This window comes from Actibacterium sp. 188UL27-1 (genome assembly GCF_016901225.1).
In the GTDB taxonomy this organism is placed as follows: Bacteria; Pseudomonadota; Alphaproteobacteria; order Rhodobacterales; family Rhodobacteraceae; genus 188UL27-1.
Window position 1 is genome coordinate 112,173 of sequence record NZ_JAFEUL010000006.1, and the last position, 57,671, is coordinate 169,843.

Consider the following 57,671-nt stretch of genomic DNA (forward strand, 5'->3'; position numbering starts at 1 on the left):
AACGATCTTAGACGCAGGTTACAGCGCCGAAACCGGGGATCACATGTATGGAATACATATCGATTGTGCATGGTTTCTGTATCGGTTTTTTCAGACCGTTTCAGCGCCTTAACCCGCTCTCTTCCCGAAACCCCGTTTTCCATGCATATGCAACCGCGCGCCGCATTAATGATTTCAGGTTGAAAGGCCGGTCGCAGGTCCCTCGTATCGCAAAGGTCCTGTGGCGGAGCGACAGGGATTCGAACCCTGGAGACGGTCTCCCGCCTACACACTTTCCAGGCGTGCGCCTTCGACCACTCGGCCACCGCTCCGTGACGGGCGGTGTAGCCCCAATCGGGCTGCGCTGGCAACCCTTTAAGCGCTTTGTTCGGGTCAGAAAACCCGGAACGACGCCACAAATGGCAAGTGGTCCGAGACCTCGTCGCGGAACCTCTCCCGCCCCATGTCCAGCGTCCAATGCATCGGGAACAACAGCAAGGAGCCGCGAACATAATCGGTTGAAAACGTTCGGGAAACTGCAAAGCCATCCAACAGGTTCGCACGCCCTTTTTCCAGGATATGAGAAAACCGGTCCTGCAGATCCCAGCTTGACACGAAATCCATCACGTCATCACCGCCCAGCAGGTGGAAATTTGATACATCCTGTCCCGGTATCATGTTGAAATCCCCCATCAAAACCAGAGAACGGCGGCCCAGGGGCGGCGTGTCCCGCACCTCCGTCAGCCAGCGCCCGATCACGTCGCACTGGCTGTCACGGATCCTCTGCTCGGGTCGGTCGCGGCCCGACTTCAGATGAACACCCACGACAATGGCGTTCAACCCCCGGGCCTTCACATCCACCGCGATGGCCCGGCGCCCGCTGCTATAGGTCCCCTCGGATCCTTCGATAAATCGCGGATTGCCGACCTCGACCCCCGACTTGTGGAGAAAACCGATATGGAGCCCGCTTTCGGGTTGTTCGAGGATGGTGTGGTTATACGTGACCCCGTAATCCTCCCGGATCTTGCTGGCCAGCAGCTCGATATGGTTCAGGGGAGAAACCTCGACCAGGCATATGAATTCGGCATCCAAAAGCGCCAGACCTTCGGCTTGCCGCGCGGCCTTTGTGCTGTCGGGCCGGATCCCCTGACCGTCCAGGGAAAATCCGGCAAGGTTCCAGACCGCAAACCGGATCGTGGCGTGATTGAAATCAGACATAGACGATCTCCTGCTTCAATTAATTCAATGATAGCAAGGGGATGTGACAGTTGTATATGCTGGAGTTACCCCACGAGGTGAAGGTTCACGCGGCGGTTTTCCCGCCCTTTTTTCTCCAACTTGCCTAGGCGGATCCGGCCAATCTCGGCCGTGCTGGCCACATGGGTGCCACCGCAGGGCTGCAGATCGACCTGGCTCTCCCCCGCCCCGATGCGTACCAGACGGACCCGGCCAGCCCCCATGGGCGGCTTCACAGACATCGTCTTGACCAGCCCCGGATTGGCCTCCAATTCGGCGTCAGAGATCCAGCTTTCGGTGACAGGCAGGTCCCGGTCGATCAACTCCTGCAAGGCGGCCTCCACCGCGCCCTTGTCCTCCAGCGGCTCGGGCATGTTGAAGTCCAACCGACCCTTTTCTGCCGTGATCGCCCCACCGGAAACCGGCAGCGGGATGACGACCGACAGCAGGTGCAACGCCGTGTGGATCTTCATATGCGCATAGCGGCGATCCCAGTCCAGCGCCTGGCGCAGGTTGGTGCCAACAGCGGGCAAGGGCGCAGGTTCCGCAGGCACCAGAACAATCGTGTCGCTGTCGCCTTTCACGGTGGTCGCAATCTCGATCTGGCCGCCCTCCCAATGGAGGATACCACTATCGCCCGGCTGACCGCCGCCTTGGGGATAAAAGATCGCCGCTTCCAGGATTAGGCCACCTTCGGCCGTTTGGCCAATCACCGTCCCCTCCCAGTCGCGCATATACGGATGTTCCAGAAACAGCTTTTGGGTCATGACGACCCCTCCGTCATTGGGGGAAGGGGCGGACCAATGGGCCCGGCCTCCGGTTGGCCGCGCAGGGTTTCGGGGTTACGCAACCAGACATCTCGCTGGGCAAACGGAATCTCGATCCCCTCTGCCGTGAACCGTTCGACGATGGCGTGGTTCAGGTCGGTCTGGGTCCCGAGTTTGAAATTCACGTTGCGCAGGATCACCCGCATCTCAAAATCCAGGCTATCTGCGCCGAACCCCGCAAAAACGATCAAGGGAGGGGGCTTGATGATCACCATCGGATGATCCTCGGCAATCTCCTGCAGGATCGCCTGCACCTTGCGCGTATCGGTGCCATAGGCAACGCCGACCGGGATGATCAGGCGCCCTGTCAGGTTGGTCTTGGTCCAGTTGGTCACGTGGCTGGCAATAAGATCGGCATTCGGCACGATCACGTCCGTGCGGTCGAAGGTTTCGATCCGGGTGGAGCGGACCGAGATGCTGCGCACCGTCCCCATCACGCCGCCAACCTCGATCCAGTCCCCTTCGCTGACCGGGCGTTCGATCAAAAGGATGATGCCTGAGACAAAGTTCGACACGATGGTTTGCAGGCCAAAGCCGATGCCCACTGACAAGGCCCCGGCCACGATGGCCAGACCGCTCAGGTCAATCCCAGCTGTCGTGATCGCCAGAAGCGCTGCCAGGAAAATGCCCACATAACCCACGCCAGAGATCGCCGCCGTCTGGCCACCGGGATCGATGCGCGTCTTGGGCAGGATCGTGTTGCGCAAGGTGCCCTGGATGATCCGCGTCAGCAGGAAACCAACGGCGAAAACCGCAACGAATGTCAGGAAATTGGCGGGACTGATCCGTGTTTCGCCAAATGAGAACCCTTCGAGGAAAGTCGCCCAAAGCTCTGTCAGGTCCGCGACCCGCGCGCCCCAGCTGAGCGCCAGAAATGGCAAGGCGATCAGGACCAGAAGCATCCCCGTGAGGACAGGGAACAGGCTTTCCGACAACCGCTCCCGATTACCGGTGAGGGCGGCATACAGTTCAGTCAGGACACGGTTGGCGACCAGCACGATGGAAAAGGCGCCAATCGTCTCCACCAGCGGTGGCAGCAGCGCATTGGCGGCAACAGAATACCCGATTGCTGCGGCCACGACACCCAGCACCGACAACACCATCATGATCTTGCCAAAGACACCGATCACCCGGTCGCGGTAGCCCAGTTCTGCAGGCCCCTCCTGATGTTCGGCGGGCTCCTCGCGGGAGACGGGCTCTGACAACAAGCGCCCCAACCGGAAGCTGAACCAACCGGCTAAAAAGAGCGCGGGGAAGAACAAGATAACCTCAATATCCTCGTCCGCCCCCACCGGTGGAACCAGGAATACCGCCAGGGACACGGCCATCGCCGCAATGCCCAACCCGTAAAACGCGCGGCGCGCCGCAGGCCGGCGATCCTCCGCGATGGGCAGAAAGGGCCTGTCGAGCGGCGTCCGCGGGAACAGGGTATTGGCCAGCCATGACGCCACGACCATCGAGACCAAGGCGTCAAACAGCGCCTCCAGCAGCCGGTCGGTCACGGGGGCTATGGCACCGGTCGCCGTTACGGCGGCGATCAACATGCCGCCGCCGATCATGGGCAGGAACAGCCCAAGGCTCGACGCCAGGGTCTCCGCCAGCCAATGCCAGGTATCAGCCGTCAGCTCCCGCGCCTTGCGCTGCGCCCGAAAGCTCCAGCGCCGCGCCCGCAGCAGGAACAGGATGCCAAGGGCCGTCAGCCCGATGATGACAGGCAGACGTGACAGGCCCACAGCGCGATTGGCCGGTGACGAAAAGAACCGCGTCCATTCCTGGCCGAGATCCCGAAAGGTGGTTTGCAGCGCCAGCAGCGCAGGTTCCCAATGGACCGGGTTCAGCGGCGACGGGCCAAGGTTGAATAGATCCTCCGCCTGGCGCGCGCGAATGATCCCGTCAATCTCCCGGATCAGGCCGCCCGCACGGCTAAAGGCCTCCTCGGCGCGAATGACCGGCGCGCGCAGGTCGGCAAGCTGTGTCTCCAACTGCTCCCGCCTGAGGGCAAGTTCATCCGCCTCAGTCTCGCCTTCCTCCGGCGCGGGGCCCAATGCCTCTATCTGTTCGTCGACGGTGCGGATCCGGGTCTGGTTGGTGTCCTGCGCCTCAAGGAACCGCGCCCGCCACTCCGCCAGGTTTTCCCGCAGCACCTCCAGCGCGGCGTTGGAGGCCCGGCCAGCCGCCACCACCCCTTCGGCGCGTTGGGCGACGTTGTTCCACTCCTCATAATCGATCTCGCCCGTGTTCTGCGCCCAGGCCGTGACACCGGCACAGACGATCAGCAAAATCAGGCAAAGACGGTAGAAAAACGCCCTCACGCTTCGAACACCGCCGGGATATCTGATCGCGTCTGCGTCATGAAATTGGGTAAGGGTAGGCCCTTTTCCTCAAGAAACGCGCGATTGAAGATGCGCGACTGATAGCGGGTGCCGTAGTCGCACAGGATGGTTACGATTGTGTGCCCCGGCCCCATCTCGCGCGCCATATGCATGGCACCTGCGATGTTGATCCCGGTCGAGCCGCCCATGCACAGCCCCTCATGCTCAAGCAAGTCGAAAACGATGGGCAGCGCCTCTGCATCCGATATCCGGGTGACGAAGTCCGGTGTGAGCCCATCAAGATTGGCGGTGATGCGCACCTGCCCGATCCCTTCGGAGATAGAGGAGCCTTCGGATTTCAATTCCCCATCGGTGTAATAGCTGAACAAAGCCGCGCCATGGGGGTCGACCAGTCCGATCTTGACCCCCTTGCTCTGCAGCGCCATGGCAACCCCGGTCAGCGTGCCGCCCGACCCGCAGGCACAGATGAAACCATCGACCTTGCCGCCGGTCTGTTCCCAGATCTCGGGGCCCGTCGTCTCGATATGCGCCTGACGGTTGGCGGTGTTGTCGAACTGATTGGCCCAGATCGCGCCATTGGGTTCCGTCTGGGCAAGTTCAGCCGCCAAACGGCCGGAATAGCGGACAAAGTTGTTGGGGTTGCGGTAGGGCGCAGCCGGAACTTCGACCAGATGCGCACCGGCCAGGCGCAGCATGTCCTTTTTCTCGTCGCTCTGGGTTTCGGGGATGACGATGACGGTCTTGAATCCCATCGATGCGCCCACCAGCGCCAGACCGATCCCGGTATTGCCTGCGGTTCCTTCCACAATGGTCCCGCCCGGTTTCAGATCCCCGCGGGCGACGGCATCGCGGATGATGAACAACGCCGCGCGATCCTTGACCGACTGGCCCGGATTCAAAAACTCGGCCTTGCCGAGGATCTCGCATCCCGTCGCCTCGCTCGCTGCGCGCAGACGGATGAGGGGCGTATTGCCCACGGCAGCGGCAAGATCGGTTCGGATTGTCATGGCGGGCCCTTCTCATCTGGTCGGACCTGACTATCGGCGCCGACTGTGATGTCAACTGTCCCGAAGGCTATCGCGCAGCCGCGCCAGATGCAAAGCGGACAGGTTCAGCGATGCGTTCCCGATCTCCCCGCTGTCGAGAAGATCCATCATCTGGCTGAAACTGACCAGATGACTGCGAATATCCTCACCCTCATCGGCCAACCCACCGATGCCCGCCGCCGTGTCGGGCAAATCCGCAATGCCGATGAAAGAATGCAGATATTCGGTGATCGCCCCGGGCGATGGGTAATAATTGCCAATCGGGATCAGGTCTTTCAGATCCAGCCCCGCCTCCTCCCGCGTTTCACGGCGAGCCGCCTCTTCGGGCGTCTCCCCGGGGTCGATGCGGCCCGCAATGGCCTCCAACAGCCAGGGCTGCGCATCGCCGCGGGCCATGGCACCGGCGCGAAACTGTTCGATCAACAGGACCCGGTCGCGCACCGGATCATAGGGCAACACCGTCGCCGCATCGGCAGACACAAAAATGGCCCGGTGGATCGGATCAACCTGACCACCGTCAAAGGCACGGTGGGTGAGCGTGTATTCTTCAATCGCAAAGAAACCGATATAGGGCGTGGTCTTGTTCTGGACTATCACATCATGGGGAGCCGCGCGGCAGCGGAGCATGGTTGGCGCGGTCTGATGTGCATTCAACCGGGCCTGGGCGCGCACGCGGATTGACGGAAAGCGAGCCACAATTTGCTGAGGATCCGCGTGGCCATAGGCGTTCATCACCTCCTCGGCGGCCAACAGTGTCAATTCCCCCCACCTCTTTGCCCAGACGTCCAGATCCCAAAGGTCAGCAGGCACCCAATTCGCAGTCTCGGGCCAGTAGATCCGGGCATTGACGTCCCGGGGGCCGACCCGGACCGTCACAGGCCGCAATATGTAATCAAATCCGGCTTCGTAGAAATCCAACCGGGCCACGTCTTCGGGGGTCAGACCCCGAACCAACACGCCTTCGACAATGTGGCCAGGACACAACCGTACCATCGGGAAAATCTGATTTTCAACGGCATGAACGGCGTGGTCCGGAAGGTCTGCTGCCACGACCTCACCTGCGAAATCCTTACCCAGAACCAACTTCAATAACGGGCCGTACCGCAATGTTCCATAAAGAAAAAGCGGAGCGATACCCGTGTCGTCAGGCAAACCGCTCCGCGCTCCATTCGGCTAGAAAGCCGCTCAGAATACCGCCCACCAACAGGATAATCGGACCTTGCATATCCGTGCCCATCAACAACCCGTATTCCACGATCATGGCCATCATGTCAGTCAGGGCCTGCATGGGCCCGTCATATCGCAACCGGGTGGAGAGTACGATCATTTCGTAACAAGACCACAAAAGCAGCGCAAAGAACAACAGCGTGCAGGATGTGCGCACACCTGTGCCCGCGGCAGAGTAATACCCCTTGCCGACCATACGCCCCAGCACCAGCCAGCCGCACAGAAACCCGATGAAGGAGTTCAGCGGGATAAGCATCCCCACCTGGGTCCCTTCGGGCAATAGCGGGATGAAGACGGATGACGCAAACATCGCAACCAACGCGAAGGCGATCCCAGAAACGAGTTTGGCAAATGTGGGCATGTCGAGGTCTAGCTTGGTTTTGTCACGGTAATTTGCGTTACATCACAATTTCCCGACGAAAATGTGGCAGCGCAGGAGGTGAGGTAAAAATTCCACATCCGACGAAATCGTTCATCAAATCCCATGGCAGATACCTCATCCCACCGCGCATTGAACGCTTCATGCCAGCGGCGCAGCGTCAGATCGTAGGATGGCCCGAACTCAACGGAATTGCGAATGGCCAGCCCGGCCGTCTCGATCTCCGCGCGCAGGGCGTTAGGGCTGGGCAGCATTCCTCCGGGAAAGATGTATTTCTGAATGAAATCAACGCCTTTTCGGTACATCTCCCACCGTCGTTCCGCAACTGTGATGATCTGTAGCGTGGCATTGCCCCCGGGCTTCAGGCGCTGGTGTAGGCTGTCGAAATAGGTCGGCCAGTATCGTTCCCCTACAGCCTCGAACATCTCGATACTGGCAACACCGTCATAGGTGCCGCGTTCGTCGCGGTAATCTTGCAGCTTGATCTCGACCAGGTCTTCGAGGCCCAGCCGCTTCATCCGGGCGACGGCGAAATCATATTGGGCCTGGCTGATTGTCAGACCGGTGACCCGCAAGCCGCGTTCGGCGGCAGCATATTCGGCAAACCCGCCCCAGCCACATCCGATCTCCAGTACATGATCCCCCTCACGGGCACCCATCTCATCAACCATGCTGGCATATTTCAGGGTCTGGGCGCGTTCCAGGCTCTCCTGCCCCGTCTCAAATTTGGCAGAGGAATAGGTCATGGTGTCATCCAGCCACAGACCGTAGAACTGGTTACCCAGATCATAGTGGTACGAGATGTTCTTGCGCGCCTGATTGCGGGAGTTTGAGTTCAACCAGTGCCGCATCCGTTCATAGGTCTGCACAAAGAACAGACCGGGGAAGCCATCATAGATCGCGTCATTGTCGTGATGGATGAAATCCATAAAGGCCTGAAGGTCGGGTGTCGACCACCAGTCATCCAGATACGCTTCGCTGAACCCCATATGGCCATCCCGGATCAGCCGCGCGAAAAGATCCTCATTGTGAACATCCATCTTGGCGATTGGGCCGGGCTTGCTGCCTTCATTACGAAAGATCCGCCCATCTGGCAGCACGATGTCCAGCCTGCCGAAATCTGCCTTGTCTGCCTGTTGAAATGCCGCCGCAAAGTACCGCGGGAGATTTGCCTCTCCCTTTACGGTCGTTTTGATCATCGTCGTTCCCCCTGTACGCACAAGGCGTTAGCGCACGCCCCTCACCTAAACTGATACTAACCGCATCGGTTATCGGATCAAATGGAACACGGAAATAATCGCGCAGCCGGCGTGTTTTCCAGCTTTGGGTAAGATCAACGGCTGACTGTGCCGCGTGATGGCCCGTGGATGGGCCATCACCGGTCCGTCAACCGGTGATCAGGCGGCCGGCATGCGGCTTTCGACCATCTGAGCGTACCAGGAGCATCCGGCCGGAATCGCATCATCATTGAAGTTGTATTCGGGGTGATGAACATTCGCCGTATCACCGTTGCCGACCAAGATGTAGGCGCCGGGCCGCTCTTCCAGCATAAACGCGAAATCCTCTCCGCCCATGACAAGCGGTGCCTCGTCGCATGCGCCCGCCACCTCGCGCGCGGCATCGGCGGCAAATTCGGTATATGTGTCGTGATTGACCATCACCGGGTAGCCGCGGTGATACGTCACTTCGGCGACGCCGCCAAAAACTGCCGCAGTCTGCTGTGAGATTTCGGTCAGGCGTTTTTGGGCCAGGCTCCGCATGTCGCGCGACAGGGTCCGCACGGTCCCTTTCAAATGAACTTTCTGGGGGATCACGTTGAACGCCTTTGACGATGTCTCCACCGATGTGACCGAGACCACGACCTGATCAATCGGGTCGGCATTGCGACTAACGATCGTTTGCAGGGCCAAAACCAGATGGCTGGCCATCACCGTGGTATCAATGGTCTCATGGGGTTTGGCCGCATGACCGCCCCGCCCCTCCAGATAAATGTCGAACTGATCCGTGGCGGCGAAAAACGCACCGGGCCGGATGGCAAAGGATCCCGCCGGGCGTCCGGGCCAATTATGCATGCCATAGACTTCCTGGATGCCAAATGTCTGCATCATGCCATCTTCGCACATCTCGCGACCGCCACCGCCGCCCTCTTCGGCGGGTTGGAAAATGACGACGGCCGTGCCATCGAAATTCCGGGTCTCAGCCAGATATTTGGCAGCCCCCAGCAGCATTGCCGTGTGGCCATCATGCCCGCAAGCATGCATCACCCCCGGTGTGGATGAGGCATACTCCACCCCCGTCTCCTCCTCGATTGGCAAGGCATCCATATCAGCCCGCAACCCGATCACCCGTTTTGCGGTGTCGGTCCGCCCTCGAATGACCCCGACGACGCCGGTCCGTCCAATGCCGGTCACAACATCATCGCAGCCGAATTCCTTTAGCTTATCGGCCACCAAGGCACTGGTGCGGTGGGTGTCGAACAGAAGTTCGGGATGGGTGTGAATGTCGCGGCGCCAGGCTGTGATATCGGGCAGAAGTTCGGCGAACCGGTTTTTGACGGGCATTGGAAATCTTTCATTGTGACTTGGTCGAAAAATGGGGTGATTGCGGGTCACAGGCAAGGGCGGGGCCCGGTATTTCGCTGACCACGCGACCACGCGGCGCACCATTATTGATGCGACCGCCGTTATGGGTTGGGCGATTTGTTACTGGCGCAACTCATTCACCAGTTTTTCCATAAACGCCTGGCCCGCATTGAATTGCGCAACCGTGATATATTCATCGGGCTGATGCGCCTGGGCGATATCGCCCGGCCCACAGACAGCCACCGAATACCCGCGCTCCTGAAACTGACCGGCCTCTGTCCCGTAGCTGACGGCGTGGGAGGCATTGTCACCGGTCAGTCGCCGGATCATCGTTTCGGCACGGCCGTCCTGCTCCGGCTTTAAAGCGGGCACCTGGAAATATTCGTCAACGACAAACCCGGCATCAGGGGCGATGGCTTTCATCTCGGCCTCCTGCCGGGCGATCTGGGCATACATCTCTGCCCGCCACTGATCGGCGTCTTCGTCAGGGATGATGCGGAAATCCAGACCAAATCGACATTCGGCCGCCGTAATGTTGTGGGCCGTGCCACCCGTGATCGTCCCAGAATGAACGGTGGTCCAAGACGGCTCAAACATCGCGGCGACATCACTCGGTGTGGCTGCGCGGTTGCGTGCGTTCTGGGCATTGGCCCAGTCGATCAGGCGCGCGCCCTCCATGATGGCGGACACGCCGGTATGCATGATCGATGAATGTACCTCAAAACCGCGGGCAGTAATATGGCAGCCGAAACCTCCCTTGTGACCTGTGACACACGTCAGCTCTGACGGCTCCCCCACGATCACCGTATCACCCCGCGGCATGTCCGATTGCAGCATGTGATCAATCATGGGAGGCGCGCCAAGGCAGCCGACTTCTTCATCGTAGCTCAGGGCGATCTGCAGGGGCCGGTTAACGTCTGAACGAGCGGCCTGCGCCATCGCCCAAAGCGCCAGTGCGTCAAACCCTTTCATATCGGTAGTGCCACGCCCGTAAAGGCGCCCATTCCGTTCGACCACGGTAAAGGGATCACTGGTCCAGTCCTGCCCATCGACCGGGACCACATCGGTATGGCCCGACAATACAACCGCGCCCGGCTCCATGGGGCCCACATGGGCATAAAGCGCCGCCTTGTCGCCGGCCCGGTTGTACACCCGATTGGCGGCAATCCCGTGGCCGTCCAGCCACCCTTCGACCCAGTCGATCAGGTCAAGATTGCTGTCGCGCGACACGGTAGGAAATGACACCAACTTGTCGAGCAATGTCCGCGGCGTATCGATCTGCCCCATGGGATTCCTTTTCATTGTCGATCGCATACCTGTGGCGCAGACTGCGTTGGGTCAAGGACAGTTTGGCGTAAGAATGCCGCATGATTAAGCACATGCCCCCTCCAAGGCACTGACGTAGAGGAAATTATTGCCCCCGATTTATTCTATGATAACCTCTTGAGCATCCACGGGATCGCTTTGGGCGACCTTGCACCCGTGAGCTGCGATCCACGAGGGGGACAAGGCTTGGTGCCGCAAAACTGCGTCGAACAGATCGACGGTCCGGGCAACCGGCCCCCGCAAGATGGATCAACCGTCTCAACGGACCAACCGATGGTGCATCAGCGCCAAGACGGACGAACACCAACAACGGAGAAATCAATGACCCTTAAAACCGCCCTTTTGGGGGCTGTAGCAGCCATTGCCATCGCGCCGGCTGCGTTTGCCGATGGGCATTCGGGCGAGCGCGGCCGCGACGGAAATGTCAGCATCATCTATTGGCAGGCACCGTCGATCCTGAACCCCTACCTTTCGGGGGGCACGAAGGATCAGGAAAGCGCATCGCTGATCATCGAACCGCTCGCCCGCTACGACGAAACCGGCATTCTGACACCCTGGTTGGTGACCGAGGTACCGACCCTGGAAAATGGCGGCATCTCCGAGGATCTGACCAGCGTCACCTGGAAAATCGCACCGGGTATTACCTGGTCTGACGGTACGCCCTTCACATCGGCTGACGTCAAGTTCACCGCGGATTACTGCATGGATCCGGAAGGCGGCTGTGCGCAGTTGACGAAATTCGAAGGGGTGTCTTCCGTCGAAACGCCGGACGAGATGACCGTGGTGATCAATTTCGACAAGCCCACACCCAACCCCTACGGTCCCTTCACGGGCGCAGAGGTGCCGGTCCTGCAGGCCGCGCAGTTCGCCGATTGCATGGGCGCCAAGGCACCCGAATGCACCCAGCAGAACTTCAACCCCCTGGGCACCGGTCCGTTCAAGGTGACAGAGTTCAAGCCCAATGACGTAATCACCTTGGCAGCCAACGAAAACTACCGCGAAGAGGGCAAACCGGCCTTCGCCAGTGTCACCTTCAAAGGTGGCGGCGATGCGACAGCGGCAGGCCGCGCCGTGATGGAAACAGGTGAGTTCGACTATGCCTGGAACCTGCAACTCGCCCCCGATGTCATCGCCGAGATGGAAGCAGGCGGCAAGGGCGTCCCGGTTGCAGCCTTCGGCCCGCTGGTCGAACGGATCATGGTGAACAACACCAACCCCGATCCGGCACTTGGCCCCGATGAACGCGCCGTCGTGCGCCCGCATCCATCCCTGGGCGACCCGGCTGTGCGCAAGGCGCTGAGCCTCGCCATCGACCGGCCGCTGCTGGTCGAAATTGGCTATGGACAGGCCGGTAAGGTCACCTGCAATCTGGTGCCTGCGCCCGAGATCTACAATTCCACGACCTTCGACTGCTCGACCCAGGATCTGGACGCGGCCAACAAGCTGCTGGATGATGCCGGTTGGGTCATGGGCGGCGACGGTGTGCGTGCCAAGGATGGCGTGCGCCTCAGCTACCTCTACCAGACCTCAACCAATGCCGTGCGTCAGGATTTCCAGGCGCTGATCAAGGATTGGTGGAGCCAGATCGGCGTTGAGGCCGAACTCCGCAATGTCGATGCGTCTGTCTTCTTCGGCGGCGATCCGGGTTCGCCCGATACATTCCAGAAATTCTATGCGGATCTGGAAATGTACGCCAACACCTTCAACGGCACCGATCCCCAAAGCTACCTGGGCAACTATCTTTGCGACAAGGCGCCCTCTCCCGCCAGCCAATGGCAGGGTGAGAATATCAGCCGGTATTGTGACGAGGCCTATGATGCCCTGCATAAGACCCTGACCGAGACCGCCGATCCCGATGAGCGAGCCAAGATCGCGATTCAACTCAACGACATGCTGATCGAAGCGAATACCCTGATCCCGCTTGTTCACCGTGGTCGTCTGTCGGCCCATGCCAACTCGCTGGGGGGCGTCAAGCTAAACGTCTGGGACAGTGAGTTGTGGAACGCATCTGACTGGTACCGCATCAAAACCAACTGATGCAGCGTGGCGGGGCCCAGATCGCCCCGCCAAAAACTCGGGGCCCGGGGTGAGATTTCGCCTCGGGCTCACCCGATCAGGGGTATTTCCACTATATGCTCACCTACACGATCCGCAGGCTTGTTCTGTCCGTGCCGACCTTGCTGTTCATCAGCCTGGTGATCTTTGCCTTGCTGGAATTCGCCCCCGGCGATCCCATGGCGCAAGTGCCCCTGACCGTGCCGCCAGAGGTCAAGCAAAAGATGCGTGAGGCCTTGGGCCTTGGCCAGCCCTGGCCCATCCGGTTCGGCAAATGGCTTTACCAGTTTTTCGTTATCGAGCCGATGCACCTGTTCGACATCATGTTCAACACCACCTGGGCGGAGGGCAAACAGCGCGTGATCTCGTGGCAGACCCGCGGCCCGGTCATGGATCTGGTTGCCCAGCGGATGCCACAGACCCTGTGGGTTGTCGGCACTGCGTATATCGTGGCGATCCTGGTCGCTTTGCCCATTGGGATCTATTCGGCTTACAAACAATATTCAGTCTTTGACCAAGCCGGTACGCTGATCTCGATGATCGGCTTCTCGGTGCCGCCCTTCTTCTCTGGCGTGCTGGTTATCGTGATCTTTTCGGTGAACCTTGGCTGGCTCCCGTCCATCTATGACACCACACACCGCGTCACGGACTGGGACAGTTTCGTGGTGCAGTTCCAGCAGATGATCATGCCGGTCATGGTACTGGCCTTGCAAATCACCGGGCAGATCAGCCGCTTCATGCGCGCCTCCATGCTGGACAACCTTAATCAGGATTACGTCCGCACCGCCCGGGCCAAGGGCCTGCGGGAACGCGCAGTGGTCATGGTCCATGTGGTGCGCAACTCGATGATCCCTGTGGTCACGGTGATCGCACTCGGCATCCCCGCCATCTTTGGGGGGGCCATCATCACCGAACAGGTCTTCAAGGTAAACGGTCTGGGCCAACTTCTGATCACCGCAATCCAGGCCAATGACCTGCCCATGGTCCAGACCCTGACCTTTATCTTCGCGGTCTTGATCGTACTCTTTAATCTGATTGCCGATGTCCTTTACGGCATTCTCGACCCGAGGATCCGGTATGAGTGACGCCATCCTGACCGAGACCACACCGGAGGCTCCGACCCATAGCCAATTGGCTGATATCTGGCGGCAGTTCAAATCCCACCGCGGCGCACTCTGGGGTGGCGGCTTTCTGGTATTCATCACCCTGTTCGTCGTGCTGGGCCCCTACATCTGGCCGTTCGACCCGCAAAAGCTGGATATCCGGGCCAAGGATATGCGGCCGGTTTATATCGGCCTCTTTTCCGGCGCAGAAAGCACTGTGAAATGGAGTTGGTGGCACCCGTTGGGGACGGATAATCTGGGCCGCGACCTTCTTGCTAAGCTGATATCTGGCGGCCGCATCACCCTGTCCGTCGGATGGGTGGCCATGCTTCTGGCGCTGATCATTGGCGCCACGGTTGGTGTGCTGGCAGGCTATTTCAAACGCTTGGATGGCATCCTGATGCGGCTGACCGATCTGTTCCTGGCCTTGCCGCTATTGCCACTGCTTCTGGTCATGATGCTGCTTTTTCGAGAACCTTTGCGGGCAACATTCGGAACGGAATCAGGGACATTCCTGCTGATCGTCTTTGTGATCGGCGTGACCAGCTGGATGCAAACCGCGCGTGTCGTCCGCGGCGATATCCTTGCCCTGAAAGAACGGGAATTCGTCTTGGCCGCGCGGTCGATCGGGACGACCCCGTTCCGCATGATCCTGCGCCATCTGCTGCCCAATGTCATGTCGGCCATCATGGTCTCCGCCACCCTGGGCCTCGCCACGGCGATCATCACCGAATCCGCCATCAGCTTCCTCGGTCTGGGTTTTCCGCCAGATTTCCCAACCTGGGGAAAGCTTTTGTCAGACGCCACAGACCGCCTGCAACGCTTTCCCGAACGCGTGATATGGCCCGGCCTGGCCATCAGCCTCACCGTCTTGAGTGTGAACTATATCGGCGACGGCCTCCGAGATGCCCTCGACCCGCGTATACGAGGTCGTTGATCCCATCATGTGTCTAAAAATATCCCCGCCGGAGGCACAGAATACAAATGTCCCGACAGACTGATTTTGTGCCTCCGGCGGGGATATTTTTAGACACATGATGAGGCTATTCCATCTTTCGGCGGATCCGGCGGACCATTCCCCAAACGGCCAAGATTACCAGCGGGGTTGTGATCGATGTCATGACCAGCTTTGACAGACCGGCCGCCTGTCCCACCGGTCCTGTCATGTAGACCACCAGATTTACGGCATAATAGCTGATAGCGACGACAGACAGACCTTCGACCGTCTTTTGCAGGCGCAATTGCAGATCGGCTCGGCGATCCATGCTTTCCAGAAGTTTTTGATTTTGGGCCTGCCGTTCAACATCCACGCGGGTCCGCAGCAGATCGCCTGCGCGGATTGCGCGTTGCGCCATGGCTTGCAGGCGGGCTTCTGTAGATTTGATGGTGCGCATTGCTGGATCGAACCGGCGCGTCATGAATTCCTTGAACGTCTGGCGTCCGCCCATACGAACTTCGCGCAGCGCCTCGATCCGTTCCAGGATGATGGCCTCATAGGCGCCGGTAGCCCCGAAGCGGAAGGTCGACCTGGCCAGCAGGTTTTCCAGCTCTGCCGCGATCGACAGCAGCGCCGTTAGACTTTCTTCTGGCCGGGCCAGCGTGCCCGTCATGTCCCCCATAAGCTGAGTCAACTGCCGGTCCAGATCTGCCATGTGGCGTGACAGGTCCCGCGCCATGGGCAGGCCCAGCATCGACATGCTCTTGTAGGTCTCGATCTCGGCCAGTCGTTGCACGATCCGGCCCACCCTGCGGCTGCCCGTGCCCGGCTTGACGAAAAGGGCAAACCGCATATGGCCCGCCGTATCGATGCGAAAATCACCCGAGATGATCGCCGAGCCGTCCAATACATGGCTGACGGCGACGCTTTCGGGCACGAACCAGTCGGTCGCCCGCTGAATAACCTCCGTCTCGTCACCCTCGAGCATCTCCACACGGATCAGGGCCGAGGTAAGGCGATGACCCGGCAGATCCGCCAACCAATCGGGGGGAAACACGTCGAATGTGGCCGGATCAAAGGGGCGCTCGGCAACCCCATTGGTAAAGATCGTGTAGGTCGAGAATTCCGTATGGGATTCCCACTTGATCTTGTGTTTGCCCAGGTCGCCAAAATAATGCGTGGCCCCCGGCTTTGGATGGGTCGCCCCGAACCGGTCCAGCAAGGCCAGCAGATGCGTCCGATCCTCGTCCCGGTCCCTCTGGGCCGCATCCTTCGCTGGCTTGATCGCCAAATACACTGCATGGCACGGTGCCTGCAACGTCGGGAATGGCCGTGCATGCAGTTCATTGGCCAGCTCATAGCGCTGGGGCAAGTCGGTGATCACAGGGCGCGTCGTATCTTTCATGGGGCTCAGATAGAGCGGCAGATGCGGCGTGTAAACGACTAACATGTTGAAATAACAGAACCTTCGGAACACCATTGTCCACAGTTTCAGTTTTGCCTTTCCTTCCATGGGGTTGGTGCCACCCAACGACCAGCACGGTTTTTGCTTTCCTTCCCCGGGGACGCTTCCCAAGATATGTGCAGTAGGTGCGATGGGGTAATGTATGAAAATAGGGTGTATTGGTTTGGAAGAGTTCAGTGGACAGAGCATTGACTGTGACATCTGCGGCCATGACCTGACCATGCGCGATCTGAACCGGTCAGCAACCGCGCCGTTTCGGGATCAAGGTTTCATTAGGGCCGACAGCCACATCCCGGCCTTGACAGAAACCCAGCGCACCGTTGGACTTGATCCTGCAACTTCCGGCTTTCCGGCAAAGAGCGCGGGTCGCCAGATCCACATGCACCAAGCCTGACCCATGGCATGCATCATCCTGTTCAACAAACCTTTCGGCGTGCTTTCACAGTTCACCGATGGCGGCGGGCGCGCGACCCTGGCCGACCATATCGACATGCCAGGCATCTATGCGGCAGGCCGGTTGGATCGCGACAGTGAGGGGCTGCTTGTCCTGACCGATGATGGCAAGCTGCAGGCCCAGATTGCCAATCCCAATGCCAAGCGGCCCAAAACATACTGGGCCCAAGTCGAAGGCAGGCCCGATGACGCCGCCCTGCATGCGCTCCGCAGTGGCATGACCCTGAAAGACGGACCGACACGCCCAGCCAAGGCCCGCCGGATCTCCGCACCCGCCAGGCTGTGGCCCCGCGATCCGCCGATCCGCGTGCGCAAATCCATCCCCGACACCTGGATCGAACTCACCTTGACCGAAGGTCGTAACCGCCAGGTCCGCCGCATGACCGCGCATGTAGGCCATCCGACCCTCCGCCTGATCCGCTGGTCGGTGGGGGAATGGACACTCGACGGCCTTTCCCCCGGCGCATGGCGCGACGCCGCCGCATCCTCCTGAAGCAAGGCTCTCCCATGCATATCACCTTAAACGGCGCACGACTTTATGTAGATATCGACGGGGCCGGACTGGTACCCGATGGTCAAGCGATGCGGGAAAAACCAACACTGATCCTGCTTTATGGCGGTCCGGGCGCGGATCACAGCCTGTATAAGCCGGGTTTCTCGGCATTGGCCGACGCGGCTCAGATCGTCTATTACGATCATCGCGGGAATGGGTGCAGCACCGGTGACGATCCGGCGGATTGGACGCTCGCCCAATGGGCTGACGACCTGAAAACGCTATGCGACACCCTGAGCATCGTGAAACCCGTGGTGCTGGGCGTGTCTTTTGGCGGGTTCGTCGCACAAGCCTATGCCACCCGCTACCCAGATCATCCCGGCAAGCTGATCCTGGCCAGCACCGCTGCGCATATGGATTTTGCGAAGGTCTATGCCGCCTTCGCCACCCTTGGCGGGCCCGAAGCCGAAGCCGCCGCCCGCGCCTATTGGGGCACGCCCACCGTGGAAAGTCGCGCGCGCTCTCGGGAAATTTGCGTGCCGCTTTACACCGTTGCGGGTCGGGGTGCCGCGCCTGACTGGCTGCACCGCATTCAGCGCCGCGACGATGTGGCGATCCATTTCAACGGCCCGGCAAATGAACAGGGCCGGATGGATTTCCGCGGCTCCCTCGCCAACGTCCGCTGCCCCGTCCTTCTGATGGCGGGCGCCCAAGACCCGATCACGCCGATGCCCTTCGCCGAAGAGATTGCACACCATGTCAGGCCCGACCTGCTTCAATTCGAACGGTTCGACGCCTGCGGCCGTGGCATCTTTCCCGACCAACCCGCCCGGGCCTACGCCACAGTCCGCGAGGTTCTGCAAAATTCCTGACGCAACCGTCCCCACCCTGAGTGGTGAGGCAGACGCATCCTCCATCCAAGCGATGCACCGAGGCCAATCAAGTCGAAGGGCATGTCAGCGGATCGCCGTGTCAGTAGGTCGAATAACCGAAACCTACGGATTTGATTTTCCATCGTAGCAAGCGAAGGCCAGCTTGTTGCCGTCAGGGTCACGAACATAGGCAACATAGAATTTGTCGCCATATCTTTCGGGGCGAAATCCCGGCTTGCCCTCATCGTGCCCACCGCACTGCATCGCCATGTCATACAACTCATCGACTGCGGATGCACTTGCCAGTCGAAACGTCGTCATGGCGCCGTTGCCAGCGCTGGCAGATTTTCCATCATACGGATAACAGGAAAAAAACCGAGGTACGGTGTCGTCTTTCTTATCACCCCAAGATGCGACCTGTTCATCCTCGTAGCAGGACGACAGCCCCATCATATGGAACAGCGGATTGTAGAAAAGCTTGGATCGCGCCAGGTCTTTTGTGCCCAACATTGTGTAGCCAATCACTTTGCACACTCCTCAAGCCAGTTCTCTTCCGTCCGATTTCAGGATCTTAGATCATCATCTGTCAGTACTGTATCAAAACCTGAGTTCAGGAAGGGCGTCGGCAACGAAAAAGGCCCGCCATTGCGGGCGGGCCTTTGGTTTTTGTGATGTCAGTTTAGCTGATCCGGGTGAGCAACTCGTCCAGGCTCTTCTTGGCATCGCCGTAGAACATCCGCGTGTTGTCCTTAAAGAACAGCGGGTTCTCGATCCCGGAATAGCCGGTTCCCTGGCCGCGTTTGCTGACAAAGACCTGTTTGGCCTTCCAGCATTCCAGCACCGGCATCCCCGCGATGGGGCTATTCGGATCGTCCTGCGCCGCCGGATTGACGATATCGTTGGAGCCGATGACGATGGCGACGTCTGTGTCCGGGAAATCATCGTTGATCTCGTCCATCTCCAGCACGATGTCATAGGGCACCTTGGCCTCGGCCAGCAGCACGTTCATATGGCCCGGCAACCGCCCTGCCACGGGGTGGATCGCAAACCGGACGGACTTGCCCTTGGCGCGCAGACGGCTGGTGAGCTCCGCCACATTCTGCTGGGCCTGGGCCACAGCCATCCCATAGCCAGGTATGATGACCACGCTATCAGCCTCGTCCAGGGCCGTGGCCACGCCATCGGCATCGATGGCGATCTGCTCGCCCTCAACCGCCATCTGCTCGCCCGCCGGGCCACCAAAGCCGCCCAAGATGACCGAGACAAAGGACCGGTTCATCGCCTTGCACATGATGTAGCTGAGGATCGCACCGGAGGAGCCGACCAAGGCACCGACCACGATCAACAGGTCATTGCCCAGGCTGAAACCAATCGCCGCCGCCGCCCAGCCGGAATAGCTGTTGAGCATTGATACGACGACCGGCATGTCTGCACCGCCAATCCCCATGATCAGGTGGTAACCGATGAACAGCGCCAAGAGCGTCATCAGGATCAGCGTCCAGCTGCCCGCACCGGACAGATACATGATCAGCAACAACAGAGATCCGGCAGCGGCGGCCGCGTTCAGCACATGCCCACCGGGCAGCTTGATCGCCGCCGTGTTCACCTTGCCCGCGAGCTTGCCATAGGCAATGACCGATCCGGTAAAGGTCACCGCCCCAATCCAGATGCCAAGCGCCAGTTCGACCCGCAAGATCGTGATCTCGACCGCGTCCTTCTTGGCCACCAACTCCGAGAAACTGCCCGTCACGGCCTCCCCCGCAACCTTGGCAGCCTCGACCAGGTTGATGGTCATATCGGCGTTAAAGCCCACAAAAACCGCCGCCAGACCGACCAGCGAATGCATCGCCGCGACCAGTTCAGGCATCTGCGTCATCTGCACCTTGTTGGCCAATTGCATGCCGATGAACCCGCCAATGGCGATCAGCACAATCGACAGCCACCAAAGGCCTGCACCAGGGCCGAACAGGGTCGCGGCCACGGCGATGGCCATGCCGACAATGCCGTACCAGACGGCGCGTTTCGCGCTTTCCTGGCCCGACAATCCCCCAAGCGAGAGGATGAACAAAACAGCGGCGACCACATAGGCCGCTATCGTGAATGCGTTTTCCATTGTCCCTGCCCTCGCCTACGATTTCTGGAACATGGCAAGCATGCGCCGGGTGACCATGAAGCCCCCAAAGATGTTGATACCCGCCATGAACACCGACAAGGCCGCGAGGATGGTCACGAGAACCGAGCTGGACCCGATCTGGATCAGCGCACCCAGGATGATGATCGACGAGATCGCATTGGTCACCGCCATCAGCGGCGTATGCAGGCTGTGGGCCACGTTCCAGATCACCTGGAACCCGATAAAGACCGACAGAACGAAAACAATGAAATGCTGCATGAAACTGGGCGGCGTATAAAGCCCGGCCAGCAGGATCAGGCCACCACCAATGGCCATCAAGATCACCTGGCTTTTGGTCTGGGCCTTGAACTCGGCAACTTCCTTGGCGCGCTTTTCCTCCGCCGTCAGTTCCTTGATGGGCTCTTTCTTGGCCTGTACCGCGATGGCGTTGGTCTTGGGCGGTGGCGGCGGGAACGTAACCGCACCCTCATGGGTGATCGTGGCCCCGCGGATCACGTCATCTTCCATGTTATGGTTGACCTGACCGTCCTTTTCGGGCGTCAGATCCGCCATCATATGCCGGATGTTGTTGGCATAAAGGGTTGAGGATTGTGTCGCCATGCGGCTGGGGAAATCGGTATAGCCGATGATCGTGACACCATTATCGGTCACGATTTTCTCGTCCATCACCGTCATCTTGCAGTTGCCGCCCTTTTCGGCGGCCAGGTCCACAATGACGGACCCGGGTTTCATGGCGGCAACCATATCCGGCGTCCACAGCTCTGGTGCCTCGCGGTTGGGGATCAGCGCGGTGGTGATGACGATGTCAATGTCGGGTGCCAATTCCCGGAACTTTGCCAACTGGGCTGCCGCAAATTCCGGTGAGGAGACAGAGGCGTAGCCGCCTGCCTTCGCCCCGTCCTGCTGCTCTTCCTCGAAGTCGAGGAATACGAACTCGGCCCCCATGGATTCGACCTGCTCCGCCACTTCGGGCCGCACGTCAAAGGCATAGGTGATCGCACCCAGGGAGGTAGACGTTCCGATGGCCGCCAACCCTGCAACACCAGCACCCACGACCAAAACCTTGGCCGGCGGCACCTTGCCCGCAGCGGTGACCTGCCCAGTGAAGAACCGGCCAAAGTTGTTGCCCGCTTCTATCACGGCCCGGTAGCCCGCGATATTCGCCATCGATGACAGCGCATCCATCTTTTGCGCCCGGCTGATCCGCGGCACCATATCCATGGCGATGACATTGGCGCCATGTTCCGCCGCGTTCTTCATCAGCGGCTCATTCGCCGCCGGATAGAAGAAAGAGATCAGCGTCTGTCCCTTGGTCAGATATCCAACCTCGGTCTCAGAGGGCGGGCGCACCTTGGCCACGATGTCGGCGGCGGCATAAAGCGCGCTAGCATCTGCCACCACCTCAACCCCGGCATCGGTATAGGTGGCGTCGTTAAAGCCTGCCTTCTGCCCGGCGCCGCTTTGGACCACGCACTCATATCCCAGTTTTTGCAGCAGACGGGCGCTGTCGGGGGTCATCGCAACGCGCGCCTCCCCTTCAAACACCTCGGTGGGCGCTCCTATCTTCACGGCGATCTCCCTCGTTCCAGTCTTTTCCGAGCAAGATGGCTCGCCTCGGCAGGATGTCTAATATCATCCGAAGAAAAGAAACCTCAAGCAACTGACCGTCGCTAACATGCCCTCACAACAGCCAACGGGGCGTCTTTTCCGACCAAAGGATGAAGGACGGCCCAAAGCGGCGCTTCAACCGGGTCTCTTCCGGGACAATGAACCGTCGCGTGATGATCAAGACAAAGAGCGGCACAAAGATAAGCGATGGCCAAGCGCCCCAATAAAGGCTCAGCCCCGTCAAAACCATCGCATCGCCCAGGTAGATCGGATTGCGCGTGCGGCTGAAAATACCTGCCGTAATCAGCGCGTTGGCCTCTTCATGGGGAATGGGTGTGGTTTTATGCTTGCGGAATTCGATCAGGGCCAGGGCCATCAATAGAACACCACCGCCCACGAGTAGTCCGCAGATCAAGCTAAGGACCGGAAACCGGAATGGCAGTACCGGTAGATAGGTTGCCTGCAACCAGGCAAGCACCAGAAAACCCACCAACCAGACCGGGGGAATGTCGATCCACTTCATTGCCCAACTCCACCAATCATGCTTTCACATCCTATGCAGAAACCATGCACATGCCATGCATACGATCTGTGCGGCCCGGAAAGGGTTTCGTCACACCTGTGTGACACCGCCTGTTCGTTGCACCCATTCAGATCTCCTCAGTGCAACGCAGGCCTTGGAGAGAGCAGGCCGTGGATACGCCGCGACTATCAACAGTCGGGCAAATAAGAAACGTGCTGGTCTAGAAATTCACGAAGGTCTTTTGCAATTGGCATCCACTTGGCCGGGTTCGGCTCGCGCATGAAAGTTGTTACTCCGAGCTGAACGGGATCGATACGGTGATCGAGCATCATAGAACTACAGATGCCCGTTGCTTCGGGGCGGCACCGCACGATGACGTTCTCGTTCGATCCAGGAGCCGAGTGAAAGGCTTCCTCATTGTGCCCGACAATAGTGCAGCTTCCATTTCCGTCGACCTGCCGAACAAATCCCGCCACGCCATCGGTGAAGCTACACTGGCCAAAGTATGAGCCTGAGTATGAGCGAAGTGTTCTGATCATGCTTGCTGAGGAAATAGACATCGAGATGCTCTCGCTCGCAGATGGCAGGTCAAGATCAAAACTTGTCGCTTCTAGAAAGAAACCGCGAGGTGCCTGCATGCTGAACCGCCGCGCTGTGCGAACATCGGTCACTTCGGGAGCGGAGGTGTCGACGCTCAAGCAAATGTCGTTCTCGAAGTATAAGATCTTGGCACTGCGTTCCTCCGAGGACGTGACCAAAGTCGACGCCAGCAAGAACGCAACCGCGAGAGACACCATGGCGTAAGCCATTGACCGCTTGGGGTCACGGTGACCGAGAGCCGACCGCTTAGCCAACACGCGCACCCGAAACCCAGACGCCGCGCAGGGTGGCGATACCGGCGATGCGGCGCAGTCGGATCAGGTCCGCGCGCAGGCCAGGGGCAATCACACCCCGGTCGGTCAGCCCGGTGGCCCGGGCGGGCGCTGCGGTGACAGTGGCAAGGCCGCGGGCCGTGTCGTCCCACAGGTCGGCCAGTTGCATGGCCGCTGTCAGCAAGGCGGCGGGCACGTAATCGGAGGAAAGCACATCCAGCAGGTCCGCCTGGGCCAGATCCGCCGCCGCCACATTCCCGGAATGGGATCCGCCCCGGATCAGGTTGGGTGCGCCCATCATCACCTGAATATCGGCGCCATGGCAGGCGGCGGCTGCCTCTTGGGTTGTGGGAAACTCTGCCAGCTTCACCCCATAGCCCGCTGATATACCTACCTGCTCCGTGGTGGTGTCGTCATGACTTGCCAGGAGGGCACCCAATTTCTGTGCCGTGGCCACCGTTGCAGCCTCGTGGGCCTGACCCAGCTCGGCATGCAACTCCTCCAAGTAGCGGCAATACTCATCGAACGCATCCTGCGCCATCCCACTTTTGCCGCGCACATAGGCCTCGAACTTTGAGATATCACGGAACTGCCGCTGGCCCGGTGTGTGATCCATCAGGCTGATGATGCCAATGCGATCTTCGCAGCCAAACTCTGCCAACTCATCGATCAGGGTTTCCGAGCAGGTCTCCGCCCGCAGGTGCAGGTGGTGGCTGATCTTCAAGGCACCGGCGGCCCGCATCTCAAGGATTTCGGTTGCCATGGAACGGGCGTATTTTGCGTAACCGCCCTTGGTATGGGTCAGGATGGAGCCGACGCGGATTGCATCGAACACGGTCGTCACCCCACAACCCGCCAGTTCGGCATCATGGGCGACGATGGCGGGGCCATGGGGCCATTCGACCTTGGGGCGGGGCTGGATGTGACGCTCCAGATTGTCGGTGTGCAGCTCGATCAGGCCCGGTGCCAGCAGATCACCGTCACAATCCAGCGCACCTAGCGGCACCGCAGCCCCCTGCGCGATCTCGGCAATCATCCCGTCGCGCACCACCAGGCTTCCGGTGATCACCTCATCCGCCAGCACGATTTGGGCATTGGCAAAGACGGTTTCTTTTGTCATCGCGGCGTTACGGTTGACCTGCATCTGGGGCACCTTGAACATGGGGAACGATATGGACGGGTTCACGCGGTACGCGATCTATTTCACGCCGACGGGCGGCTTGGCCAGCTTTGGCGCGGCCTGGTTGGGATGGGACAATGCCACCGGCACGGAGGTGGCCCATCCGCAGATTGACGGTCTGCCCCGCCCGGTCGCCCAGATCACCGACAGACCCCGCAAATACGGCTTTCACGGCACGATCAAACCGCCCTTTCACTTGGCCAAGGATAAGGTGGCCACCGCGCTGGAGGCGGAGACGCGTGCGCTGTGCGCTCGGCTGAAACCAGTGGAGTTGGACGGGCTGCAACTGGCACAACTTGGCCAGTTTCTGGCGGTGATCCCGGACGGTGACACAACGGCGTTGGCCAGGCTGGCCGCAACCTTTGTCGAAGAGCTGGACCATTTCCGCGCCCCGCCCAGCGAGGCAGAGTTGGCACGGCGGCGTGGATCGCAGTTGAGCCCCCCGCAGGAGGACAACCTGGCCCGCTGGGGATATCCCTATGTCATGGATCAGTTTCGGTTCCACCTGACACTTTCGGGACCGATGGAGCCCGCAGATCTGACGGCCACCCACCGGGCGCTGGACCCGTATCTGGCACCGCACCTGACCCGGCCCTACCGGATCGACACGATGTCCCTTTTGGGAGCGGACCAGGCGGGCCGGTTCCATATCATCCATCGCTATACCCTAGCCGGTTGAAGGGCGGCCAGGATCTGGGCCACGGCCTGATCGACGGTGCCTTCATTCACGATATCCGTGACGGCCAAGCCCGGCGGAAACTGGGCGGGCTTGCGCGACAGGCGTTTCAGGATCTGTTCGGGCGTCTCCCGCCCCCGCCCGGCCAGGCGCGCCGCCAGAACCTCGGGCGATGCGGTGATGTTGAGGACATGCAGCGTTGGGAACTGCGCGGCCGCCTGGGCCAGCACACCGCGCGACAGATTGACCAGGGCCAGACGGCCATCGGCCAGAACCTCTCCCACGGCAGAGGGGATGCCGTAATAGAGCCCATGGGCTCCCCAGCGCAGCACGAAAGCGCCCGCAGCGGCACGCCTTTCGAATTCAGTAACCGAGACGCCCTCGAACATCTCTCCCCCGGCCTCGGTCGGCCGGGTGATGATCCGACGCACCAGATGGCTGTTCGGCAGCCGGGCATGGACCGCCTCCATCAGCGTGTCCTTGCCCGCACCGGACGGGCCGACAAAAGCGGCGAGCGGTCCCACCATATCAGGCCGCCTTTGGGGTGAAGGCCGAGACATCGACCTCCCGGTCACAAACCCGGCTGCGTGCGCCATGGTCATGGAAGATGCCCAGAATGGCGGCGCCGCGGGCCTTTGCCTCTTCGATCAGGGTCAGCACGGTATCGCGATTTTGCGAGTCAAGGCTGGCCGTGGGCTCATCCAGCAGCAAGGCGGGAAAGGTATGGGCAAAGCCGCGGGCAATGTTGACCCGCTGCTGCTCTCCGCCCGAGAAGGTCGTGGGCGACAGGGTCCAGAGCCGCTCAGGAATGTTGAGCCGGGCCAGCAGATCCGCCGCCCGCGCCTGGGCCCGATCCGGGTCAGTGCCGATTTGCAACAGCGGCTCTGCCACCACCTGCAGCGTCGGCACCCGGGGCACCACGCGCAGGAACTGGCTGACATATCCCAGCACCGTACGCCGCAGTTCCAGGATTTGGCGCGGTTCGGCCTGCACAATATCGACACCAGCGACCCGGATCGTGCCAGCCTGGGCCAGGTAATTGCCGTAGATCATGCGCATCAGGGTCGATTTGCCCGCCCCTGACATGCCGGTCAGGGCCACGCATTCCCCGGGATAAACGCGCAAATCCGCCCCTGCCATGACCGGGATGACCGCGCCGCCCTGATTGTGCAGCGTGAATGATTTGCCGACATTTTCAATGGATATCGTGGGATCCATCACAGCCCTCCCTTGCAACAGAAAAAAGATCAATCAGCATGATGGCCCGCGTTCGCGGATGGCGCTGGCTTGCCAGGTTCGGGAGGCAGGACACGGCATCAAACCTGCAAAACGGATGAGACAAGGAGCTGGGTATAGGCGTGTTGTGGATCGTCCAGCACCTGATCGGTCAGGCCGGTTTCCACCACATGCCCTGATTTCATCACCATCAGTCGGTCCGCGAGAAGGCGCACGACCGCCAGATCGTGCGTGACGATGACGGCGCTGAGGCCCATTTGCCGGACGAGCCCGCGCAGCAAGTCAAGAAGGCGCGCCTGCACGCTGACATCCAGCCCGCCGGTAGGTTCGTCCATAAAGACCAGCCGAGGCCCCGTCACCAGGTTGCGGGCGATCTGCAGCCGCTGCTGCATGCCGCCAGAAAAGGCGCGGGGTTTGTCATCGATCCGGTCCGCGGCGATCTCCACCCGGCCCAGCCAGTCTGTGGCGCTTTCGCGGATCTCACCGTAATGGCGAGCGCCCACTGCCATCAGCCGTTCGCCGACATTGCCGCCCGCGCTGATCCCCATACGCAGCCCGTCGCGCGGATTCTGGTGGACAAAGGCCCAGTCGGTGCGACCCAGCATGCGGCGTTCGGGCTCAGACATCTGTACGGTGTCTTTTAGACCATCGGCGCGGGTGTCAAACAGGACCTCGCCCGTATCGGGTGGGACGTGACCGGCCAAACAGTTGAGCAAGGTGGATTTGCCAGAGCCGCTTTCGCCGACGATCCCCATGACCTCACCCGGGAACAGGTTGAACGCAACATCGGTGCAACCGACGCGCTGACCGTAGAATTTGGACAGGTCGGTGACGCGTAAGAGCGGGGTCATGCGGTTCCTCCGATCGCGGTTGAGAAGTCGGTGGGGGTCAGCCCCATATCCTCGATATCCGTCAGAAATTGCCCGTGGCTGGCGCTGGTTTGCGTCTTGACCTGCTGCCATTCCTTGTCGGCCATGAAACAGTCCCACGCGGCCTGTTGTTCCACGGCATCCTGCCAGGTCAGCAAGTAGACGAAACGCAGGTGATCGGGCGTTTCAGACGTCCACATAGCTTGGATGCGAAAGCCGTGGCGCGCCATAATGCGCGCGGCATGGTGGCGGAACCGGTCCAGGAACGGCCCCTTATTGGCTGGCGGGACGGTATAGATGCGGAGTTGATTGATCATCGGGCACTCCCCTTGAGGGTTCGATGCGGGCCTGGAAAACGCATCATGACGGATGCGCCTGCCAGAATGTTGTGATCCGCTGGCTCAGGGCCTGTGGCGCATCGGTGTGCAGTTGATGCCCGCCCTCCAGCATGTCGAATTCAGCGCCCGGAATGGTTTCGGCAATCCGTCTGGCCCCGCGATGGATCGGTGTACTGGCGCAGCCCACCAGAACCAGTGTCGGGCATTGGATGCGGTGCAGCGCGGGCCGCCCATCATAGGCATAGGATGCGGCGAGTGTGTCTTGCAAGGCGCCGCGGCTCATTTGACCCAAAAGCGCGCTGTGGCGCAGTCCGGCTTGCGCAGGCTGGCCCACCGCCGCCATCTTGGCCGCCCACCGGATCGGGATCCGGCTGTAGATCTGCTTGAAGATCCAGGCGGGTACTTTTTGTCCCAGTGTGTCGCGCACAGTGCTGACTGCCTCGATCAGAACAAGGGACGAGACACAGCGCGGCGCACGGGCCGCGATCTCAAGCGCGACCATCCCGCCCAGGGAATGACCCACAAGGCGAAAGCGTTCGGGCAACGTCGGCAACAGGATCTGGGCAAACCGGTCAACGGTGGGCGGTGTCGCGCGGGGTGCGGCCCCGTGGCCCGGCAGATCCGGCGTCAGGTCGGCGGGGAAACCTTCCCAGATTTGCCCCGCAGATCCCGCACCGTGGATCCAGACAGACGGGATCACTCCGCAGCCTCCGGCAGCGCGGTGCCCAGCCGCCCGACATGGCCTGCCGCCCGGCGGCACCGGCAGAAATCAGTGTCGGAGCAGACAAACATTCGGCCCCCCGCATCGTCGATGATGACCTCATCAAGATAGCTGGTCTCGGAACCACATAGATCGCAGGCATGGTCGGCTTTGGTCGGCTCAAACGGGTGATCGTCGAAATCGAGGCTGACCACATCCGTGTAAGGCGGCACAGCATAGATGCGCTGCTCGCGCCCCGCGCCGAACAGTTGGATCGCCGCCATGTTGAGTTTCGGGTTGTCGAATTTCGGGATGGGCGAGGGATCCATCACATACCGCCCCTCGACCTTGACCGGATAGGCGTAGGACGTCGCGATATGGCCGTGTTGGGCGATGTCTTCGTAGAGCTTCACATGCATAAGGCCGTAATCTTCAAGGCTGTGCATCTTACGCGTTTCAGTCTCGCGCGGCTCCAAAAAGCGCAGTGGTTCCGGGATCGGGACCTGGTAGACGAGGATTTGACCTTCGGCCAGGTCCTGTTCCGGGATCCGGTGACGGGTCTGTATGACGGTCGCGTCCGCCGTGGCCTCGGTCACGCGTACCTGGGCCGTGCGCTCAAAGAACTTGCGGATCGAGACCGCGTTGGTGGTGTCATCGGCGCCCTGATCGATGACCTTGAACGTATCATCCGGTGTCAGCACGGCGGCAGAGACCTGGACCCCGCCCGTACCCCAGCCATAGGGCATGGGCATTTCGCGGCTGGCGAATGGCACCTGATAACCGGGAATGGCAATGCCCTTAAGGATGGCCCGGCGGATCATCCGCTTGGTCTGCTCATCAAGATAGGCGTAGTTATACTCGGTCATGGCAGCGGGCCTTCATGGTATAACGGGGTCGGGTCTGAGATATGGATTGTATCTGTCGGACCGATGTGATGCCCGGAGCATGGACGCTGTATGGCAATCAGGTCAATCGACCGGCCAGATCCGCAAGGACGCGTGAGGGGGCGATCAAGACATCGCGCTCCGAGACCACCATGGTAAGATACCCGCGCTGCGCAAGGTAGGTTTGTACGGCTGCGTCCCGGTCCGGCGAATGGTTGATGACCACAGCCAGGTGCTGGCTCGGGATCAGGAAATCCACGATGTGAGGCCCAATCGGCGCCATCCGACGTATCGAGAGACCCTGGAAGCGATGGGCGCGCAAATGCTGCCACAAAGCCTGTTGCGCTGGTGTCATCCTGCGCCTGTTGGCGCGCGCCTCCATCTTTTGTGCGGATGACTGAAAGCCGGGCAGGACCCCCTCCCTCTCCCTCCCCCCCGGATGGGGGGAGGGAAGCTCTGTTGCTTGGATCGCCAAAAGAGCATGTCGCGGTTAATCCCGGCTTAACTCGAGAAATACGACTCGGTCCTTTAGAGATTTCGTGCGCCCTGTCCCCTCCCCCTGCGGGGGGGAGGGTTAGGGAGGGGGTCGGCAAGCCGTGCTGAAGTCTCACTCTGCGGTCTCCCGTCCGGCAGCCATGGCCTCGGCTCGAAGCTTTCGGACCAGTTCCAGTTCGGACTGGAAATCCACGTAGTGAGGTAGCTTTATATGCTCCAGAAACCCCGTCGCCTGGATGTTATCGCAATGATACAGCACAAACTCTTCGTCCTGGGCCGGAGCGCCGGTATTTTCCTCCCCCATCTCTTTGGCCCGCAAGGCGCGGTCCACCAGGGCCATGGAAATTGCCTTGCGCTCCGTCATGCCGAAGACCAAACCGTATCCCCGGGTGAATTGTGGGGGTTCCCTTCCGGAGCCTTTGAACTGGTTCACCGTCTCGCATTCAGTGACCTGCACCTCTCCGATTTCGACAGAAAAGCCGAGTTCCGGGATCTCCATCTCGACTGCCACGGTTCCGATGCGCAATTCGCCCACAAAGGCGTGGTTACGCCCATATCCGCGCTGGGTTGAATAGGCCATGCCAAGGACAAACCCTTCATCCCCCCGGGTCAGCGATTGCAGGCGCAGGGATCGGTCGGCTGGCAGTTCCAAGGGGTCGCGGGTCAGATCTGGCGGTGTCTCATCCGTTGCGGTTTCGGGTTGGATCAGACCATCTCGGTTCAGGAAATCGGTAATATGGGGGGTCGGCTCGGCTCGGGGTGTCGCAACCGGGGCGTCCGGAACCAGACCATCCGCCGCCAGTTTGAAATCAAGCAAGCGGTGCGTGTAATCGAATGTCGGCCCCAGAACCTGCCCGCCGGGCGCATCCTTGAATGTCGCGGAAACACGGCGATCCACCGCCATCGCCTCGGTCTCGACCGGGGAGGAATATCCGAAACGGGGCAATGTCGTGCGATAGGCGCGGACCAGAAAGATCGCCTCGATCAAATCGCCGCGAGCCTGCTTGATCGCCAATGCTGCAAGATCCCGGTCATAGAGCGACCCCTCGGCCATGACCCGGTTGATCGCCAGGGCCATCTGTTCGCGGATCTGTTCGACACTCAACTCGGGGACGGCGGGATCGCCGCGCCGCTCTTCGGCCAGCCAGGCATGGGCATTTTCAATTGCCTGCTCGCCGCCCTTTACTGCGACATACATGTCAGAGGGCCTCCAATCGGGTCGTCCGCGGTAGACCGGTCAGTTGGTCTCCCGCCGTGAAATAGAAATCCAGCCCCAGCGGAAAAAGCGCATGATTGGCCGTAAAAGCCGCAGCTTCGGGCAGGAAAGCCGCGCGCGTCGCCTTGATCCCCGGACCAGCCAGCATGTGCGTCGCCTCATCGAGATCCGTACATTCGACAATCAGCGTTGCAGAGCGATCCGGATATTCAGGCGTCCCGATGCGGTACTCCGTCAGGGGGGGCAACGCATCCCAGATCCCCAACGCAAAATGCGCCTCAGACGGGCCAACCAGGGGCGCCGCGGTGTGAAATGTGACCCAATCCTGAATAGGCTTTGCGGAATGTGCACCTGCTAGGTAAACCGGTGTTTCGGGGTCGCACAGTGTCAAAAGCACGGTCCCGGCCGCCACCGAAAGCGGGGCTGGTGGTGCTGCCCCCGCAATCTGCTGAAGCTCACCGGGTCGGGCCATCGCGTTCAGACAGGCGCGAAACGCATGGGCCGCCTGGATAGGCGCATCGGTGAACCCTCCCTGAAATGCGGTATGCTGCATCAATCCTCTCCGCGAGCCATTGTGAAGAAATCAACCTTTGTCGCCGCGGCTTTCGCGGCGCGCTGGGTGCGGGCGGCCTCAGCGGCCTTTTGCAATGGCTCCAGGATCCCGGCGCGGACCTGATCGGCCTGGGCCGACTGCATAAGCGCATCGACCAGTGCCGCTACCCGCGCCTTGTCACCGTCACGCCCTTGCACATAAGCATGACCCACCGCACCACCCTCTAGTTGCACAGAACAGCGGGTTATGGTCATCTCGCCCAGATTAAAGGCAGATCCAGTTCCCCCCATGCGTCCACGGACCATCACTGCACCGATCTCTGGCGCGCGTAATGTGTTAAACTGAGGAGCGAATCCCGACCTGTCCCAGATCGTCGCAAGGAGGTCAGACGGCGCTTTTGCCAGAAGGCTCATCCATGATTGGCGATCATTGGGCGTATTCATTTGGACAATTCAATCAGATGTATAGACAACTATACAAATTTTGCCAGCCGGCCCGTTTGAAGACAAGCGGTATGATGTGAAAGTTTGGTAACAGAATGGCTCGTTCTCCTATTTGGCAAACCATTGCCCAAACCTTGCGCGAAGATATTTCCGCGGGGCACTATTTACCCGGTGGCAAGATGCCGACCGAGGCGCAGTTGGCCGAACGCTTTGGCGTGAACCGTCATACGGTGCGGCGAGCGCTCAAGGATCTGGCCGATGCCGGCACGGTCTTTGCCCGGCGCGGCGCCGGTGTCTTTGTAACAGCCAAGCCCACGCCCTATCCAATCGGGCGGCGCGTGCGGTTTCATCAGAACCTGGCCGCCATGGGCCGCATCGCTGATCGCAAATTACTCCGGCTTGAGACGCGATCGGCTGACAAGACCGAACGGTCGCAATTGGAGCTTCCCGAACATGCGCCCGTCCACATCTATGAAGGTGTGTCCTTTGCGGACCGCGCGCCCATCGCGCTTTTCGTCACGGCTTTTCCGGCAGAGATGTTTCCTGCCCTCACCGAAGCATTGCAGCAGACATTCTCCGTCACCGAGGCGCTGAAGAGCTGCGGTTTGAAGGATTATACCCGCATTCGCACACAACTTACGGCAGAACGGGCCAATTCCGCACAAGCCGCCCATTTGCGGATAAACGAGGGCGCCCCCTTGCTGAAAACCGAAAGTGTCAATATCGATGGAACGGGGAGCCCGGTTGAATACGGGCAAACTTGGTTCGTGGGGGATCGGGTGACATTGACGGTTTCAGAGGATGACTAGCGGCAGGTAGCGTGCGGGTTGGCCATATTTCGGCCGATACCCGGCTGTTTGCGTTAAATTTTAACCAGAAACCGCCGTATATTCCGGTGGTTCCCGGTCTGGATGCAAGGAATTGTTTCTAGGCAGGTTATAATGGTTAACTTGAGGCGGTATTCCCGACGCCAAAAAAACTAATTAGCATCACGATTAGGACAAATTCTAAGGGGATAAGAACTATGGCGGTTCAGGTACAACTGTGTGTGACCAGGACTAGGTCAGAATTTGGGTGAAATATGGCGTCTGCAATCAAAAAAGAGATAGCGGAAGACAGCGACCAAACGTTCAATGACGAGCTGAAGCCCGGCACGTCGTTGATGCATGGTCAATACACGATCGAACGGTTTCTGAACGCAGGTGGGTTCGGCATCACGTATCTGGCGCGGGACAGCTTGGACCGTAAGATCGTGATCAAGGAATGCTTTCCCGGCACGTTTTGCCGTCGCAGCGATACGATTGTGCATGCACGGTCCCGCGCGCATCAGGCTGAACTGAAGTCGATTGTGCGCCTGTTCGTGCAGGAGGCCCGAAGCCTTGCAAAGCTGGATCACCCCAACATCGTGGGCGTGCATCAGGTATTCGAAGACAACGACACGGCCTATATGGCGCTGGATTTCATCGAGGGTCGCGATCTTCTGGATACGCTGGAAGACGAAAGTGAAAAGCTGCCCGCGAAGGAAGTTGAGCAGATGCTCATCCAGATCCTGGATGCCGTCGAATTCATCCACGAGAATTCGATGCTGCACCGGGATATCTCTCCGGATAACATCCTGTTGGATGCCGAGCGCAAGCCGGTCCTGATCGACTTTGGCGCCGCCCGTGAGCAAGCCACCAAAGCAAGCCGTGTCCTGTCGGCCATGCGCGTTGTTAAAGACGGCTATTCACCCCAGGAATTCTACATTGCAGGTAGTGACCAGAGCGCATCAAGCGATCTTTATGCTCTCGGTGCCACGTTCTACCATGTGATTGCCGGTGAAACGCCACCGAACAGTCAGGCGCGTCTGGCCGCCGTCGCAAGCGGCGATGAAGACCCCTATGTGTCGCTGACGAAACACGAGAAGGCGACGGCATACGAGAAGTATTTCCTGGATGCGATCGACAAGGCGCTGCGGGTTCTGCCCAAGGATCGCTTGCAATCGGCCGCCGAATGGAAAGACCTGATCGTCGAAGAAAAGCGGGTTGAAGCCGCGCTGAAGGCTGCGGAAGGCGATTCCGAGATCAACTCGAAAATCGCCAACCTGGTCAGCTCTGCCTCGGTCGAGGAAGAGCCAGCCGCGGAGACCAAGGAAAAGAAGGTCGTCGTTGCGACGAATATTCGCCCGCGCCGCGTCAAAAGCCGGGTCAAGACCCGGGTCGATGCAATCACGCCGACGCGCCGACCGCAATCCAAGCTGGTCGGCAAGGACAAGTCCGTTGCCGGGTCGCAGACCCGCGTGGCGGACCAGGCCAAGGTTGCCAGCAGTACCAAACCGCAGAAGTCCAAGACTGGCCTTTTGCTGGCATCGGGCGCCGTTATGGCATTGATTGCCGGTGGTGTTGTGCTGACCCAGACAGATCTTTTGGGCTCTGCAGATACGGCTGGGCAGGCTTCGGATACCCAATCTGCAGTGCCAGTGGCGGAGGATAGTGCGGCTGCACCGGAGCAGACCCCGGCGCCTGAGACAAGTACGGTTGTCACTGAGGACGCGACAGCGCCTGCAGCAGAAACGCCGACTGAGGAAGCAGCGGTGACCCCTGCCCCAGCCGTGACCGACACGCCAGACACAAATACCGCTGCTGCAGACACCGATACGGCTGTTGCAGAAACGGACCAGACCGCGGCGACGGCAACGCCTGAGGCGATTGCGCAAGACGAGACATCTGACGATGTTGCCTCTGCAACCGATGCTGCCGCAGTAAGCGATGATGGCGAGACAGAGCCCGATGCTCCGATTGCGACAGCCGAGGCTACACCTGAGGCAACCCCCGAAATGGTGCCAGTGCCGGCTGATGTTGTGACGGCGCCTGCGCTTGACCCGATCACCGAAGATCGTGCGGGGGCGTTGGAAGCCCAGACTGCCGCAGTTGCATCGGCGCTTGCCGAGGCGGAAGCCGTGCGGCCCTTCGATGCGGACGCCGCATCCGGATCCGGCGGTGCAGACAGCGTGACGGCAACCCGATCTCAAACGGCGTCGGTCACTGCAGCTCAAGGCGGTGTCACGGCAACGGTCCGGGGTGAGACTACCGCCGCGACAGTGCTGAGCGAAACCAGTGCGACAGCTGTTTCGGCCCGCGTAGAGGCCAGCACAGCGCCCATTGGCACGAATATTGCAGAGCGCACCGGTTCGATTGACGTTGAAAGCACGGGATCCATCGATATTGCGAGCGCAATCGCCACAATCGCATCCCAGGAAACTCTGGGATCCACCGGTGACGCCACAGCTGCGAACGTGGCCCAGACGCTGGACGTCGCCGTCGGCAAGGAAGTTGTGGCTACGGCTGTCGAAGATGACACCAACGAGGGTGGCAGCGCGGCGGGCAACACATCGGGCGGAGATATCCTGGAGGCCTCCTTTGTGTTGTCCGGCTGGTCGGTCGATCTGCCTTTCACATCGGATATCAGCGCCCCGATCACCATTTCAAATGTCACCGGCGAGGCCCTTCCGTGGATGGAGCCAGGCACGGAAATCGTGACGGTGAACGGCACTGCAATCGCATCTTTCGACGATATCTCGACTGTTTTGCGCGAAAACGTGACACTGGGCGATGGCCCGATCTTGACGGTTGAATTTGGTACGGTGCCCGCCGGGCAAGACGACGTGGTAACGCAATCCGCTGACCTGCAGGTGGTACAAAACACAGCATTGTTGAATGGCACCCGGTTCAGAACCGTGTTTGAGGACAACGCTTGGAAGACAAGTGTGGCGTCGGTTCCGAGTGAAGTTGATACGGATCTGCAAGTCGGTGACATCGTGATGGCCTACATGCCGACGAGCGAGCGGTTCACGGATCGCGACTCGGTCAGGACCTTTTTCAACCGTGAGCTTGAGAATGGTCAAAACAACTTCAGCTTTGCCGTATTCCGCGATGGATCGATCTGGGTGGCGTCATTCAAGAACGCCAACAGCGGTGATGGCGGAAACGACGGAAGCAACTAATCGGAACATTTCTCGCTCCTTTACTCTCTACACCCGCCGCACCAGAAACGGAGGCAAAACCCATGAAGTTCATTCGTGACATCATCGCCAGAAAAGCCCAGCGATCGCTGGAAAAGTCCAAAGGGCCGGCGCCGGAGAGCACGACTGTGCCCCCGATGGAAGAAATCGTTGCGGCCCCGCCCACGCCCGTCCGCCGGGTGAGCATGCAGACACGCCCTGGCGCTCCAGCGGAACCTGCGCCCAAGCCGGAGGCCAAACCCGCCACGAGCAGTGATGAGCGCACGATTGCGGAATTGCTGAAAGGCGATGCATCCGCGACCGAGACCACCGGGGATGACAATTCGCGTGTGTATGTCTGGGATATGGATGAGGACGGCGAGGACGCGGCGCCAGCCCCTGCCCCGCAGCCCCGCCAGCGCGCGACCGTTCCGACGACCCGCGGCAAGCAAGCGGCAGCGGCAGCCAGCCCCGAAAGCGGCGCCCAGCGTCGGCCGAGCCGGACCAAGACGCGCCTTTTGGGCTTTGAAAAGACCGAAAGCGACGTGGTCGATCTGTTCGACGGATCCTCCAAATCCGCTCAGGTGGGGCGCGCAAAATTCCCGGTCGGTTGGCTGATCGTGACCGAAGGCCCCGGGCGCGGTGAGTCCTTTGCGCTGGTTGCTGGCATGTCCCAGATCGGTCGCGGGGAAGATCAAGCCGTGCAACTGGATTTTGGCGACACCGCCATTTCCCGCACAAACCACGCCGCTGTCGCCTATGATCCTGAAACGCATAAGTTTTTGCTGGGCCATGGCGGAAAATCGAACATCGTTCGATTGAATGATATGCCGGTTATCAGCACCGAGCCGATGGGGGATGGCGATATCATCCGGTTGGGCGAAACCACCTTGCGTTTTGTCGCTTTGTGTAACGACACTTTTAACTGGTCCGAGAACAACGACGGTTCAGAGGAGAGCGATGATGTGGCGATCGCCTGACCCGCGTTTTGATGTGGCTTCCGCCATTTCCCGTGGTGGACGAGAGTATCAAGAAGATGCTGTCGTCACCGATTTTCCTGTGGGATCGGATAGTGGTTTTATTGTGTTGGCCGACGGTATGGGCGGCCATGCGGCGGGTGATGTCGCTAGTAAGATCGTATTGACGGAAGTCTATAGCGAGCTGAAATTTCAAAGTCCGAACTTTCTGGATTTCGAGGCCGAGATCCCCGACTATTTGCATGCTGCCGCCGATGCTGCGAATGCATCTGTTCGAGGACATGTGAGCAACAATCCAGAAACCCATGGTATGGGGGCCACCCTGGTCTCGATCGTCTTGGTGGAAGACCGGTTATTCTGGATGTCGATTGGCGACTCGCCACTTTATCTTTTCCGCGGGGGCAAGATGTCCCAGCTAAACGAAGATCACTCCATGGCTCCCCAGATTGATTTCATGATCAAATCCGGTTTGATGGATCCCGAGGTTGGCAAAAACCACCCGGACCGCAACTGCCTCACTTCGGTTATCCTGGGCGAAAAGGTGGCCAAGGTGGATTGTCCCGACAAACCCATCGATATGCAGGAAGGTGACATCATCATCGTGTCCAGCGATGGCCTGCAATATCTGGAAGATCGGCAGATCGAGCGTATCGTGGTGAAGAACCGCCGCAAGAGCAGTGCCGAAATATCACGCTTGCTGCTGGCTGCGATTGACTCTCTGGATGATCCGGATCAGGACAACGTGTCTTTTTCGATCGTGAAGGTTAATCACATCGAACGGTATAAGCGGTTGGCGCGCGCTCCCAAGAGCCGCAATAGCCTGGGATCTGCAAACGGGACGAAAGCTGTGCCCTATTCGGACGTGGTCAATTTGCCGGATTTTCAAGAGCCCCCGACGCGACTTGTGGCGGGTAGCAAGAAGTGAGCAAAAAGCCGGACGTTGCCGCACAAGCATTGGCGCGACTGGACGCGGCCTTGGCCTCGGGCGATTTGCCCGAGGCAGCGATTGCACCGGTACAAAAGCTGCGCACAAGGCTGACAAGTCCAGTACGCGTTTCTGTGCTGGGTCTGGCGACGGTTGGCAAATCATCTGTTTTGAATTTTCTGGCGGGCCAGGAGGTTGTTCCGGCAGGAATAGCCTTGCCCACGGTGCAACTTAAATGGGGCGACCACCAGCGCTGCGTTTCGATCCTGCCAGATGGCACCAAGCAGACGATGGATCATTTCCACGCGGATGTCGTCGCCACGGACGATCCGCTGTTCGTTGAGGTCGAGATGCCGCTGCCGGCCTTGCGGAAAATCTCGATCATGGAAGTCGTGATGGGAACCGAGGTTGCCGAACAAAAGCGCGCTCTTGCCTGGGCGGCGGGCCGTTCGGATATTGCCGTTTGGTGCACCCAGGAATTCGACGTTCTGGAACAGTATCTTTGGTCGACTATGCCAGATCGGCTCAAAGACCATGGTGTGTTGGCAGTGACCAAGGCTGACGAATTGGCCACGAATGGCGTCTTGGCAGAGCGTCTGGCCCAGTTCGAAAGCGAAACCGACGCCGAATTCCTGGATATCATGCCGCTCTCCACGACACAGGCCATTGCGGCGCGGCATCCTGACGGCACGGTCGATAAGGCGGCGTTTGACGCCAGCGGTGGGCGAAAGCTGATTCGCGCAATTTTGCGCCAAGTGCAGCAAGGCCAGCAGGCTGCCATTGATGGCTTCGATTTGTTGATGGTGCAGCATGGCCTCGACCCGCGTGAATATAAGGGCGAGATTGTCGAACAGGCACCCCCTGCCCCCCCACCCAAAGCCCCGACAAAAGCCAAGCAAGAAACGGAAAAACCCGCGCCGACACCGCCGCCTGTCGTCAATGATCCGGCACCGGAACAGGCCGCTCCGCCCAGTGTGCGCAAGGTATCTCGTCCGGTTGTGAAGCGGGACGGGTCACGCGTGTCGCGCCAAGCCCCTGCCCCCGATACCGGCACTCCGGAAGGTCCTGCGATTGAGATAGTCGCCGACGCAAATGTCAGCAAGTTGGAGGCCGCGCCGACCAAACCCGCGAAATCGGATGCAAAGACCAGGGACGGCGCGCCAAAGCCCAAGGTCAAGGTCCGCCGGTCGGCCGATATCATTGATATCAAGGATGAAAAAACACTGGCCAAGCGCGCTGGGGGGCGCAAGCAAAGGCCCGTAAAAGCGACCGACCCCATTCTGGATACCGTCGGGCCAAGCTCTGTTGATGAGTTTCTGTTCGTCGACAAGGACAAGCCCGCTCCGCCGCAAACGGCTGCGGAGGCCGAGGTTGCCTCTCCAATCAGCGCAGATGCACGTGCTTTCTTTGAAAACGCGATCACGTATTTGCGGGCACAGGCGCAAGCTGTCTTGAAAGAGACCAGCAAGATGAACGGTGAGGCGAGCCCTATCGTGATGGAACGCTGTCTGGAAGCGGCCGATTGGCTTACAGATCAGTTGATGCAGATCGACAATGACGATCCCCATATTTCAGATGCATTAGAGACGGCATTGGACGCTGCCGATCTGATGCAATTGATGCAGTTGGAAAATGAGACAGGTGCCGTGGAAGAGGCTGTGACGCTTCTAACACAAGTTAAGCGGGAATTTGAGGCCCGCATCGCTGCCTGAGACGGCGAAACTTCGCCGACATTCTCCCAACAAGCGCCATAAAAGCGCCCTGATTGATGCGTTATCGAATTGTGAACAGTGATGTACTAGGGATCTAAGTGTTTCTAGTGGCCGTGACCTGGAGGTCTGGACGTGCAGATCTGAGGTCTAGGTTGTGACAGGTGTATGACATGAAGATGGAAAATCCTATGACTAGCATGGCCAGCACCCAAGAGCAGGTGCACCAGCCGTCTGTGCATCTAGGCGTTGATCGCCTTGAAGGGTTTGTGGCCCGTCTCCAAGCATTCAACAGCACCCTGAACGAGATTGCTGAGATTGGCGGCGAGGAAACCGCGAAAAAAGCGCAGCGTTTGCAAAAGCAGCTTTTGGCGCTTGAACCCAATGTTACAATGATCGGTCAGATCAAGGCAGGTAAGACGTCGTTGGTCAATGCGATGGTTGGCCAACCCGATCTGCTACCTGCAGATGTAAACCCGTGGACATCGGTTGTCACATCGCTGCACCTGAATGCCACACAGGAAGATCAGGGCGCAGCGGCCTCGTTCCAGTTCTTCAACATGGATGAATGGGAACATCTGGTCGACGACGGGGGGCGGATTGGCGAATTGGCCAGCCGTGCCGGGGCCGATGATGAACTGGAAAAGGTGCGCGAACAGATCGCGATGATGCGGGAGAAGACCCGGCAGCGCCTGGGCCGCAAGTTTGAGATGCTTTTGGGCCAGAAGCACGATTACGGTTACTTCGACGAGGATCTGATACAGCGTTACGTCTGCCTGGGCGATGATTTCGACGATGAGGAAGACGTCGACCCGATCGCAAATCAACAAGGCCGGTTCGCCGATATCACCAAGTCCGCTGACCTGTTTCTCAAGCGGCCTGGTATTCCGATGCCGCTTTGCATCCGTGACACGCCCGGTGTGAACGACACGTTCATGATCCGCGAGCAGATCACGATCAACGCGCTGCGTGACAGCCGGACCTGCGTCGTGGTGCTGTCGGCCCATCAGGCGCTGACCTCGATGGATATGGCGCTGATCCGGATGATCGCGAACATGAAATCTCGCGAAGTCATCATCTTTGTGAATCGGATCGATGAATTGTCTGACCCAGCATCCCAAGTGCCGGAAATCCGCGACAGCATCATAGAGACGTTGCGCGTGAATAACGGCCCCGCGGATCCGCAGATCATCTTTGGCAGCGCCTATTGGGCCAATCTGGCATTGGCCGAGGGCATGGGCGATATCGTGGATGACAGCGCCGCATCTTTATTGGCTTGGGCCGATGCGGTTTTGCCCGAATCGGCCGAGGAGCTGTCACCGTCCGAGATGGTCTGGGAGCTGTCCGGCCTGCCCGACCTTTTCGACGCGATCTCGGAGCGGATTGTTGAAGGTGTTGGCCAGGAAACGCTGGACCGGGTTGCAAAACGCGCCATGAACCTGGCCAGTGGCGTGCGCGCCTCCGGCCAGGTCGTTTCGATGCGCGTCGATGGCGACACGATTGCACCCGTCGATAAGGAGGCGTTGGCCCTGCGCCTGCGCAAGGTTGAGGACGAGCATCTGGCTCGCCTTACCGCGCGCCTGGAAAAAACCGTGGGCCAGTTTGCAGCACGGATCGATCAATCCCATGAGCGGTTCTTGGACCGCGCTTTGGAAAGCCTGCTTCAGCATTTGGAAAAGAACGGCGAAGACGTCGTTTGGAAATATAGCCCCGATGGCCTGCGCATGTTGCTGCGATCTAGCTATCAGGTGCTGCGGCGCAATTTTCAGTCCGAATGCGAGGGGATCTTTGCCCAGGCCGCGCAGGAATTGAGCGAAGCATACAAGCAGATGTTCAGCGTATCGGTTGATGGGTTCGGAATTTCACCGCCCACTGCGCCGGTTGTCCCCCCGCCCGTGTCGCTGGGCCAGACAATTGCACTTGATCTGCAAACCTCGTGGTGGAAAAGCTGGTGGAAACGGCGGCGCGGCTATCGCGCCTTTGCCAGCGGGTTCTACGAATTGATCGAGGCGGAGACCTCACCCATCGTGAACAGCCTGAAAGACACCCAGACCTCCCAACTGCGTAAGGATGCTGAAAGCATTTTGCGCGACTTTTTCAGTGAACAACGTGGCATCCTGATGGATGTGGCAGAAAAGGCGGACGTGCAGCTGGCCGATCTGAAGGACCTGTTTGGGGTGAATGCCCAGGCGGAACGCGAACGTCTGCTGAACGAGATCTTTGATGAGTTGGACGGTTTTACCACCAACGCTCAGAACCGAGGGTGATGCCATGGTGATGGAACTTGGAGGCGGCCCCGAAGAGCATGGCGAACTGTCAGCATTGGCACCCCGCAAACCGCGGATCGCCCTGATGGGCGAGTTCAGTGCCGGCAAAAGCACGTTATCCAACCTGTTGCTGGGGGCACGGCCCTTACCGGAAAAGGTGACCGCCACGCGGCTATCCCCGGTCTGGATGTCCCACGGGACAGCGGCGGCACATCGGGTCAGCCTGGATGGTGAAATCGAAGAGATCAAACTGCACCGGATTGAAGAGGTCCCGGTGGAAGAAACCAAAGTGATCCGCGTCTTTCTTGATGCTGACATCCTGGAAGTATGCGATTTGATCGACTTTCCCGGTATTTCGGATCCGAACATGTCTTCGGAGGTGTGGCAGCGCGTCGTGGGCGAGGTTGATGCCGTGCTCTGGTGCACCCATGCGACCCAGGCGTGGCGACAAAGTGAGGCTGCCGTTTGGGATGACATGCCCGAGGCGGTTCGCGAAAACAGCGTTTTGCTGATCACCCGGTGGGACAAACTGACAACGGAGAAGGACCAATCGCGCGTTCGGCGACGGATCGAGAAAGAGACGCGCGGCTTGTTTGGGGCAACGTTCCCAATCTCCCTCACCCGCGCATTGGCAGCCGGTGATGACTATGACAAATGGGTGTCGTCGGGCGCGGAAGCGTTTACCAATCATCTGATTGATCTGGTCAAGCACCTTGGAGCATTTTTGCATACCGAAGTTCCGCCCCTTTATCAGGTCGAAACCCTACCAGACGAGATGCGCAAGCCGATCGCGCGCTCCAAGCCAGTTGCTGGGGCGGCGAATGTCACATCAGCCCATGGTGCGGTTGCCCCGCGGCGTGTGGATTCATCGGTTGTTGGAAATCGGACGGCCCGTCCGGCACGCCGAAGCGCCGCTGAAGCCCGTAACCAATTGCTGGATGACGAAGTCTCGCCGGCAACACCTGGACCCGATCCAGACAACCTAAGATCGGTCTTCGTAGATAACGATTGATTTCGGTCACACAAAGAGGTCAGATGAACATGACGATTTATTGACAGGCTTCCACGAAAGCCGATTATAACGTATGGGTCGGTATGGAAAATTTGAAGATAATTGAGGAACAGGTGACTGTGTCTGATGAACTGGATAGCCTGCGCAGCGCTTTCCCAGACTGCCAGACGGTCGCTTTTGCTGATTTGTCATCACGCATGATTCTGAAGACAAGCAGCGCGCAGAAAACACCACAGGAATTAATGGACCGTCTTTGTGAAGAAGCTGTTTCCATTTTTGGTGATATCGGATCGAATCTCTCATTGTCGGATGACACGGATGCCGCTCAGGCAGTCGTTTTCACCTCGACATCGCTAAAGATTTTCTTGCGCGGCGCGCAAGAGCCTGCCGATATCCTGTGCTGTGTCTGTAGCCCCTCAATTGATGTCGACAGTTTTTTGCGGCACGCGCAACCTGCGTTGGACCGCATCAGTCAGGGTCCGTCCGCTGCGTGACACCCGGCAATCGAGCGGTGTAAGGTAAATTGGCAGATACAATCGACTTGACGGCGCGCCTAACAAAGCTGGCCAATGCGGGTGAGACTTACAGTAATGGGGCTCGTGTTATCGCACGCGGTGGCGGAGAAGAAGCGCTGGCTGCGATCCTGCGGGCCATCGACGACACGATCCTGATGCGAAAGCTAACGTTTCGATCCGGTAGGGAAAGCTCTCTCAATCTGGTTGTTTCAGGTCGGCGGATCGTCGGAGTATCTGACGTGGATATCCCGGGCCAGACATCCGACACCACTTTGCTAACTGATCCATTGTCTGAAGAAGACGATGCGATGATGCAGGCATTGACCGAAACCATCTTGGCCTTTGTCCAGACCGATGGCCCCATCAGCGTATTGCCGGTCAAGGCCAGTCGATCCGGCGGAATGCCGACGGCAGGCCTATCGATCCGCACACTGGCGGATGCCTGGGGCGTGGAAATGGATGCGACACCCATGAAGCGGTTTTTGAGAGCCTGTCAGGATTTCGTACCTGCGGCTGTCCACTACAAGGCCGATATTCTGGCCAACCGCCATGGAGATGAGGCAACAGACCTGCAGACCCTCGCCGAAGAGCGGGCTCCGTCTGCGGAAACCGCCTATCTTGCGCTGTATCCCGAGCAAACTGGCGGATCCTGGCTGATCAATATCAGTTATGGACTGAAAGATGCCCGATGTGTTCTGTTGGCACGGGCGGGTGAGGAAACTGGGCTGTTAACCTGTGACTCCTCACATCTTGGGAAAGTGGTCGGAAACTGGCAGCGCGCCACCCAACACGTCTAGACCTTGTCAAAATAGTGTCGAAGACAATTCATTTAGCGAAATATTAGCTAAAGTTAACGCTGATATTTACTTGGTATTGCAACAAATCCCGTTTGCAACCAGAATTTGCCTCAGTCTGTTCACAAATAGCGACCATCTTACCCCAGAATGTAAAGGTATTTCGGGTTAACAGGTCAACCAGCTGCAATGCCCGGTCAGCTTGGTGAACAGCGGTGATGCGCTTGTGCGCTGTTAACTATTTGGACGAGGAGAACGTCATGAACATTCTGAGAATGGCCCGGGGCACATCCGCATTGCGTGCGCTGTCCTTGATCAGTGCAGTTTTGTTGCCCACCGCCGTGATAGCGGATCAAGTTGCGTTGAAATCAGCGGATGGCACAGTGAACCTGGTGGGCGAATTCGTCGAGTTTAAAGACGACAACTATGTCATTCGCACCGCATTGGGCGATCTACGGATCAGTGCTGCACGTGTTCGTTGCGAAGGGGACGCCTGCCCCAGCTTCGAGACCGAAGGTGTCGACATGAAGATAGCCGGGTCTGACACAATCGGCCTAGGTCTGATGCCGCTTTTGATGTCTGGATATGCCTCGTTCCTTGATGCGGAGGCTTCGGTGGCTGCGACAAGCAATGAAGGTGAGATCCTTGCCAGCTTCATTGGCGACGGCGGCTTCGGTGAGGAGATCGGATCATATCTGGTATCCTCCGATCAATCGGATGCCGCGTTTCGGAGCCTGTTAGAAAAGAATGCCGATATCGGCATGTCCACCCGCCGCATTGTCCCTGCCGAAGCGCGCGAATTGAAGGCGGATGGTGCCGGCAACATGGTCAGCCCGGAACAGGAGCACATCCTGGCAGTTGACAGCCTGGTGGTCATCACCCATCCGAGCAACCCAATTGAAACCATGACCTTTGAAGATCTGCGCGAGATCTATAATGGTCGGATTACCAATTGGTCACAACTGGGCGGGCAAGACGCCACCATCACCGTCGTTAGCCGCAATGAAGGCTCCGGTACGCGCGGGGCCTTTGAAGGCAGTGTTTTCGGCGATGCGACCCCAGCAAGTGGTACATCGATCATCGAAGCAGAAGACAACAACACCGTCGCCGCCACGGTGAACAGCGATCCGAACGCCATTGGCTATGTTGGATATGCCTTCCAGCGCGGTGCTAAATCATTGACGCTGGTCAACGAATGCGGTTTGACGGCTACGCCCGACGCCTTTTCGGCCAAGACGGAGGAATACGACCTTCAGCGTCGCTTGTACCTTTACACGCGCGCAGACAATACCAACGAAAATACCAGCAAGTTCCTGGATTATGCCCTGTCAGAGGACGCAGACGGCGTGATTGCAAAGGCTGGCTTTATCGATCTGGGCATCCGCCTGCGTTCGCAAGGGCCCGACAGCGTACGTGCGCAAGCTCTGCAAGCAGCCGAAGTTGACAATTACGAGGCCGGTTTCATCAATGAAATGCTAGAAGAAATGTCGAACTACGACCGTTTGTCGACGACATTCCGCTTTCGAACCGGCGTGTCGAAACTAGACGAACGTGGACGGCTGGACCTGCAGCGTCTGGCGCGTTTCCTCGAAAACAAGCCCGCCGGGACCGAGGTGCGCATGGTTGGATTTACCGACGATGTCGGCGCGTTTGATTCAAACCGCGACCTATCGGTCAATCGCGCGAATAGCGTTGTCGAACAGTTGCGCGCTGCCGCGAGCAACGGCCTGCCAGATATCCAGATTTCGGCGACAGGCTATGGTGAGATCGCTCCGGTCGGATGTAACGTGACCGAAAAGGGTCGCGCCACCAACCGCCGGGTCGAGGTGTGGATCTCAAAGCAGGGCTAAACCCGAGTAGAGGGTCCTAAACCCGGTTATCTGCAAAAGCGGCGCCTGTTGCGCCGCTTTTCCTTTGTTTGGGCACAACGGATGGATCGCCACATTTCGATTGACGACACAACGCCGATGGCGTCGCGTTCAAGGCCATTCTGACACAATTCCCTTTAAAAATGAGGTATGCGCCCAGCTCTTAACTAGCTAACCCTACGAGATAGAGGTATCTGCTTGATTAGTATATATTTTTTATAAACAGTGCCCGGATACTTGGTTGATCGTTCGCGGTATGGAAGCAGCGCTATTTATGGGTTTGACACGAAAGAAACCCAACGTTTCCACAAAAAAGTACGCAGTTCAGCGCACAACGATGTCGGTAATTAACCAGTACGAATTAAACATGGTGCGTGTGTTTGCACCCTAAACACAGATGGGATGTTGGTCACATTCTCCCTTTGGGATCGAGTGTCGGTCAAGGACAGGACAACTAGGAACGAAGACATGAAAACAGCTGCAAGCGCAAATCCCGGTCACAAGGCCAACTTCAAAAACATGGCGGGATCATTGGTTTTAATCGCCGGAATAATGCCAGCCGGTGCTGCTTTTGCGACCACGGCCACATCGGCCGCAGCTGTTTCACCCTCTGGCAGCACAGCTGCGATCCAGGCCAATACCAGCCGCAAACAAAGCATCGGCGGCAGTGAGCGGGTCGATTATTCGGGGCGCCTGCATATGCTGTCGCAACGCGTTGCGGCATCAGCCTGCATGCTCAAGGCCAACCAAAATCCGGATATCAGTCGCGGCCTGATGGCCGGATCCGCATCCGAAGTCGACCGGATCCTCGACGCGCTTGAATTTGGAAGCGCCCGGTTGAAGATCGTCGGGGCCGAGACCCGCAAGAAGACCTTGCAAACGATCCACAGTTTCCGCGATCAGTGGAGCCCGGTGCGCGCAGCCATCACCGATATTCTGGAAAACGGTGTCTCCGATACGCAGATGGCCACGATCGAAAATGCCAATATTACGCTGCTTGAAACCGCGACATTGCTGGTGAGCGAAATCTCTGGCCAGTATTCCGATCCAGCGGAGCTGTTACAGGTCGACGCGATCATGGTCGATATTTCTGGTCGTCAGCGCATGCGGACCCAGAAAATGCTCAAGGAAGCCTGCGAAATCTGGAATGGTACCTCTGACCAGATCACCCAGGAAGACTTTCTGGAAACGATGGATCTTTTTGATGTGTCCTTGAATGCATTGCGCGATGGGATGCCTGATGCAGGTGTTTCCCCTGCCCCGACGCCGAAAATCCGCGAAAAGCTGGATGGTATCTGGTCGGAATGGCAAGAGATCAAAGCCGTGTTGAACAAGGTGCCAGAGGCTGGCGAATTGCCTGCTGATGTGAAGACAGCACTTTACCTTCAGATGAACAATGCGCTGATTGAAACAAATGATGTGGTCAGCCTTTACACGAAACATGCAAAATATGAGTATTAAAGGAATGCTGGGAGGGGGCTCTCAGTAGGGCGTATCTGCAGGTTGGGATACGCTTCGTATCGAGGAGTTGTGTTTTGACCCCACCAACCAAATCAAAGACTTGGCTTCCCAGCACTACTCGGGCGGCCAAATCAATGGCATTACTATCTGCTGCAGCCATTTCCTTTGCAGCTCACGTCCACGCGGATCCGTCTGGCGGGGATGCGATCGTCAAAACCCGGCAAATCGCTGATGTCGGCGCCAGCGAGCGTATAAACCTCTCTGGAAAATTGAGGATGTTGTCCCAACGCATTCCGGCGGCCACCTGCAATCTATCCATTGGCTATCAGGCCGATGTCGCGCACCAGATGTTATCAAATGCAACCGCGGAATTTGCCAAGATCACCAATGCTTTGGAATTTGGTGACCCTGATCTGAACATCAACGGAGCGGAAGAGCGTCGGAAAACGCTGGCCGCCTTGGAAGCCCTGCATGGCACATGGGATCCGATCCATATTGCTATCATGGCCGTTCTGGACGGTGATCACGGCCATGATCGTATTAACGAGATATTGTCGCGCAACATGGATCTGCTTGCTAAGGCAAAGCTGCTGGTTAGCGAGATCAGCGGGGAATACTCCAATCCAGCGGAAATGACCCAAGCCGATGCTTTGTTGGTCGATATTTCTGGTCGCCAGCGCATGCTGACACAGAAGATGGCAAAGGAAGCCTGCCTGGTCTACAGCGGTCGGGGCACCAGCGACACAGCGCAAGACCTGGCCAATACATTGCAAACATTTGATATTTCGCTGACGGCCTTGACCAACGGGCTGCCGGATGCCGGTATCCTCGCCGCCCCGACATCCGAGATCAAGGAGGGTTTGGATGTGGTATGGGCCTCCTGGATACCGATAAAGCAAAACCTGGAAAAGCTGATAGCCGGCGAAAAGATCAGTGAGGCCGAAAAATCGGATATCTTCCTTAGGTTAAACATAGCGCTGCGCGATATGAATACTGTTGTTGGCATGTACAGCAACCACGCGAAACGAATGCTCTAGAGCAAAAAAATCCGAGCTTTAAGCGGGAGAGTTGTGTACCCATCCGTGGGATCAACTCTCCCGTTTTCATTCAGAATGCAGATATGGCACCATCTATTGGATAGGCGTTGGTCGCCATCTCTAAGAAGCCGGAAATGCCATTTCAATGTATAGATAGCGGGCCGCAGTCGATCCAAATCAAAATATTTCATCGCCTAACAAGACGCCCACATACGGTGCACGAAGCCAATCAAAATGCAACATATGCCTAATTTTCGACCTTGAGTTGAGCGCAGTTTGTCCAATTAGAAACAAACTATTTTCATGTTCTTGTCTTCCGGCGTTTACAATAAAACTCTACTCCTATTGCCATATTAGTTGAGCATTTTAGTACAACGGGCGTCTATTTCGGCGCCGTTTCCAACCCAACATCCGTCATTTGCATTCACCTCGACGTTTCATTCGTGATGGTCAAGAAACGCTTCAATCGACATTGACCGGAAATCTAGTAGGGTCGCGCGCAGTTTGTCGTGGGACCAATCCCACCACGCCAGATCCAGCAGTCTCTGCCGGATCTCCGGATCAAATCGCGGCCGCAACGGTGTAGCCGGGCAACCCGCCACGATCATGTACGGATCGACATCCTTGGTCACGATCGCACCCGCGGCGACGATCGCGCCATGACCAATGGTGACCTCCGGCTTTATCTGCGCATTGTGCCCGATCCATGTGTCATGCCCGATCCGCGCGCGACGGGCCCGACGGCGCAGAAACCAATCTGCGTCATCTTCGGCATCGTCCCAATAGCTGGCCGAACGATAAAGAAAATGGTGAAGGCTGGCCCGCTCCATCGGATGGTCCGTGGCCCCAATGCGCACATAGCTGGCAATGTTGCTAAATTTTCCAATCTCCGCATTGGCCAGATCGCAGTAACGGTCACAATAGCTGTAATCGCCGAACATGCATTGCGCGACACGGCTACCGCGACCGACCTCAACATAGGCCCCAAACGTGCTGTTCGAGATGCTGCAATCGGGGTGCAGAACAGGCTCGGTGGGGGAAAGCCGGGGCATCAACCTACCGCCGGATCGGATTGGACCAAGCCCGGCGCCCTGCCCGATCAACAACTGTCACGCGAAGCCAGTCGCATTGGCTGAAACGCTGTAACGGCACGTGGGTGCGGGTCATGCTATCGCCGTGCACAGCTGTTGCTGCGGCACCTTTACCCTGTACGATAACGGATGTGACAGCGCTGCTTTCGATGATCACCTGATCCTCTTCCCAATGGATCCCGCGAAAGTCCGGACCGGTCGAGCTGTAGCTGTGACCGGCCTTCAACGCTGCGACCAGCGCGTCGGGATCGTTCTCCACGGCTTTGACCATGACCCAACCACCAAAGTGATCAGGTTCCGTGAAATGCGCATCATCTGTGGCGCACAGGGTCATGGCGCGCCCGTCTTCCAACAGACGATCCAGAATGTAGAAGCCGTGGGGCCGATCTGCACCGACCGCACAACCGTGATTATAGACCTCCACCGCATCGGCGTGTTCAAGGCTGCGGGCATCAGCCAGGCTCAACCCCGACCATTCGGGATGGGCAATCGCAACATAGGCGCCCGCCTCCCGGGCGCGGGCCGCCAAGGCGGGCCCGCTCTCCTGACCATCGGTCGGATGGAAATCGGGAACGACGGGGGGGTCGAAATCGGCGGGCAGCCCGACCGCAAGAATATGCCAAAGTTCGCCGTTTTGCATGGCACCGGAATGTAGCTCAGCCCCCAGGATAGTGGTGAAACCCGGCACGCGATAGGGCGTCGTGTCGGTGATCGGGTAGTTGTAGAGGCCGATCAAGTGATCCGTCAGTGCCATAAAATCATAGCCCTCAGCGGCGTAGCGCCGACACACCTCTACCGGCTCCAAAACCCCGTCGGACCGCGTAGAATGGGTGTGGAGGTTGCCCCGGTAGAACTGTCCGGGCGCGGCAAACATGGCGTCGGTCATCAGATATGTCCCTTACTCGTCGGAAAACTTTTGGGCACCGCGTGTAACCCCAAGATGACAGCACGGAGGAGAACGGAGCAATGGCCTCCACAAAGCTGTATCATCTGATCCCAGTGCCAATGGAAGGGAAGACCCTTTTCCCCCTGAACCAGCTCAAAGCGGTTGATCTTGCCGCTTATCAACGCCACCGCAAGAAATATCAGGGCAGAGAGGCCCTGCTTGACCGCAGGATCCCCCCGCTTGCCTGCCTTTGGAACGATGTACTGCATCTCTGCCTGGTCGATCCTCACCTGATCCGCGATGCAAAGCTGGCAGCGGGATTGCCGTGGCCCCAGCGTGGACGCGCTGTGGCGGCGTTTGACACCGCAGGGGGTGAATTCACGCCCGACAATACCGCAATCTGGCATCCCTCCCCCACAAGGACCAAGGGGGATTTTGGTACGCCTGCCAAGGAGTTTACCCCTTACCACGCCCATCACCTTGGCGCCTTGGGGGACCTACCCGACCGCACGCGCCAGCACTTTGAGGATTGTGCCAAAACGGGGCAGCAAAGCTTTCTCTTCATGGGAATTCCCCATGTACTGCATCGCGGCGCGCTTTCCCTGGAAATCTGTCAAATTATGCGCGTTTAAGGCTGCAGAGCGCCCGTTTGTTGACAAATGCACCATAATCCTTGGGATTTTGCCTCAACTCGGGTTACGATGATATACCAGTGTCATGTGGACCAATCGATGGCACCGGTCGGAAGGGCCGACAAACAGCCCCAGAATAATAGCCAACACGGGAGCCATCCATGTCAATAAAACCACCCCTTACGGATCTACCGATCCGGACCGCTGATAGCGGTTTTTATAAGGGATTTAGTAAAGACGTCACAATTATATCAAAGATTCTGATCGGCGGTTTGGTGATCTGGGCAGTCGCGTTCCCCGAAAGTGCTGGCGAGATATTGAAAGGCTTCAACAGCTTCATTCTCAGCAATTTCGCGACCTGGTATATCTGGGTGGTCGCCTTGTTTGTGATGGTCTGCATCATATTGGCGATTTGGCCAGCGGCTGGCCGACTGAACCTGGGCACCGAAGGCGAAAAGCCGGAATTTTCAAATTTCTCATGGTTTTCCATGATGTTCGGCGCCGGTATCGGTGTCGGTATGCTGACATGGGCGGTGGCCGAGCCGGTCTACCACTTCAACAACAACCCTGAGGTTATCCAAGGCATCACCAATGGTGGCATGGCCGACAATGTGCGCATGGCGTATAAATGGTCATTCCTGCATTGGGGTTTGGGGGCATGGGCCTGCTACGCAATCGCTGGTCTTGCCCTTGCCTTTTTCAGCTACCGACGCGGTCTGCCATTGACCATCCGGTCGTCGCTTACGCCGCTCTTTGGTAAGGCGCTCTCCGGCCCGTTGGGCAACATCATCGACATCGTGGCCGTTGTGGCGACGATCCTGGGTGTGGCACAGACCCTGGGCTTTGGCGTTGAACAATTCGTGGCGGGCCTCGCGCGCATTGGCTTCGACGGCCTGTTGGGCGATGATGGAAAGGCCACCACGGTGGGCATTCTGGTCGCGATTGTGATCATCATGGGAGCCTCGACGCTCTCTGCATTGTCCGGCGTCGGCAAAGGCATCAAATGGCTGTCGAACCTGAACATGGTTCTGTCGATTGCCCTTTTGGGCTTCTTCCTGATCTTCGGGTCAACCTTCTTTGGTCTGCAGGCCCTGTTCCTGGGCGTCTTTGACTATCTGGTCGCCTTGCCCGACATGATGTTCCGGGTTTGGAAGACGGACGGGGTTGAAGGATCGGTCGCGACCCAGCTTGAAGGCTGGCAAGGCGCATGGTCGGTGTTCTACTGGGCCTGGTGGGTCGCGTTTGCACCCTTCGTTGGTCTGTTCCTGGCACGGATATCTCGGGGGCGTAGCATTCGAGAATTCGTTCTAGGAGCGATGATCGTGCCCTCGCTGATGTGCTTTGTCTGGTTCACATGGGCCGGCGGTACAGCCATCGATCTGACCATGAAACAGGTCGCCGATGGTGCGATTGGGACCGTCAAAGAGGGCGAGATCTTCATGGCCACCGATGGCGACAAGATCTTTGCCATGACCAACTACATGCTGTCGCCCATTTCCACTGTGCTCAGCTGGTTGATGGCCCTGATGATCGTGGTGCTGCTGATGACCTATCTGGTCACCTCGGCGGACTCGGCGGTGCTGATCGTCAACACGATCAACGCAGCAGGCGATGAAGGACCCAAGGCACGGCCTCATATCATCTTTTGGGGCGTGGCACTTGGGGCCGTGGTGGCGGCCCTCCTGATTGTCGGCGGGCTGACAGCCATCCAGACGGCGATGGTGATCGGGGCGTTGCCGTTCTCCGTCGTGATGCTGTTGATGTGTTTTGCCCTCGTCAAGGCGATCTATCGCGATGGCCTGCGCGAAAAGGCTGGTATGCCCACCACGCAGCCTGCCGAATAACGGCGTTCAGGCAGACACGGGACGGGCCGGTTCTTCCGGCCCGTTTTGCGTTAGGGATGGTGTGTTGCGTGCCATCGCCTGCAGCCGGGCATGGGCCGAGATGGATCTTGGATCCAGCTCCACGGCGCGCAAGAAGACATTCTCGCGCAAGTTCGTCCTCTGCAGATCCCCCTCGTCCAGCCCATGGGAAAACAACACATCTTGGATCATGTGCTGTTCCGCATGGTCCAGATCAACGAAACGGGTCCCATCGAGTGTCTGTTGGACCGAGATAATGGTGAGCGGCGGAACCCGTGCGAGCGCCGATTGCTCGATCACCAGATGCAACAGGCCCTCTTCCAGCCCACGCCCGGCCGCGATCCGTGTCAGCGCGTCGACACTGCCCAGGCGCACCACATCCATCACCCGGTCCGCAGCCGCCTGATCGATCAATGCCTCCCGCGCCTTGGCGTTAGGCACGGCCAGCACCCGCATCTCAACCGCATAAATCGCCGCAAACATCAACAAAGGGGCCGCACTGATCGGCAAGGCCAAGCTGGGCCAGATCAAGATGGCCATGGGAAAGGGCAACAATGCCGCGAAATAGCGGGCTAGCGCCCATTCCAACATCAACCGCCAGGCCAGGCGGTGGCGCAACCCCGTCTTTGGCCAAAGCGGAATACCCCGCCCAATCACCTTGCGCGGGATGTGACGTGTCTTGAGCAATTTGGGGCGGCGCACCGCATCATGGGTCAACACAAAAATCATGATCGTTGACATGGCACGCACGGCCCATGCTTCAACCATCTCCTGCCGCGTTGCATGTGCGACAGATCAGCGGGTACACTCAGGCGATCTGCTGGACCAAAAGGGTATGGATAATTGAAATTACGCAAACAATTCCCATGTCACTGACATGATTCACGATTACGTCATTTCTGAAATGGTTTTGAAGATCGGTAAATTTTGTGGCTGAGACCCGTTTGACATCTGCCAAATCCCAGCCCTTGCCACGTCGGTTTTTCCTGGGCGCGGCACTTGCAGGTAGCACCATTGCAGGCGGTGCCTTTCTGGGGCTGATCGGCGCGGGACAACGCCCGCAGATGGAAAGCTTTCGCTTTTCGCGAGGCGCGGCATTGGCCCCCGGAGAGGAACAGCGCTTGCGCGGATTCTTGAGCGAAGCGGCGGCAAACCCAAGGATCGGACTGCGCATCACGGGCCACACCGGAACAACCGGCGACGCCGCGGCCAATTTGACCTTGTCGAATGTTCGGGCCAATGTCGCACGCCAAATGGCGCAGACCTTGGGCATCCCGGATGACAACATCCTGTTCGCCGGCGGTGTCGGTGGGGCCAATCCGCCGCCGGGCGATGACAGTTCGCGCGAAGCGCAGCGCGCCATGGCCCGCGTCACCGTTCAAACCGTGCGCCTGCCATGATCCGATCTGTCGTTTTGCCTGCGCTACTCCCGGTTCTGGCTGCTGTTGCCGTGGCCGCGTTTGGTCTGTTGGTGCCGCTGCCGCATCTTTTCGCCTATTCCGATACCGTAATCCTGGGCGTTGGCGCTATGCTGCTCGCCCTCGGATTGGCCATGATGCTCCCCGAAACGTGGCTCTTCACCCCTGCCGAACGCTTGCGCCACGCCTTTGTGCAACGCCACGCAGTGACACCCGACACGGCTGAAACCGCCCTGTCGCTGATTGCCCGCGCCCAGCGGCAGGGCCACCTGCTGCGCCATGCGGATAACGGTTTTGTGCCAGAGTTGAAGGCACGCGTTGATCACACTGCCGACAGCCTGGACGGCATCGCGCGACTGATCTTTGATGAACCCTCCGAGGGGCGGCGCAACCTGGCATTGATCAATCGTGCCGATCTGCTGGTTGAAGCCGTCCAGAACCACAGCGCCCTGCGGCGTGACAAATCGAACGAGGCGCAGATCGCCTCGGCCCGAACCTCCGTCAGTGCGGCGTTAGATGCCTTCGCAGGTGCCATCTCTGCCGCAGATGAACGGCGGATCGAGGCGCAGATACAAAAGATCGATACGGCCAGCGATGTGGCCGACACCCTGTTCCAAGCGATGAGAGGACCGCGCACATGATTGCCTTGCGGATACTGACACTGGCCGCCATAGCCGCCCACGGGATCAACGGGGCCGCCCTGGCCCAGACCACCGGCGCCCCAATGACCGAGGTGGTCAATTCCGGCGTACGTGATTGCCGCGGAGGTCAGGACACGACCATGCCGATCATCGCCTGGGGCGCCGATGGCGTCACCATCCATGCCAACGGCACCAGCCTGTCCCCCGGCGGGCCATTGGCCGATGCGGGTTGGTCGCTAGACCTCACGATCGCCGATGATTTCAAGGCCCAGCTCGAAGACTATCTTGGCTGCGGGTCACCCTTCCTACGCGGGACGCTCGGCATGTTGACAGCCGCCGCCCCGGTTACAGAGGCCGATCCGCGCACCGAACAGGTCGTTATCTTCAAACATTCCTGGTCCGCCGGGGACGGGATTGTTGCCGGTCCCGGCATCTCAAAAGTGGCGGATCTGGCTGGCAAGCGCATCGCGATCCAGGCTTACGGGCCGCATGTTGATTTCGTGGGCCGGGTTCTCGCCGATGGCGGGCTCAGCTTTGAGGATGTCACTATCGTCTGGGCCGAGGATCTGACAGGCGATAGCGCCTCCACCCCCGCTGCATTGGTGGCCGATGGGCAGGCCGATGCAGGTGCGATGATCCTGCCCGACGCGCGTGCCCTGACCTCGGGCGGGGCGGTCGGCACGGGGGCCGAAGGGTCGATCAAAGGAGCCAGCATCCTCTTTTCCACCCAAGAGGCGACAGCGGTGATCGGCGACTATATCGCCGTGCGCAAAGATTACTTTGACGCCAATCGCGACGCGATCGGAGACTTGGTCCAAACACTCTTTCAATCCGAGGAGCAGGTCCGCCGCTTCATGGCGATCGAAGGCGATCCACAGCGACAGGCTCTCGCGCAAATCCTGGCCAATGATCTGCTGGGCGGTCTGCCTGTCGAGGAAGGCGTGTTCCTGTGGCAAGACGCCGTGACCGATGGCTGGTCCGGCAATGCCCAGCATTTCGGCAATCCGAAGGATCCCCGCCGGTTCGAGGTGATGTCGAACGAAGTAAGCGCCGCCTTGCGCGGGGCAGGTCAGATCGAGCGTCCCTACCAACTGACGACCGCGGCGTGGGACTATACAGCCATGACCGACGGTCTGGAAGATCTGAGCGAGCGGGAGATTGCGGCTTTTGATCCCGAAGCCGCAGCCGCAGCCGTGCAGCGTCTGCGCCGTACCGGGCAATTGGATGCGAACACAAAGCTGGACTTCAAGGTCTATTTTGAGCCTGACGCGACCGACTTTCCCGCCAACCTCTATGCCCAGGATTTCGAAGAGATCCTGCGCCTCGCCGCCACCTATTCCGGGGCCATCGTCACAGTCGAGGGCCATGCCGATCCGCTGCACTACCTGCGCCGTGAAAAGGACGGGGCGGACACGCAGGAGCTGAAAGCAATCCGGACCGCCGCCCGCAACCTGAGCTTCAACCGATCCATCGCCGTGATGGATGCGCTGAAATCCTATGCTGGTGGCGAGGGTATACCTGTCAATCCCGACCAGTTCACGCTTGACGGCGTCGGCATCGAAAGCCCCGCCTTCAGTCCGCCCAACACGGCCGAGGAATGGCGCCAGAACATGCGCGTGGTCTTTCGCATCCTGACGACCCAGGCCGAAGCCACCACCTTTGCCCCGCTCGATTAAGGAGCCGCCACCATGTCTGCAAAATCATATTCAGGCTTCGTGACGGCCGGCGTGCTCCTTCTTGGGGCGGTTATCTTTGGGCAGGACCTACTGTTCCCCCAAGGCAATGTGCCGCTATTGTCACGCGGCTCCCAGATCGATGAAACGCGCCTGGCGCCCAACTGGTCCGCCATCGCCAGCTGGCCAGGGACAGAAGCCGAAACCAGCGCAGCCCCTGACCCCAACCGCCTGACCACCGTTATCGTGCTGGACGATAGCGGATCGATGGGTGGTTCGATGGGCGATGCCAAGGATGCCGTACTGATCGCCGTCAACCAACTGCCCGATGACGGGACGGTCGCGGTCCTGGCGCTGAATGCAGGTCTGGTTTTCCCTCCATCCCCGGTGACAGAGGCACGCAGCGCCCTGCCTTCGGCCTTGGGCCCGGTCGCCCCCAGCGGCGGGACACCCCTGGGCTCCAGCCTGTTGCAAGCCATGACGCTTTTGGAACAGGAAGCCGCCAACCAACGCGGCTTTGGCACCTACCGCGCATTGATCACCACCGATGGACAGGCTGGCGATGAAGATGTCTTGAAGAACGCCATCGAACAGATCCTGTCGACCTCCCCGGTCGAGGTTGCGACGATCGGCATCGGCATCGGGGAAGGCCATCCCCTGAACATGCCCGGCCATGTCCGCTATGTCAGCGTGTCAGGTGTCGATGGTCTGGCCGCCGCACTCACCGAAGCCGCAGCCGAACAAACCAGCTTTGAGCCGATCACAGCGTTTGAGACGGTGGACTGAGCCATGGGACGCAAACTGCTCGAATGGGATGAATGGCAACCGGGCCTCGACACCGATGACATGACCCTGGCGGCCGTTCTGGCGACCATGCCAAAATC

54 protein-coding genes and 1 tRNA gene (1 of these 55 only partly in view) are annotated in these 57,671 nt (G+C 59.1%); 25 read left to right on the plus strand and 30 right to left on the minus strand.

Features of this window, described 5'->3' with window-relative positions; genetic code table 11:
* Positions 1-221 precede the first annotated feature (221 nt).
* The 10 genes from IU397_RS10125 to argE form a co-directional block, all read right to left on the minus strand.
* Positions 222-311, minus strand: a tRNA-Ser gene (locus IU397_RS10125).
* Between the two features lie 61 nt (positions 312-372).
* Positions 373-1,197 carry a GMP synthase gene (locus IU397_RS10130; protein WP_204413032.1) on the minus strand — a complete coding sequence of 275 codons (825 nt, stop codon included), beginning with the start codon at positions 1,195-1,197 and terminating at the stop codon, positions 373-375.
* A 65-nt stretch (positions 1,198-1,262) separates the two neighbouring features.
* Positions 1,263-1,982 carry an alanyl-tRNA editing protein gene (locus IU397_RS10135; RefSeq protein ID WP_204413033.1) on the minus strand — a complete coding sequence of 240 codons (720 nt, stop codon included), beginning with the start codon at positions 1,980-1,982 and terminating at the stop codon, positions 1,263-1,265.
* The gene (locus tag IU397_RS10140) at positions 1,979-4,354 is read right to left on the minus strand and encodes a DUF3772 domain-containing protein (protein WP_204413034.1); all 2,376 of its coding nucleotides are present in this window, start codon (positions 4,352-4,354) and stop codon (positions 1,979-1,981) included. Before IU397_RS10140 ends, IU397_RS10135 begins: the two co-directional genes overlap by 4 nt.
* On the minus strand, positions 4,351-5,382 hold the full coding sequence (locus tag IU397_RS10145; protein WP_204413035.1) for a cysteine synthase A: 1,032 nt from the start codon (positions 5,380-5,382) through the stop codon (positions 4,351-4,353). The genes IU397_RS10140 and IU397_RS10145 overlap by 4 nt, the downstream gene beginning before the upstream one ends.
* Before the next feature lie 51 nt (positions 5,383-5,433).
* Complete coding sequence (locus IU397_RS10150) at positions 5,434-6,573, minus strand: NUDIX domain-containing protein (RefSeq protein ID WP_204413036.1); 1,140 nt, start codon at positions 6,571-6,573, stop codon at positions 5,434-5,436.
* Entirely contained in the window at positions 6,566-7,009 is a 444-nt protein-coding gene (locus IU397_RS10155; RefSeq protein WP_204413039.1) for a TrgA family protein, read from the minus strand. Before IU397_RS10155 ends, IU397_RS10150 begins: the two co-directional genes overlap by 8 nt.
* A gap of 8 nt (positions 7,010-7,017) precedes the next feature.
* Positions 7,018-8,226 (minus strand): cyclopropane-fatty-acyl-phospholipid synthase family protein, encoded by a 1,209-nt coding sequence (locus IU397_RS10160; RefSeq protein WP_204413040.1) that lies wholly within the window; start codon positions 8,224-8,226, stop codon positions 7,018-7,020.
* A gap of 198 nt (positions 8,227-8,424) precedes the next feature.
* A complete protein-coding gene (locus IU397_RS10165; protein WP_204413041.1) occupies positions 8,425-9,588 on the minus strand; it encodes a M20 aminoacylase family protein in 1,164 nt (387 codons plus the stop codon).
* 141 nt (positions 9,589-9,729) lie between these two features.
* Entirely contained in the window at positions 9,730-10,896 is a 1,167-nt protein-coding gene (gene argE / locus IU397_RS10170; protein ID WP_204413045.1) for an acetylornithine deacetylase, read from the minus strand.
* Between the two features lie 360 nt (positions 10,897-11,256).
* Between argE and IU397_RS10175 the strand changes: the two genes are divergently transcribed.
* The 3 genes from IU397_RS10175 to IU397_RS10185 all read left to right on the plus strand — a co-directional run bounded on the left by IU397_RS10175 (position 11,257) and on the right by IU397_RS10185 (position 15,030).
* A complete protein-coding gene (locus tag IU397_RS10175; RefSeq protein ID WP_204413047.1) occupies positions 11,257-12,972 on the plus strand; it encodes a peptide ABC transporter substrate-binding protein in 1,716 nt (571 codons plus the stop codon).
* 95 nt (positions 12,973-13,067) lie between these two features.
* Positions 13,068-14,075 (plus strand): ABC transporter permease, encoded by a 1,008-nt coding sequence (locus IU397_RS10180; RefSeq protein ID WP_204413049.1) that lies wholly within the window; start codon positions 13,068-13,070, stop codon positions 14,073-14,075.
* A complete protein-coding gene (locus IU397_RS10185) occupies positions 14,068-15,030 on the plus strand; it encodes an ABC transporter permease (RefSeq protein WP_204413050.1) in 963 nt (320 codons plus the stop codon). Before IU397_RS10180 ends, IU397_RS10185 begins: the two co-directional genes overlap by 8 nt.
* A 106-nt stretch (positions 15,031-15,136) precedes the next feature.
* On the opposite strand, the gene IU397_RS10190 is transcribed toward IU397_RS10185, so the two are convergent.
* Entirely contained in the window at positions 15,137-16,435 is a 1,299-nt protein-coding gene (locus tag IU397_RS10190; protein WP_204413367.1) for a DUF3422 family protein, read from the minus strand.
* Positions 16,436-16,892: 457 nt separating this feature from the next.
* Between IU397_RS10190 and IU397_RS10195 the strand changes: the two genes are divergently transcribed.
* Both IU397_RS10195 and IU397_RS10200 read left to right on the plus strand, forming a co-directional pair.
* Complete coding sequence (locus IU397_RS10195) at positions 16,893-17,441, plus strand: pseudouridine synthase (protein ID WP_204413051.1); 549 nt, start codon at positions 16,893-16,895, stop codon at positions 17,439-17,441.
* Positions 17,442-17,455: 14 nt separating this feature from the next.
* Complete coding sequence (locus IU397_RS10200) at positions 17,456-18,313, plus strand: alpha/beta fold hydrolase (RefSeq protein ID WP_204413052.1); 858 nt, start codon at positions 17,456-17,458, stop codon at positions 18,311-18,313.
* Positions 18,314-18,436: 123 nt separating this feature from the next.
* Here IU397_RS10200 and IU397_RS10205 read toward each other — a convergent pair whose 3' ends face one another.
* The 6 genes from IU397_RS10205 to IU397_RS10230 all read right to left on the minus strand — a co-directional run bounded on the left by IU397_RS10205 (position 18,437) and on the right by IU397_RS10230 (position 24,594).
* Complete coding sequence (locus IU397_RS10205) at positions 18,437-18,838, minus strand: VOC family protein (protein WP_239479715.1); 402 nt, start codon at positions 18,836-18,838, stop codon at positions 18,437-18,439.
* Positions 18,839-18,992: 154 nt separating this feature from the next.
* A complete protein-coding gene (locus tag IU397_RS10210) occupies positions 18,993-20,426 on the minus strand; it encodes an NAD(P)(+) transhydrogenase (Re/Si-specific) subunit beta (protein WP_204413053.1) in 1,434 nt (477 codons plus the stop codon).
* A 15-nt stretch (positions 20,427-20,441) separates the two neighbouring features.
* On the minus strand, positions 20,442-22,016 hold the full coding sequence (locus tag IU397_RS10215; protein ID WP_204413057.1) for a Re/Si-specific NAD(P)(+) transhydrogenase subunit alpha: 1,575 nt from the start codon (positions 22,014-22,016) through the stop codon (positions 20,442-20,444).
* 112 nt (positions 22,017-22,128) lie between these two features.
* Positions 22,129-22,578: an isoprenylcysteine carboxylmethyltransferase family protein gene (locus IU397_RS10220; protein WP_204413058.1), complete on the minus strand. Its 450-nt coding sequence runs from the start codon at positions 22,576-22,578 to the stop codon at positions 22,129-22,131.
* Between the two features lie 188 nt (positions 22,579-22,766).
* Positions 22,767-23,276 carry a hypothetical protein gene (locus IU397_RS10225; protein ID WP_204413059.1) on the minus strand — a complete coding sequence of 170 codons (510 nt, stop codon included), beginning with the start codon at positions 23,274-23,276 and terminating at the stop codon, positions 22,767-22,769.
* 148 nt (positions 23,277-23,424) lie between these two features.
* Positions 23,425-24,594, minus strand: a complete 1,170-nt coding sequence (locus tag IU397_RS10230) for an alpha-D-ribose 1-methylphosphonate 5-triphosphate diphosphatase (RefSeq protein WP_370541650.1) — start codon at positions 24,592-24,594, stop codon at positions 23,425-23,427.
* Positions 24,595-24,622: 28 nt separating this feature from the next.
* On the opposite strand from IU397_RS10230, the gene IU397_RS10235 reads away from it, so the two are divergent.
* Entirely contained in the window at positions 24,623-25,309 is a 687-nt protein-coding gene (locus tag IU397_RS10235) for a DUF1045 domain-containing protein (protein ID WP_204413060.1), read from the plus strand.
* Here the strand turns inward: IU397_RS10235 and phnN are convergent.
* From phnN to phnG, 10 genes are all read right to left on the minus strand, one after another.
* Positions 25,291-25,833 carry a phosphonate metabolism protein/1,5-bisphosphokinase (PRPP-forming) PhnN gene (phnN, locus tag IU397_RS10240; RefSeq protein ID WP_204413061.1) on the minus strand — a complete coding sequence of 181 codons (543 nt, stop codon included), beginning with the start codon at positions 25,831-25,833 and terminating at the stop codon, positions 25,291-25,293. The genes IU397_RS10235 and phnN overlap by 19 nt on opposite strands.
* 1 nt (position 25,834) lies before the next feature.
* A complete protein-coding gene (gene phnL, locus IU397_RS10245) occupies positions 25,835-26,524 on the minus strand; it encodes a phosphonate C-P lyase system protein PhnL (protein WP_204413063.1) in 690 nt (229 codons plus the stop codon).
* Positions 26,525-26,622: 98 nt separating this feature from the next.
* Complete coding sequence (phnK, locus tag IU397_RS10250; protein WP_204413065.1) at positions 26,623-27,393, minus strand: phosphonate C-P lyase system protein PhnK; 771 nt, start codon at positions 27,391-27,393, stop codon at positions 26,623-26,625.
* Positions 27,390-27,728: an NIPSNAP family protein gene (locus tag IU397_RS10255; RefSeq protein WP_204413067.1), complete on the minus strand. Its 339-nt coding sequence runs from the start codon at positions 27,726-27,728 to the stop codon at positions 27,390-27,392. The genes phnK and IU397_RS10255 overlap by 4 nt, the downstream gene beginning before the upstream one ends.
* Positions 27,729-27,771: 43 nt before the next feature.
* Entirely contained in the window at positions 27,772-28,449 is a 678-nt protein-coding gene (locus IU397_RS10260; RefSeq protein ID WP_204413069.1) for an alpha/beta fold hydrolase, read from the minus strand.
* Positions 28,446-29,315, minus strand: a complete 870-nt coding sequence (locus IU397_RS10265; protein WP_204413071.1) for an alpha-D-ribose 1-methylphosphonate 5-phosphate C-P-lyase PhnJ — start codon at positions 29,313-29,315, stop codon at positions 28,446-28,448. Before IU397_RS10265 ends, IU397_RS10260 begins: the two co-directional genes overlap by 4 nt.
* A gap of 97 nt (positions 29,316-29,412) precedes the next feature.
* The gene (locus tag IU397_RS10270) at positions 29,413-29,715 is read right to left on the minus strand and encodes an endonuclease domain-containing protein (RefSeq protein WP_255569790.1); all 303 of its coding nucleotides are present in this window, start codon (positions 29,713-29,715) and stop codon (positions 29,413-29,415) included.
* Between the two features lie 225 nt (positions 29,716-29,940).
* Entirely contained in the window at positions 29,941-31,026 is a 1,086-nt protein-coding gene (locus IU397_RS10275; protein ID WP_204413080.1) for a carbon-phosphorus lyase complex subunit PhnI, read from the minus strand.
* 1 nt (position 31,027) lies between these two features.
* Positions 31,028-31,597, minus strand: coding sequence for a phosphonate C-P lyase system protein PhnH (phnH, locus tag IU397_RS10280; protein WP_204413082.1), 570 nt, complete (start codon positions 31,595-31,597; stop codon positions 31,028-31,030).
* Positions 31,597-32,040 carry a phosphonate C-P lyase system protein PhnG gene (phnG, locus tag IU397_RS10285; RefSeq protein ID WP_204413084.1) on the minus strand — a complete coding sequence of 148 codons (444 nt, stop codon included), beginning with the start codon at positions 32,038-32,040 and terminating at the stop codon, positions 31,597-31,599. Before phnG ends, phnH begins: the two co-directional genes overlap by 1 nt.
* 95 nt (positions 32,041-32,135) lie before the next feature.
* Here phnG and phnF point away from each other — a divergent pair, with 95 nt between their 5' ends.
* The 12 genes from phnF (at position 32,136) to IU397_RS10345 (ending at position 48,584) form a co-directional block, all read left to right on the plus strand.
* Complete coding sequence (gene phnF, locus IU397_RS10290; RefSeq protein WP_204413086.1) at positions 32,136-32,849, plus strand: phosphonate metabolism transcriptional regulator PhnF; 714 nt, start codon at positions 32,136-32,138, stop codon at positions 32,847-32,849.
* Positions 32,850-33,121: 272 nt separating this feature from the next.
* The gene (locus IU397_RS10295; protein ID WP_204413094.1) at positions 33,122-36,022 is read left to right on the plus strand and encodes a serine/threonine-protein kinase; all 2,901 of its coding nucleotides are present in this window, start codon (positions 33,122-33,124) and stop codon (positions 36,020-36,022) included.
* A 62-nt stretch (positions 36,023-36,084) separates the two neighbouring features.
* Entirely contained in the window at positions 36,085-36,999 is a 915-nt protein-coding gene (locus IU397_RS10300) for an FHA domain-containing protein (RefSeq protein WP_204413096.1), read from the plus strand.
* A gap of 13 nt (positions 37,000-37,012) precedes the next feature.
* Positions 37,013-37,921, plus strand: coding sequence for a PP2C family serine/threonine-protein phosphatase (locus tag IU397_RS10305; RefSeq protein WP_370541651.1), 909 nt, complete (start codon positions 37,013-37,015; stop codon positions 37,919-37,921).
* Positions 37,918-39,633, plus strand: a complete 1,716-nt coding sequence (locus tag IU397_RS10310; RefSeq protein WP_204413098.1) for a hypothetical protein — start codon at positions 37,918-37,920, stop codon at positions 39,631-39,633. Before IU397_RS10305 ends, IU397_RS10310 begins: the two co-directional genes overlap by 4 nt.
* A 188-nt stretch (positions 39,634-39,821) precedes the next feature.
* Complete coding sequence (locus IU397_RS10315; RefSeq protein ID WP_239479717.1) at positions 39,822-41,897, plus strand: dynamin family protein; 2,076 nt, start codon at positions 39,822-39,824, stop codon at positions 41,895-41,897.
* Positions 41,854-42,909 carry a dynamin family protein gene (locus tag IU397_RS10320; protein WP_239479718.1) on the plus strand — a complete coding sequence of 352 codons (1,056 nt, stop codon included), beginning with the start codon at positions 41,854-41,856 and terminating at the stop codon, positions 42,907-42,909. Before IU397_RS10315 ends, IU397_RS10320 begins: the two co-directional genes overlap by 44 nt.
* Before the next feature lie 83 nt (positions 42,910-42,992).
* Entirely contained in the window at positions 42,993-43,403 is a 411-nt protein-coding gene (locus IU397_RS10325) for a hypothetical protein (RefSeq protein WP_204413104.1), read from the plus strand.
* A gap of 29 nt (positions 43,404-43,432) precedes the next feature.
* Positions 43,433-44,221: a hypothetical protein gene (locus tag IU397_RS10330; RefSeq protein WP_204413106.1), complete on the plus strand. Its 789-nt coding sequence runs from the start codon at positions 43,433-43,435 to the stop codon at positions 44,219-44,221.
* Between the two features lie 257 nt (positions 44,222-44,478).
* Entirely contained in the window at positions 44,479-46,068 is a 1,590-nt protein-coding gene (locus IU397_RS10335) for a phosphate ABC transporter substrate-binding/OmpA family protein (protein WP_204413108.1), read from the plus strand.
* A gap of 486 nt (positions 46,069-46,554) precedes the next feature.
* Complete coding sequence (locus tag IU397_RS10340; RefSeq protein WP_204413110.1) at positions 46,555-47,547, plus strand: type IV pili methyl-accepting chemotaxis transducer N-terminal domain-containing protein; 993 nt, start codon at positions 46,555-46,557, stop codon at positions 47,545-47,547.
* Between the two features lie 74 nt (positions 47,548-47,621).
* Positions 47,622-48,584, plus strand: a complete 963-nt coding sequence (locus IU397_RS10345) for a type IV pili methyl-accepting chemotaxis transducer N-terminal domain-containing protein (protein WP_204413112.1) — start codon at positions 47,622-47,624, stop codon at positions 48,582-48,584.
* Positions 48,585-49,021: 437 nt separating this feature from the next.
* Here IU397_RS10345 and IU397_RS10350 read toward each other — a convergent pair whose 3' ends face one another.
* Positions 49,022-49,636 (minus strand): chloramphenicol acetyltransferase, encoded by a 615-nt coding sequence (locus tag IU397_RS10350; protein WP_204413114.1) that lies wholly within the window; start codon positions 49,634-49,636, stop codon positions 49,022-49,024.
* 4 nt (positions 49,637-49,640) lie between these two features.
* Positions 49,641-50,561: a PHP domain-containing protein gene (locus tag IU397_RS10355; protein WP_204413117.1), complete on the minus strand. Its 921-nt coding sequence runs from the start codon at positions 50,559-50,561 to the stop codon at positions 49,641-49,643.
* Positions 50,562-50,641: 80 nt separating this feature from the next.
* Here IU397_RS10355 and IU397_RS10360 point away from each other — a divergent pair, with 80 nt between their 5' ends.
* Both IU397_RS10360 and IU397_RS10365 read left to right on the plus strand, forming a co-directional pair.
* Positions 50,642-51,193, plus strand: a complete 552-nt coding sequence (locus IU397_RS10360) for a hypothetical protein (RefSeq protein ID WP_204413119.1) — start codon at positions 50,642-50,644, stop codon at positions 51,191-51,193.
* Positions 51,194-51,354: 161 nt separating this feature from the next.
* On the plus strand, positions 51,355-53,037 hold the full coding sequence (locus IU397_RS10365) for a BCCT family transporter (protein WP_204413121.1): 1,683 nt from the start codon (positions 51,355-51,357) through the stop codon (positions 53,035-53,037).
* A gap of 6 nt (positions 53,038-53,043) precedes the next feature.
* On the opposite strand, the gene IU397_RS10370 is transcribed toward IU397_RS10365, so the two are convergent.
* Positions 53,044-53,796, minus strand: coding sequence for a hypothetical protein (locus IU397_RS10370; RefSeq protein WP_204413122.1), 753 nt, complete (start codon positions 53,794-53,796; stop codon positions 53,044-53,046).
* A gap of 188 nt (positions 53,797-53,984) precedes the next feature.
* On the opposite strand from IU397_RS10370, the gene IU397_RS10375 reads away from it, so the two are divergent.
* The 5 genes in view from IU397_RS10375 to IU397_RS10395 are tightly spaced (at most 12 nt apart) and all read left to right on the plus strand, a layout consistent with a single transcriptional unit that may run on beyond the window.
* Positions 53,985-54,455 carry an OmpA family protein gene (locus tag IU397_RS10375; RefSeq protein WP_204413125.1) on the plus strand — a complete coding sequence of 157 codons (471 nt, stop codon included), beginning with the start codon at positions 53,985-53,987 and terminating at the stop codon, positions 54,453-54,455.
* Positions 54,452-55,114: a hypothetical protein gene (locus tag IU397_RS10380; protein WP_204413127.1), complete on the plus strand. Its 663-nt coding sequence runs from the start codon at positions 54,452-54,454 to the stop codon at positions 55,112-55,114. The genes IU397_RS10375 and IU397_RS10380 overlap by 4 nt, the downstream gene beginning before the upstream one ends.
* The gene (locus IU397_RS10385; RefSeq protein WP_204413129.1) at positions 55,111-56,790 is read left to right on the plus strand and encodes an ABC transporter substrate-binding protein; all 1,680 of its coding nucleotides are present in this window, start codon (positions 55,111-55,113) and stop codon (positions 56,788-56,790) included. The genes IU397_RS10380 and IU397_RS10385 overlap by 4 nt, the downstream gene beginning before the upstream one ends.
* Before the next feature lie 12 nt (positions 56,791-56,802).
* Positions 56,803-57,573: a vWA domain-containing protein gene (locus tag IU397_RS10390; protein WP_204413131.1), complete on the plus strand. Its 771-nt coding sequence runs from the start codon at positions 56,803-56,805 to the stop codon at positions 57,571-57,573.
* Positions 57,574-57,576: 3 nt separating this feature from the next.
* Positions 57,577-57,671, plus strand: the beginning of a protein-coding gene (locus IU397_RS10395) for a hypothetical protein (RefSeq protein WP_204413133.1). 505 nt of this gene lie beyond the right edge of the window; only the first 95 of its 600 coding nucleotides appear in the window; its start codon is at positions 57,577-57,579; its stop codon lies beyond the right edge, outside the window.

Bases quoted from the DNA above. Each gene is read 5' to 3' on its own strand.
- IU397_RS10130 (WP_204413032.1), bottom strand. From the start codon at position 1,197: ATGTCTGATTTCAATCACGCCACGATCCGGTTTGCGGTCTGGAACCTT.
- IU397_RS10135 (WP_204413033.1), bottom strand. From the start codon at position 1,982: ATGACCCAAAAGCTGTTTCTGGAACATCCGTATATGCGCGACTGGGAG.
- IU397_RS10145 (WP_204413035.1), bottom strand. From the start codon at position 5,382: ATGACAATCCGAACCGATCTTGCCGCTGCCGTGGGCAATACGCCCCTC.
- IU397_RS10155 (WP_204413039.1), bottom strand. From the start codon at position 7,009: ATGCCCACATTTGCCAAACTCGTTTCTGGGATCGCCTTCGCGTTGGTT.
- IU397_RS10160 (WP_204413040.1), bottom strand. From the start codon at position 8,226: ATGATCAAAACGACCGTAAAGGGAGAGGCAAATCTCCCGCGGTACTTT.
- IU397_RS10165 (WP_204413041.1), bottom strand. From the start codon at position 9,588: ATGCCCGTCAAAAACCGGTTCGCCGAACTTCTGCCCGATATCACAGCC.
- argE (WP_204413045.1), bottom strand. From the start codon at position 10,896: ATGGGGCAGATCGATACGCCGCGGACATTGCTCGACAAGTTGGTGTCA.
- IU397_RS10175 (WP_204413047.1), top strand. From the start codon at position 11,257: ATGACCCTTAAAACCGCCCTTTTGGGGGCTGTAGCAGCCATTGCCATC.
- IU397_RS10180 (WP_204413049.1), top strand. From the start codon at position 13,068: ATGCTCACCTACACGATCCGCAGGCTTGTTCTGTCCGTGCCGACCTTG.
- IU397_RS10185 (WP_204413050.1), top strand. From the start codon at position 14,068: ATGAGTGACGCCATCCTGACCGAGACCACACCGGAGGCTCCGACCCAT.
- IU397_RS10190 (WP_204413367.1), bottom strand. From the start codon at position 16,435: ATGAAAGATACGACGCGCCCTGTGATCACCGACTTGCCCCAGCGCTAT.
- IU397_RS10195 (WP_204413051.1), top strand. From the start codon at position 16,893: ATGGCATGCATCATCCTGTTCAACAAACCTTTCGGCGTGCTTTCACAG.
- IU397_RS10200 (WP_204413052.1), top strand. From the start codon at position 17,456: ATGCATATCACCTTAAACGGCGCACGACTTTATGTAGATATCGACGGG.
- IU397_RS10210 (WP_204413053.1), bottom strand. From the start codon at position 20,426: ATGGAAAACGCATTCACGATAGCGGCCTATGTGGTCGCCGCTGTTTTG.
- IU397_RS10220 (WP_204413058.1), bottom strand. From the start codon at position 22,578: ATGAAGTGGATCGACATTCCCCCGGTCTGGTTGGTGGGTTTTCTGGTG.
- IU397_RS10230 (WP_370541650.1), bottom strand. From the start codon at position 24,594: ATGCAGGTCAACCGTAACGCCGCGATGACAAAAGAAACCGTCTTTGCC.
- IU397_RS10235 (WP_204413060.1), top strand. From the start codon at position 24,623: ATGGACGGGTTCACGCGGTACGCGATCTATTTCACGCCGACGGGCGGC.
- phnN (WP_204413061.1), bottom strand. From the start codon at position 25,833: ATGGTGGGACCGCTCGCCGCTTTTGTCGGCCCGTCCGGTGCGGGCAAG.
- phnL (WP_204413063.1), bottom strand. From the start codon at position 26,524: ATGGATCCCACGATATCCATTGAAAATGTCGGCAAATCATTCACGCTG.
- phnK (WP_204413065.1), bottom strand. From the start codon at position 27,393: ATGACCCCGCTCTTACGCGTCACCGACCTGTCCAAATTCTACGGTCAG.
- IU397_RS10255 (WP_204413067.1), bottom strand. From the start codon at position 27,728: ATGATCAATCAACTCCGCATCTATACCGTCCCGCCAGCCAATAAGGGG.
- IU397_RS10265 (WP_204413071.1), bottom strand. From the start codon at position 29,315: ATGACCGAGTATAACTACGCCTATCTTGATGAGCAGACCAAGCGGATG.
- IU397_RS10270 (WP_255569790.1), bottom strand. From the start codon at position 29,715: ATGGAGGCGCGCGCCAACAGGCGCAGGATGACACCAGCGCAACAGGCT.
- IU397_RS10275 (WP_204413080.1), bottom strand. From the start codon at position 31,026: ATGTATGTCGCAGTAAAGGGCGGCGAGCAGGCAATTGAAAATGCCCAT.
- phnH (WP_204413082.1), bottom strand. From the start codon at position 31,597: ATGCAGCATACCGCATTTCAGGGAGGGTTCACCGATGCGCCTATCCAG.
- phnG (WP_204413084.1), bottom strand. From the start codon at position 32,040: ATGAATACGCCCAATGATCGCCAATCATGGATGAGCCTTCTGGCAAAA.
- phnF (WP_204413086.1), top strand. From the start codon at position 32,136: ATGGCTCGTTCTCCTATTTGGCAAACCATTGCCCAAACCTTGCGCGAA.
- IU397_RS10295 (WP_204413094.1), top strand. From the start codon at position 33,122: ATGGCGTCTGCAATCAAAAAAGAGATAGCGGAAGACAGCGACCAAACG.
- IU397_RS10300 (WP_204413096.1), top strand. From the start codon at position 36,085: ATGAAGTTCATTCGTGACATCATCGCCAGAAAAGCCCAGCGATCGCTG.
- IU397_RS10315 (WP_239479717.1), top strand. From the start codon at position 39,822: ATGACTAGCATGGCCAGCACCCAAGAGCAGGTGCACCAGCCGTCTGTG.
- IU397_RS10320 (WP_239479718.1), top strand. From the start codon at position 41,854: ATGAGTTGGACGGTTTTACCACCAACGCTCAGAACCGAGGGTGATGCC.
- IU397_RS10325 (WP_204413104.1), top strand. From the start codon at position 42,993: ATGGAAAATTTGAAGATAATTGAGGAACAGGTGACTGTGTCTGATGAA.
- IU397_RS10335 (WP_204413108.1), top strand. From the start codon at position 44,479: ATGAACATTCTGAGAATGGCCCGGGGCACATCCGCATTGCGTGCGCTG.
- IU397_RS10340 (WP_204413110.1), top strand. From the start codon at position 46,555: ATGAAAACAGCTGCAAGCGCAAATCCCGGTCACAAGGCCAACTTCAAA.
- IU397_RS10350 (WP_204413114.1), bottom strand. From the start codon at position 49,636: ATGCCCCGGCTTTCCCCCACCGAGCCTGTTCTGCACCCCGATTGCAGC.
- IU397_RS10355 (WP_204413117.1), bottom strand. From the start codon at position 50,561: ATGACCGACGCCATGTTTGCCGCGCCCGGACAGTTCTACCGGGGCAAC.
- IU397_RS10360 (WP_204413119.1), top strand. From the start codon at position 50,642: ATGGCCTCCACAAAGCTGTATCATCTGATCCCAGTGCCAATGGAAGGG.
- IU397_RS10365 (WP_204413121.1), top strand. From the start codon at position 51,355: ATGTCAATAAAACCACCCCTTACGGATCTACCGATCCGGACCGCTGAT.
- IU397_RS10370 (WP_204413122.1), bottom strand. From the start codon at position 53,796: ATGTCAACGATCATGATTTTTGTGTTGACCCATGATGCGGTGCGCCGC.
- IU397_RS10380 (WP_204413127.1), top strand. From the start codon at position 54,452: ATGATCCGATCTGTCGTTTTGCCTGCGCTACTCCCGGTTCTGGCTGCT.
- IU397_RS10385 (WP_204413129.1), top strand. From the start codon at position 55,111: ATGATTGCCTTGCGGATACTGACACTGGCCGCCATAGCCGCCCACGGG.
- IU397_RS10390 (WP_204413131.1), top strand. From the start codon at position 56,803: ATGTCTGCAAAATCATATTCAGGCTTCGTGACGGCCGGCGTGCTCCTT.